Annotated in this window: 52 protein-coding genes (1 of these 52 cut by a window edge); 16 read left to right on the top strand and 36 right to left on the bottom strand. The window is 45.6% G+C overall.

Annotation, left to right across the window (positions count from 1 at the left end):
- Positions 1-183 precede the first annotated feature (183 nt).
- The 12 genes from R7093_RS12055 to gspC are packed head-to-tail and all read right to left on the bottom strand — an operon-like array spanning position 184 to position 11,492.
- Positions 184-945 (bottom strand): type II secretion system protein N, encoded by a 762-nt coding sequence (locus R7093_RS12055; protein WP_171344448.1) that lies wholly within the window; start codon positions 943-945, stop codon positions 184-186.
- A gap of 1 nt (position 946) precedes the next feature.
- Positions 947-1,438, bottom strand: coding sequence for a type II secretion system protein M (locus R7093_RS12060; RefSeq protein WP_005383002.1), 492 nt, complete (start codon positions 1,436-1,438; stop codon positions 947-949).
- Positions 1,439-1,445: 7 nt separating this feature from the next.
- Positions 1,446-2,648, bottom strand: a complete 1,203-nt coding sequence (gspL, locus tag R7093_RS12065) for a type II secretion system protein GspL (RefSeq protein WP_033905912.1) — start codon at positions 2,646-2,648, stop codon at positions 1,446-1,448.
- Entirely contained in the window at positions 2,617-3,627 is a 1,011-nt protein-coding gene (gspK, locus tag R7093_RS12070) for a type II secretion system minor pseudopilin GspK (RefSeq protein WP_005382999.1), read from the bottom strand. The genes gspL and gspK overlap by 32 nt, the downstream gene beginning before the upstream one ends.
- Complete coding sequence (gspJ, locus tag R7093_RS12075) at positions 3,620-4,297, bottom strand: type II secretion system minor pseudopilin GspJ (protein ID WP_132936677.1); 678 nt, start codon at positions 4,295-4,297, stop codon at positions 3,620-3,622. The genes gspK and gspJ overlap by 8 nt, the downstream gene beginning before the upstream one ends.
- On the bottom strand, positions 4,284-4,673 hold the full coding sequence (gspI, locus tag R7093_RS12080) for a type II secretion system minor pseudopilin GspI (RefSeq protein ID WP_017635009.1): 390 nt from the start codon (positions 4,671-4,673) through the stop codon (positions 4,284-4,286). The genes gspJ and gspI overlap by 14 nt, the downstream gene beginning before the upstream one ends.
- Complete coding sequence (locus R7093_RS12085) at positions 4,660-5,259, bottom strand: prepilin-type N-terminal cleavage/methylation domain-containing protein (protein WP_017635010.1); 600 nt, start codon at positions 5,257-5,259, stop codon at positions 4,660-4,662. Before R7093_RS12085 ends, gspI begins: the two co-directional genes overlap by 14 nt.
- Positions 5,260-5,288: 29 nt before the next feature.
- Positions 5,289-5,732 (bottom strand): type II secretion system major pseudopilin GspG, encoded by a 444-nt coding sequence (gene gspG, locus R7093_RS12090; protein ID WP_005379298.1) that lies wholly within the window; start codon positions 5,730-5,732, stop codon positions 5,289-5,291.
- Between the two features lie 59 nt (positions 5,733-5,791).
- Positions 5,792-7,009 carry a type II secretion system inner membrane protein GspF gene (gene gspF, locus R7093_RS12095; RefSeq protein WP_005379297.1) on the bottom strand — a complete coding sequence of 406 codons (1,218 nt, stop codon included), beginning with the start codon at positions 7,007-7,009 and terminating at the stop codon, positions 5,792-5,794.
- Positions 7,009-8,511: a type II secretion system ATPase GspE gene (gene gspE, locus R7093_RS12100; protein WP_258664682.1), complete on the bottom strand. Its 1,503-nt coding sequence runs from the start codon at positions 8,509-8,511 to the stop codon at positions 7,009-7,011. Before gspE ends, gspF begins: the two co-directional genes overlap by 1 nt.
- Positions 8,511-10,529 carry a type II secretion system secretin GspD gene (gene gspD, locus R7093_RS12105; protein ID WP_005379295.1) on the bottom strand — a complete coding sequence of 673 codons (2,019 nt, stop codon included), beginning with the start codon at positions 10,527-10,529 and terminating at the stop codon, positions 8,511-8,513. Before gspD ends, gspE begins: the two co-directional genes overlap by 1 nt.
- Before the next feature lie 36 nt (positions 10,530-10,565).
- Complete coding sequence (gspC, locus tag R7093_RS12110; protein WP_318146671.1) at positions 10,566-11,492, bottom strand: type II secretion system protein GspC; 927 nt, start codon at positions 11,490-11,492, stop codon at positions 10,566-10,568.
- Positions 11,493-11,745: 253 nt separating this feature from the next.
- Here gspC and hslR point away from each other — a divergent pair, with 253 nt between their 5' ends.
- The 4 genes from hslR (at position 11,746) to R7093_RS12130 (ending at position 17,312) form a co-directional block, all read left to right on the top strand.
- Positions 11,746-12,132, top strand: coding sequence for a ribosome-associated heat shock protein Hsp15 (gene hslR / locus R7093_RS12115; protein WP_005379292.1), 387 nt, complete (start codon positions 11,746-11,748; stop codon positions 12,130-12,132).
- Between the two features lie 31 nt (positions 12,133-12,163).
- The gene (gene hslO, locus R7093_RS12120) at positions 12,164-13,039 is read left to right on the top strand and encodes an Hsp33 family molecular chaperone HslO (RefSeq protein WP_005379290.1); all 876 of its coding nucleotides are present in this window, start codon (positions 12,164-12,166) and stop codon (positions 13,037-13,039) included.
- Between the two features lie 336 nt (positions 13,040-13,375).
- Positions 13,376-15,004, top strand: a complete 1,629-nt coding sequence (pckA, locus tag R7093_RS12125) for a phosphoenolpyruvate carboxykinase (ATP) (RefSeq protein ID WP_318146672.1) — start codon at positions 13,376-13,378, stop codon at positions 15,002-15,004.
- A gap of 190 nt (positions 15,005-15,194) precedes the next feature.
- A complete protein-coding gene (locus R7093_RS12130; RefSeq protein ID WP_005379285.1) occupies positions 15,195-17,312 on the top strand; it encodes an AsmA family protein in 2,118 nt (705 codons plus the stop codon).
- Here the strand turns inward: R7093_RS12130 and R7093_RS12135 are convergent.
- From R7093_RS12135 to R7093_RS12145, 3 genes are all read right to left on the bottom strand, one after another.
- Positions 17,298-18,215, bottom strand: coding sequence for a bifunctional GNAT family N-acetyltransferase/hotdog fold thioesterase (locus tag R7093_RS12135; RefSeq protein ID WP_005379283.1), 918 nt, complete (start codon positions 18,213-18,215; stop codon positions 17,298-17,300). The genes R7093_RS12130 and R7093_RS12135 overlap by 15 nt on opposite strands.
- A gap of 106 nt (positions 18,216-18,321) precedes the next feature.
- On the bottom strand, positions 18,322-18,756 hold the full coding sequence (gene dtd, locus R7093_RS12140) for a D-aminoacyl-tRNA deacylase (protein ID WP_005379282.1): 435 nt from the start codon (positions 18,754-18,756) through the stop codon (positions 18,322-18,324).
- Positions 18,728-19,672: a virulence factor BrkB family protein gene (locus R7093_RS12145; protein WP_005379281.1), complete on the bottom strand. Its 945-nt coding sequence runs from the start codon at positions 19,670-19,672 to the stop codon at positions 18,728-18,730. Before R7093_RS12145 ends, dtd begins: the two co-directional genes overlap by 29 nt.
- Before the next feature lie 34 nt (positions 19,673-19,706).
- Between R7093_RS12145 and R7093_RS12150 the strand changes: the two genes are divergently transcribed.
- Positions 19,707-20,348, top strand: coding sequence for a DUF2959 domain-containing protein (locus R7093_RS12150; RefSeq protein WP_005382972.1), 642 nt, complete (start codon positions 19,707-19,709; stop codon positions 20,346-20,348).
- 31 nt (positions 20,349-20,379) lie between these two features.
- Here the strand turns inward: R7093_RS12150 and R7093_RS12155 are convergent, their stop codons facing one another.
- Positions 20,380-20,922: an AAA family ATPase gene (locus R7093_RS12155; RefSeq protein ID WP_031779018.1), complete on the bottom strand. Its 543-nt coding sequence runs from the start codon at positions 20,920-20,922 to the stop codon at positions 20,380-20,382.
- Positions 20,923-20,994: 72 nt separating this feature from the next.
- Positions 20,995-22,824, bottom strand: a complete 1,830-nt coding sequence (gene typA, locus R7093_RS12160; RefSeq protein ID WP_005379276.1) for a translational GTPase TypA — start codon at positions 22,822-22,824, stop codon at positions 20,995-20,997.
- Between the two features lie 530 nt (positions 22,825-23,354).
- Between typA and glnA the strand changes: the two genes are divergently transcribed.
- The 6 genes from glnA (at position 23,355) to add (ending at position 31,984) form a co-directional block, all read left to right on the top strand.
- Positions 23,355-24,764 (top strand): glutamate--ammonia ligase, encoded by a 1,410-nt coding sequence (gene glnA / locus R7093_RS12165; protein ID WP_005379275.1) that lies wholly within the window; start codon positions 23,355-23,357, stop codon positions 24,762-24,764.
- A 196-nt stretch (positions 24,765-24,960) separates the two neighbouring features.
- Positions 24,961-25,542 carry a DUF4124 domain-containing protein gene (locus tag R7093_RS12170; RefSeq protein WP_170890695.1) on the top strand — a complete coding sequence of 194 codons (582 nt, stop codon included), beginning with the start codon at positions 24,961-24,963 and terminating at the stop codon, positions 25,540-25,542.
- A gap of 133 nt (positions 25,543-25,675) precedes the next feature.
- Complete coding sequence (gene glnL / locus R7093_RS12175; RefSeq protein WP_017821940.1) at positions 25,676-26,722, top strand: nitrogen regulation protein NR(II); 1,047 nt, start codon at positions 25,676-25,678, stop codon at positions 26,720-26,722.
- 57 nt (positions 26,723-26,779) lie between these two features.
- On the top strand, positions 26,780-28,183 hold the full coding sequence (glnG, locus tag R7093_RS12180) for a nitrogen regulation protein NR(I) (protein WP_005379267.1): 1,404 nt from the start codon (positions 26,780-26,782) through the stop codon (positions 28,181-28,183).
- A 102-nt stretch (positions 28,184-28,285) separates the two neighbouring features.
- Positions 28,286-30,832 (top strand): EAL domain-containing protein, encoded by a 2,547-nt coding sequence (locus R7093_RS12185; protein WP_149192284.1) that lies wholly within the window; start codon positions 28,286-28,288, stop codon positions 30,830-30,832.
- 147 nt (positions 30,833-30,979) lie between these two features.
- Positions 30,980-31,984 carry an adenosine deaminase gene (add, locus tag R7093_RS12190; RefSeq protein WP_017821942.1) on the top strand — a complete coding sequence of 335 codons (1,005 nt, stop codon included), beginning with the start codon at positions 30,980-30,982 and terminating at the stop codon, positions 31,982-31,984.
- 69 nt (positions 31,985-32,053) lie between these two features.
- Here the strand turns inward: add and hemN are convergent, their stop codons facing one another.
- The 5 genes from hemN to R7093_RS12215 form a co-directional block, all read right to left on the bottom strand.
- Positions 32,054-33,445, bottom strand: coding sequence for an oxygen-independent coproporphyrinogen III oxidase (gene hemN, locus R7093_RS12195; RefSeq protein WP_017821952.1), 1,392 nt, complete (start codon positions 33,443-33,445; stop codon positions 32,054-32,056).
- A gap of 184 nt (positions 33,446-33,629) precedes the next feature.
- Positions 33,630-34,118: a DUF2489 domain-containing protein gene (locus R7093_RS12200; RefSeq protein ID WP_005379254.1), complete on the bottom strand. Its 489-nt coding sequence runs from the start codon at positions 34,116-34,118 to the stop codon at positions 33,630-33,632.
- Between the two features lie 7 nt (positions 34,119-34,125).
- Entirely contained in the window at positions 34,126-34,668 is a 543-nt protein-coding gene (gene yihI, locus R7093_RS12205; RefSeq protein WP_005379252.1) for a Der GTPase-activating protein YihI, read from the bottom strand.
- The gene (locus R7093_RS12210; protein WP_017821951.1) at positions 34,668-35,306 is read right to left on the bottom strand and encodes a class I SAM-dependent methyltransferase; all 639 of its coding nucleotides are present in this window, start codon (positions 35,304-35,306) and stop codon (positions 34,668-34,670) included. The genes yihI and R7093_RS12210 overlap by 1 nt, the downstream gene beginning before the upstream one ends.
- A gap of 838 nt (positions 35,307-36,144) precedes the next feature.
- Positions 36,145-36,762, bottom strand: a complete 618-nt coding sequence (locus R7093_RS12215; protein ID WP_017821950.1) for a c-type cytochrome — start codon at positions 36,760-36,762, stop codon at positions 36,145-36,147.
- A 159-nt stretch (positions 36,763-36,921) separates the two neighbouring features.
- Here R7093_RS12215 and yihA point away from each other — a divergent pair, with 159 nt between their 5' ends.
- Positions 36,922-37,581, top strand: coding sequence for a ribosome biogenesis GTP-binding protein YihA/YsxC (gene yihA, locus R7093_RS12220; RefSeq protein WP_017635019.1), 660 nt, complete (start codon positions 36,922-36,924; stop codon positions 37,579-37,581).
- A gap of 747 nt (positions 37,582-38,328) precedes the next feature.
- Here the strand turns inward: yihA and polA are convergent.
- The 3 genes from polA to hemB all read right to left on the bottom strand — a co-directional run bounded on the left by polA (position 38,329) and on the right by hemB (position 43,358).
- Positions 38,329-41,115 carry a DNA polymerase I gene (gene polA / locus R7093_RS12225; RefSeq protein WP_053303417.1) on the bottom strand — a complete coding sequence of 929 codons (2,787 nt, stop codon included), beginning with the start codon at positions 41,113-41,115 and terminating at the stop codon, positions 38,329-38,331.
- Between the two features lie 619 nt (positions 41,116-41,734).
- Complete coding sequence (locus R7093_RS12230; RefSeq protein ID WP_005379245.1) at positions 41,735-42,169, bottom strand: GNAT family N-acetyltransferase; 435 nt, start codon at positions 42,167-42,169, stop codon at positions 41,735-41,737.
- Between the two features lie 127 nt (positions 42,170-42,296).
- A complete protein-coding gene (gene hemB, locus R7093_RS12235; RefSeq protein WP_031777176.1) occupies positions 42,297-43,358 on the bottom strand; it encodes a porphobilinogen synthase in 1,062 nt (353 codons plus the stop codon).
- A 184-nt stretch (positions 43,359-43,542) separates the two neighbouring features.
- Between hemB and R7093_RS12240 the strand changes: the two genes are divergently transcribed.
- Positions 43,543-44,304: a TatD family hydrolase gene (locus R7093_RS12240; RefSeq protein ID WP_017821949.1), complete on the top strand. Its 762-nt coding sequence runs from the start codon at positions 43,543-43,545 to the stop codon at positions 44,302-44,304.
- A 459-nt stretch (positions 44,305-44,763) separates the two neighbouring features.
- Here R7093_RS12240 and tatC read toward each other — a convergent pair whose 3' ends face one another.
- The 7 genes from tatC to rmuC form a co-directional block, all read right to left on the bottom strand.
- Complete coding sequence (gene tatC, locus R7093_RS12245; RefSeq protein WP_005379234.1) at positions 44,764-45,516, bottom strand: twin-arginine translocase subunit TatC; 753 nt, start codon at positions 45,514-45,516, stop codon at positions 44,764-44,766.
- A 68-nt stretch (positions 45,517-45,584) separates the two neighbouring features.
- Positions 45,585-45,983 carry a Sec-independent protein translocase protein TatB gene (gene tatB, locus R7093_RS12250; RefSeq protein ID WP_017635021.1) on the bottom strand — a complete coding sequence of 133 codons (399 nt, stop codon included), beginning with the start codon at positions 45,981-45,983 and terminating at the stop codon, positions 45,585-45,587.
- 3 nt (positions 45,984-45,986) lie between these two features.
- Positions 45,987-46,232 carry a Sec-independent protein translocase subunit TatA gene (gene tatA, locus R7093_RS12255; RefSeq protein ID WP_005382958.1) on the bottom strand — a complete coding sequence of 82 codons (246 nt, stop codon included), beginning with the start codon at positions 46,230-46,232 and terminating at the stop codon, positions 45,987-45,989.
- Positions 46,233-46,284: 52 nt separating this feature from the next.
- Positions 46,285-47,919 carry a ubiquinone biosynthesis regulatory protein kinase UbiB gene (gene ubiB, locus R7093_RS12260; RefSeq protein ID WP_318146673.1) on the bottom strand — a complete coding sequence of 545 codons (1,635 nt, stop codon included), beginning with the start codon at positions 47,917-47,919 and terminating at the stop codon, positions 46,285-46,287.
- Positions 47,916-48,551 carry an SCP2 domain-containing protein gene (locus R7093_RS12265; protein WP_005379213.1) on the bottom strand — a complete coding sequence of 212 codons (636 nt, stop codon included), beginning with the start codon at positions 48,549-48,551 and terminating at the stop codon, positions 47,916-47,918. Before R7093_RS12265 ends, ubiB begins: the two co-directional genes overlap by 4 nt.
- Before the next feature lie 11 nt (positions 48,552-48,562).
- On the bottom strand, positions 48,563-49,342 hold the full coding sequence (ubiE, locus tag R7093_RS12270; protein WP_005379210.1) for a bifunctional demethylmenaquinone methyltransferase/2-methoxy-6-polyprenyl-1,4-benzoquinol methylase UbiE: 780 nt from the start codon (positions 49,340-49,342) through the stop codon (positions 48,563-48,565).
- 77 nt (positions 49,343-49,419) lie between these two features.
- On the bottom strand, positions 49,420-50,952 hold the full coding sequence (rmuC, locus tag R7093_RS12275; protein WP_005379209.1) for a DNA recombination protein RmuC: 1,533 nt from the start codon (positions 50,950-50,952) through the stop codon (positions 49,420-49,422).
- 168 nt (positions 50,953-51,120) lie between these two features.
- Between rmuC and R7093_RS12280 the strand changes: the two genes are divergently transcribed.
- Both R7093_RS12280 and R7093_RS12285 read left to right on the top strand, forming a co-directional pair.
- Complete coding sequence (locus R7093_RS12280; RefSeq protein WP_318146674.1) at positions 51,121-52,026, top strand: DMT family transporter; 906 nt, start codon at positions 51,121-51,123, stop codon at positions 52,024-52,026.
- A 194-nt stretch (positions 52,027-52,220) separates the two neighbouring features.
- Entirely contained in the window at positions 52,221-54,668 is a 2,448-nt protein-coding gene (locus R7093_RS12285; RefSeq protein ID WP_158173552.1) for an EAL domain-containing protein, read from the top strand.
- Positions 54,669-54,686: 18 nt separating this feature from the next.
- Here the strand turns inward: R7093_RS12285 and R7093_RS12290 are convergent, their stop codons facing one another.
- From R7093_RS12290 to R7093_RS12305, 4 genes are read right to left on the bottom strand one after another with little or no spacing between them, the layout of a single operon-like run.
- Positions 54,687-55,757, bottom strand: a complete 1,071-nt coding sequence (locus tag R7093_RS12290; RefSeq protein WP_158173551.1) for an AI-2E family transporter — start codon at positions 55,755-55,757, stop codon at positions 54,687-54,689.
- A 45-nt stretch (positions 55,758-55,802) separates the two neighbouring features.
- Positions 55,803-56,129: a hypothetical protein gene (locus tag R7093_RS12295; RefSeq protein WP_005379200.1), complete on the bottom strand. Its 327-nt coding sequence runs from the start codon at positions 56,127-56,129 to the stop codon at positions 55,803-55,805.
- Complete coding sequence (locus R7093_RS12300; protein WP_033905884.1) at positions 56,119-56,631, bottom strand: hypothetical protein; 513 nt, start codon at positions 56,629-56,631, stop codon at positions 56,119-56,121. Before R7093_RS12300 ends, R7093_RS12295 begins: the two co-directional genes overlap by 11 nt.
- Positions 56,632-56,679: 48 nt before the next feature.
- A complete protein-coding gene (locus tag R7093_RS12305) occupies positions 56,680-56,928 on the bottom strand; it encodes a hypothetical protein (protein ID WP_005379196.1) in 249 nt (82 codons plus the stop codon).
- 361 nt (positions 56,929-57,289) lie between these two features.
- Here R7093_RS12305 and R7093_RS12310 point away from each other — a divergent pair, with 361 nt between their 5' ends.
- Positions 57,290-57,671, top strand: partial view of a DUF2383 domain-containing protein gene (locus R7093_RS12310; RefSeq protein WP_005379194.1) — the 5' portion only. It continues 56 nt past the right edge of the window; 382 of the gene's 438 nt are visible here — the first part of the coding sequence; its start codon is at positions 57,290-57,292; its stop codon lies off the right edge, out of view.

Genomic DNA, 57,671 nt, shown 5'->3' on the forward strand with positions numbered 1-57,671 from the left:
CTACTATGTTCCAATTGCCTGCAAAGCTGAACGAAAGAAAACAAATCAATTAAAAATCATGGTTTTAAATTTCCATTCATTCCCAATGTACAGCGAATAGAGGTTTTAGCTTACGATGATCCAAAAGCAAAAAGAGCTGCACAATAGCAGCTCTTTTAAGATATTGGATTTTGTCACGATAGGTTAGAAGCGCCCTTGGTAATTAAACTCATATTGACCTTGAGCATTCGGCTTACCCAACCATTTCAGTTGCTCCCCCATGCTGGATGGGAACTCTGCACCAGGTTTGAACCACGCTTTGGTTGAGTACCGTTGATTAGGCATCAGTTCAGCGGAAAACGCCGCAGAGACTTGTTTGCTGCTCTGCTCACCAGTTGCCGTCAATACACTATCCTGACAGTTTATATCGGCAATCACAGGACCGAGATCTAAGCTGCCAACGGGGCTTTGAATACCACTGGCATTCCATACTAAAGTGCCTTCACCGTCCTTACACCAAGGCGCAGCATAAGTCGCATGACGAATATTCAGCTCAAGCTGCCCATCAACACCAACAGGCACAGGGAGGCGTGCTTGCTCAACAACTTTTACCGCCGGAATCGAGGCAACTAAGTTTTTGGCATAAGGGCCATCACTTAAGCTATAGCCGACAAAACCGCGCCCACGGACGTCCATTTCACTACCACGACCAAAGCGCACAGCAAACTCAGCTTTACCTGTCAGTAGACTCGACCATTGGAAATCCCAATTAACTTCTCCAAGGTTCTGGCGCTGCCAACGAATACTAGAAGCTTGACCTTGCCATACCGAACCGTTGGCTCCTTGAATGTCCAGGCCTCTCACTGTTGGTGCTTGTTGTAACACCCAAGAGACTGGTAATCCCATTAAAAGACTGACTGAAAAAAAGACGATAAAGATAACAACGTAAAGTACTGCTCGCTTCACCTTAACCTCGCTTAAACTGAAGGCGGTTTACATCGATCATGCCCGCTTGCTCTGTTCGGTCGATATCTAAAAATTCGACTTCAATACCCTGTTGCTCTTTCAAGTAACGTAACCAATCCACTAGTTGATTAAACGCGAGTGGTTTGATCCACACTTGAACGCTCTCATTACGAGGTTGTACTCGAATCAACTCAACTTTATAACGACGAGCTGAAGAAGAAACCAACTGATTCAACGGTTGACTAGAGTAGCTCACACCGCTGCTTTTTCGCAGTGCAGTGATGCCATCCGCTTTATCTTGTACCCAAGCTAGCAACTGCTTTTCACTTTGAATACGTGACTGAGCTAGCTCCGCACGTTGACTCATTGGCTGTAATAAACCCCAATAAATAATACCGATAACGGCAATAGCGCCACATCCCATGACCAAACGCTGCTCACGCTGCGAGATGCTGCTCCACCAAACCTGAGCTTGAGAAATTAAATTTTTCATCATCACCTCACAAACGCTTCAAAACAAAGCTGCCAACCACAACGTTATCGCTACGGTTCAACTGACCTTGCTCAACATTAAACTTCTCTGCCAATTTCACACGAGCCTGCTCAAAAGGTTGGAAGTCTGAACTACGAGCCTGAATACGTACTTCGCCACGTTGTCCGTCGTATTTAAAGCTAGTGATCTCCAAGTCACTGACCTGACCAAGCGTCGCGGGTAATGCCGCCAACCATGACAACATTGCCTGCTGACCACTTCCACCAGATAAGCGGCGCTCTTCATCATCCATTTGTCGTTTGAGGTAACTAACGGTAGGAATGCGTCGTTTATTTGGGAACACCTGGCGGAAAATACGCTCACTCTCCTCACGATACGCTTGAGCTTGTGCTTCGTACTTGTGGACCACGAGCAACTGCTGCGCAACCATGACGACAATAAGCACCCCCGCAGCAATGGTGGCTTTTTGCCAGAGCTTCCAGTATTTACCCCAAGAAGATTTCGGCTTGAAGCTCCCAGTCAGCAAATTGACTTTGCTTTCTGTCACCCCCTTCGCCAGTAAAGCCATCGTCATTTCTTCTGGTTGCGGATCCCATATTTCAGGTAACGCAGATTCCGGGACCGAGCTAAAGCAATCGAGCTTCCAACCTTCATGATTTTGTAGATAAGAAGAGAGGTAAAGGTCTAACCAAGAAGCGTCGACAACCGCGCCCTCTGTCGCAGAGTGACGAATTAGCCATTGCTCGCCAATCATTGCAGCACTGCTGTGATCTCCACGAACCGGTAACGCAAGCACATCGGGTAAAATGCGTTTAATGGCGATACCTTGGCTTGAGAAACGTTGCAGTACAGTCTGAATCCAAGCACGTTCAACTGCGCAAATCTGCGCTTTATCCGCTTGTTTACCCAACACGCTAAAGTGCAGGCCATCAACGTCCTGAGCAACTTCGTCTTCCACTAAGTACGGTAACATCGCCTCGAATTGGCGTGTTGCACCAGGCGGTATATCCACTTGCGTCAGGACCACATCATTACTCGCCAACAGCGCCACAACTTGGCGCTGACCAGCATATGAGACCAATTCATCTAAGTGTTCCCACCCGGCGATTTCACCGCTAGCAATCACTTCCTGTTGATCTGTCGACCACACCACCCAAGGAATGGTACTTTGTTGTTCGCTACTCAGCCGAACGGTCAGAAACTCGCTCACTGATCCCTCCAAAACGACGGCGAACTACGGTCACCGTTTCTCTATTTGTACTTTGCAAAAGGCTTCGGATACGTACACGTGATTCATCCACCAACACTTGTGCATCCAATTCAAAAAAGGCGCTATCCACACCCAAATAGCCTTTGGCGTTTTTCTTTACATCTTCACTTAAGCCAGCCATTTCTGACTCTGCTAAAAATTCATCAATGCTATCCCACCCATCAAATGGGCGTTTTTCAATTAGCTGAATCGCATCACTACTGCTTAAGTTTGGTGAGAACATTGCCACCAAAATCGGAGTTTGCTCAACATCAATCGTATTCACGTTTAAACGCCAGTCATCACTTGGCAATGCACAGACCAACGGCTCCAATTTTTGGAAAATTTCACCACTCACCTGATAGACAGCCCGTAACTCGGAAGCATCTGCCATCCAACCATTTGATGCCAAATAGGAAGGTTTCATCGCTTCATATGTGCTGTCTTCAACCCCAGTAGTCGAACGGACAGAGTCATCAGCATCAATGTATTCCCAAGTAGAGTCTGCAATGATTTCTGCTTGATATGGCTCGACATCCAACTCTTCTAATAGGCGCTGCAATACATTCACTAAATATGGTCTTGTAATTTGCTGACCCGTTGGTTGCACACGACTCAATACATTTAGATTAAAGCACGCTTGCTTGTCTCTAATTCGTCCCGCCGCTTGACCATAATCTAACGGATAGACTTGCTCTTTTATCGCCCACGGTTGACTCATATTAATCGTGTCGGTGTCTTTATAACTTTGTTCGATACCCACTTTTGCTAGCGCCTCGACGCCAAGGCTGTACCAGTACGCTTGCTGGTAATTGATTTGATTAGCGCCTCGCTGAAACTGTAAGAACAAACGTTCCGACATGCTGGCGGCAACCGTCGCCATAATCGCCAGCAACATCAACACTATAATCAAAGCAACACCGCGCTGACGGTTAACCATTATTGCTGTCTCCTGAACTTTCCTCTTTCTGACTCAATGTGCCATCAGGAGTGAGATAAGTGCGGGCAATTTCTCCATAGTCTTTGAGAGTGAGAACAACAGAAACCGCTTTCGGCAGCGCTTTTTCTTCAGCCCACTCTTTTTTCCATTGCTTACCATCATAGAAACGCATATCAAATGACTCGACCTGCGTTAGCAATGGAGTAACAGTACCTTGTTGCCCAACCGGCGTATCAGGATAGCGCCACCATACTCGCTGCAGTGTTTCTTCTTTTAAGCGATAGCCAACCTTGGTTACTTCTCCACGAGGGAACTGCTGCTGAGGATTGTGCCAACCTAAACGGGCAAACATCAGCCCTTTAGTATCGGAGTCCAACAGGTAATCGGACCAAAAAATTAGCCGGCTAGCAGGCTCTTCACCATTAGTACGTGTTTGACGCATCGCCATTTGACGAAAATCGTTATCCATCATAACCATGGCACGCTGAATTTCGTTTAAGCGTTGGGTTCGTTCTTGTGATAGCGCATTGCTACGCTGTACTTGCGATACCACTTGGTACGCTGCGACACTTAAACTGGCAAAGATGGCAATCGATACCAACACTTCAATAAGTGTAAAACCTTTTACCCTTTGGCGCGTGTTTGCGCGGAGATGATTATTGCGCCACATAGCTTCGTACCGTTACTACAGGGCTCGCGCTTTTCTCTACCGAGACGCTCACATCAAATGCTTTCAGCAATGGCTGCGTCGTGGCGACTGGCGTGACTTTCCAGAACCAAGTGCGTCCTGCCAGCTCTTCTGTGCCGTTTTTCGCTTTGAGTTCTCCGGTATTCAACATCACATTTGCCATCTGATTATCCACAACCATGGCTGCAAACATTTTTTCTTCTAGATAACTGATTGTATTAATATGCTGGCTCACAGAGCGAATGACACTGATGGCAGCGGTAGCGAAAATTGCCAGTGCGACCAATACTTCCAGTAAGGTCATGCCTCTCGTCCGGCGATGACTCAAATTTGGGCGAGCTTGCTTAAAATTGCGCATTCTCATCCTCTTTCACTTCTTCGCCCGGAGCTAATAACAAAATTTGTCCACTTTCTTTGCCAATGACTCGCCAACCGTCATTAAAGGCATCACCATTTTGCGGAAAAAAAGACAGGGTAAATGGCGTGACTTCGGCGCTGGAAAAGATAAACACTTGCGGTGGCTCAATTTTCTTTTCGTCCTCTTCTTCTGCGAACATGTCTTCATCAAAAAGAGAACCTGGTTTGAATAAGCGCTCATCATTATCCCAAGCACCACCTCCGAGCTCGAGTTGTAGCGTAATATCTTCTTCTAGCTTGGTTTTGCTCGGAATCTGCTTTAATTTCAGAGGCTGCCAACCTTCTGAGGTTAAACTCAGTAGAGCGTAGGTCGATTTGGCATCATCCACTCGAACGCCAAAATCTTTACCGCTCAGCACCGCTTCTTCATTGAGCAGCTGTAAACGCTGAAAAAAGCTTTGAGCATACTGTTTGGAAAGATCTTTTTGGCTAGTCGGTAACGTCGAGATCACGGCCACAGCCGTAAGAGATAGCAAAACCAGCACCAATAGAATTTCTATCAATGTAAAACCGTTATGTTTTCGCATTTGTTTCATTAGTGCTGGCTTAGGCTCAATTATTGGAAGTCTTGCATGTTCCAGTTGCCAATATCTGCAGCTGGACCTTCTCCACCCTCTTGGCCATCTGCGCCTAGAGTGAAGATATCGATTGTACCGTTATCACCTGGGCTTAAGTATTGGTACTGGTTGCCCCAAGGGTCATTAGGAAGACGTTTGATGTAACCACCATCACGGTAGTTGCGTGGCTCTGGGTTAGATGGCTTGCTAACCAATGCTTCTAGACCTTGGTCCGTTGTTGGGTAAACGCTGTTGTCCAACTTGTACATATCTAAGGCATTTTCCAACGCGACAATGTCCGTAATCGCTTTTTGTTGGTCTGCCTTCTCTTTGTTACCCAATAGGTTTGGAACAACAAAACTTGCCAAAATACCCAGGATAACTACAACAACCATCACTTCTAAAAGTGTAAAACCCTGTTGTTTACTACGCTTAAACTTCATTTTTTTCTCCGAAAGTTAGATTAAAGCCATGCCGTTAGTAGACACGTCTTAATTCGAAATTATCCGCTCATCAAGTTATTCATTTCTAGCATTGGCATCAAGGTCGCCATCACAATGAACAACACTAATCCAGCCATTAATGCAATCAGCGCAGGAGTAAACACACCCAGAGCAATATTGACTGTTGATTCAAAGTTTTGATCTTGGTTATCGGCTGCCCGCGTCAACATGCTCTCTAATTCACCACTTTGCTCACCACTGGCGATCATGTGTAGCATCATTGGTGGAAACAAGCGAGTTTGGTCCAACGCCTTACGCAAACTAGCGCCCTCTCGGACGTTATCCGCTGCAAGCAAGACTTGCTGCTTCACATAACGGTTAGACATAACATCTACCGCAACGCGCATACCCTCGAGAATTGGAATCGCACTGGAAGTACAGATCGAAAGTGTTCGTGCGAATCGTGCGGTATTCAAACCTCGAGAGATCTTACCTATTAGCGGTAAGCTCAAGATTTTTCTGTCCCAAGCTAAGCGAAAGTCTGGCTTTTGCAACGCCAGTTTGAGGCCATAGAAAAGCGCCACCAGCACAACGAAAATAATCAGCCCCCAATCTTGCACAAACTCACTGGCTGCCAGTAAAAATTGCGTCGATTGAGGTAACTCTTGGCCCATCTGAATGATGGGTTCAATGATTTTAGGAACCACTGTCGCCAATAAGAACGAAACGATGACAACCGCGAATACCACCAAAACTACAGGATAAATCATGGCTTGAAGCAATTTAGATCGCATCTTTTGGCGGTTTTCGACATAGTCTGCCAAACGCTCTAATACGGTATCGAGGTGACCTGATTTTTCGCCCGCCGCAACCATAGAGCGGTACAGTTCATCAAACACGTGTGGGTAATCGGCAAAACTGTCGGCGAGCGGATAACCCTCGGTTACTTTCGAGCGAACCGCAGCCAACATAGAACGAATCCTCGGCTTTTCAGCCTGCTCAGAGACCGCACGCAAACACTCTTCCAAAGGCATACCTGATTGGACTAGCGTAGACAATTGCCGTGTGATGAGTGCCAGCTCAGATGTTGAGACGCCGCGCTTAAAGCTGACTGAACCTGAAGACTTAGCCGATTTAGCTTTCGTCTCAACCACTTCAATCGGGATCATCCCTTGCTCTTTGAGTCGCTGGCGCACTTGTCGGGCGTTGTCCCCTTCTATCGTGCCTTTTTTATGCTTCCCTTTTGCATCTAGCGCTTTGTACTCAAATGCCGCCATTAGGTTTCCTTCGTCACTCGCATCACTTCTTCAAGTGACGTAATGCCACGACGCACTTTGCTTAAACCATCGCTGCGAATACTTGGCGTATGGGCGCGAACGGCTCTCTCAATTTCTTGCTCACCAGACTCTCGGTGAATCAACTCTTGTACTTGCTCATCAACCATAATGAGCTCGTGGATACCTGTTCGACCTCGGTAGCCTTTTTGGTTACACGCTTCACAGCCTTTTGCTCGGTGCAGTTCTAACGGTTCATGCGCTTCCATACCAAACAGTTTTTTCTGTTCCGTATCGGCTTCATACGGCTCTTTACAGCTTGGACAAAGCGTTCGAACTAAGCGCTGCGCTAGCACCCCTAATAACGAAGAAGAAATAAGGAATGGCTCAATACCCATATCACGTAGACGCGTAATCGCACCCACTGCGGTGTTGGTGTGGAGAGTCGACATTACCAAGTGACCCGTTAAGGACGCTTGCACTGCAATTTGTGCGGTTTCTAAGTCACGGATCTCACCGACCATCACCACATCCGGGTCCTGACGCAGAATGGCACGCAAGCCGCGCGCAAACGTCATGTCGACCTTTGGGTTCACCTGAGTTTGACCGATGCCATCAATATCAAATTCGATCGGGTCTTCAACCGTTAGAATGTTGCGTTCGTTGCTATTAATCTCTTGCAAGCCAGCGTACAAGGTGGTGGATTTACCAGAACCTGTCGGGCCCGTCACCAAGATGATACCGTGAGGGCGGCCAATCAAGTGACGGAAGTTGTCATGCACTGAAGGGGTCATGCCCAAACTATGTAAATCAAGACGAGTCGCGTTTTTATCCAACAGACGCATTACCACGCGCTCCCCATGAGAGGACGGCATCGTCGATACACGCACGTCCACCGCACGACCACCGATACGCAACGAAATACGGCCATCTTGAGGCACACGCTTTTCTGCGATATCTAGTTTAGCCATAACCTTCACACGAGAAACCAGCAAAGGCGCTAGCTTACGACTTGGGGTCAGAACTTCACGCAATACGCCATCGACACGGAAACGAATCGAAAGGGTTTTCTCGAACGTCTCAATATGAATATCCGACGCACCTTCTTTGATCGCTTCGCCCAACATGGCGTTGATCAATTTGATGATTGGCGCATCGTCTTCCGATTCTAATAAGTCTTCATCATGCGGCAGTTCTTCAGCCAAAGAGAAGAAATCATCGCTATCAGCACCAATATCTTCCATCAACTGACGCGCTTCAGACGAGTCGCGTTGATATGCTTCAGTCAGCTTTTTATCAAAGGCTTCTTTATCGATAGGTTGCGGTACGAAGCTTTTCTTTAATACACGACGGACTTCAACCAGAGCCGCAGGGTTAAGCGGCTCGACATAGTAAAGAATAGGTGGACGCTCAGGATGCTCTGTCTCCAGCACCAGTTTAAAGCGGTTGGCAAAACTGAATGGCAGACGACGCATACTTGGCGCTGTGTCTAACATATCAACCATTAGTTGTTTTCCATTTGATCAATAAACGCTTGGATCTCTGTTGGGTGCTGACGCTCCTGGCCAAAGGCTGGCATAACCGGGATCTTCTCGTCAGCCATCAACTTCAAACCTTGATCCGCTTTGTAAAGCTGTTCTGCGCGAATAAAGTTGTATTTACGCTGCGTAATACCGTCGGCCGTCACACCATCGCGAATAATCGTCGGCTTGATGAACACCATCAAGTTACGTTTTTCTGTTTGCGTGCTAGTTGACTTGAACAGATGGCCAAGTACCGGAATGTCACCCAATAGCGGCACTTTAGACTCACTTTCAAGTGCGCGTTCATCGACCAAACCACCAAGAACCAACATCTGACCATCTTGGATCATGACAGAGGTGTTTAACTGTCGTTTAGCAAAGCGAACGTCAACCGCACCGTTTGCGCCTAATACGTTGGAAACTTCTTGTTCAATGTTTAACTGTACAGAGTCACCTTCGTTAATTTGTGGCACTACTTTGAGTTTGATACCGACTTCTTTACGGTCAACCGTTTGGAATGGGTTGTCGTTGTTTGAGCCAGCCGTAGAGCCCGTAATAACCGGAACCTCTTCACCCACAATAAATGATGCTTCGCCATTATCCATTACGGTAATACTCGGAGAAGATAGAATGTTTGAGTTGGAGTCAGAAGCAACAGCACTAATTAGCGCTGTCCAGTCACCCATGACAATACTCATTGCCGCACCATTTACTCCGCTAAGTGCTGACGCTAGCGTAGAGTAGTCACCTGATTCAGTAACATCATATGGCGTTCGTTCGCCATTAGAGTTGGTATAGTATTCAGTTCGGGTTTGATCTTTTGCTTCTTCTAGCCCAACCATCACCTGACCAATCGGGGCTCCTGAGTTACCGTACTGAATTACAGCACCCGTTTCTAATGAACCCCACTGAACACCTAGGTTAATACCATCACCTTCAGACATTTCGACAATTAACGCTTCAATAAGAACCTGAGCACGACGAATATCGAGTTGAGAAATGACGTCTTGTAATGCCATCATAATATCTGGTGGCGCTGTTAAAACTAACGAGTTAGTTGCAGCGTGAGCAGCAATGACGACCTCACCACGCGATGCACCTGATGTTTTCTGACCGGCTTGTTTTTCAGCTTGCAGGTTATCGGAAACACCTTTCAATACATCCACCAAATCTTCAGCTTTCGCATTTTTCAGGTACACAACTCGGTTGTTACCTTTTGTCGCCATTTCAACATCAAGTTGACGAATCAAACGTTTCAAGCGGGCTCTTACTTTTGGATCACCAGAAATTAAAATCGCGTTAGTACGTTCATCGGCCACAATTTTAGGTTCAAGGAACTCTGGCGTGCTTTTCTGATTCGCACTTTTATTCAGTGCTTCAACAATGCGTACCATTTCAGCAGCAGATGCATTACGCAGCTCTACCAATTCAATTTCTTTATCACCGGCTTGGTCAACACGCTTGATGATCTCTGCTAAGCGATTCACTACTGCCGCACGACCTGTGATCAAGATAATATTCGCTGGATCATAATGAACCACGTTACCGGCACCGGCGTTATCAATCAGCTGACGAAGTAGAGGAGACAACTCTCGAACCGACACATTACGCACCGCGACAACTCGAGTGATAACACTATCGCCTTGCGCGCTGCCATCACCTAACACAGGGATTGCTGAGGTTTTTGAGTCTTTTGCTTTGATAACCTTAAGTACCCCATTGTCCATCTCTACGACTGCGTAACCGTATACTTCAAGGACATTAAGGAAAAAGCTGTAATATTGCTCTTCGTTAAGTACGTCATAGCTGCGGACATCGATCTTACCGCGTACTGAAGGATCAACAATGATGGTCTTTTCGAGGTTACGACCCACTATGTTGATGAATTCTTGAATATCAGTGCCTTTAAAGCTCGCACTAAATTCGTTTGCCATTGCACCTGGTACGCAGAGTAAACTTCCTGCTAGTAGCCAAGCACTTTTGCTGAACCAATGTTTCACGTATGTCTCCCTGAACTTACGCCGGTTGCCTAAGTCTTACAATTGGATATAGATATCGTACTGTTGGCCGCCTCGCTCAACAGTTAAATTTAATTCTTGCGGATCGCTCATCACTTGCATCAGTTGTACTGAAGAAGACGGATCACTTAAATCGATCCCGTTCAGTTGAACCGCAATATCGCCAGGTTGTAGTCCTACATCATTAAATAATGCGGCATCACGACCAGGTGATACTCGATAACCAACAATGTCTCCGTCTTTTTTGACGGGTGAAATGGTGATGTATTTAAAAACGCTTTGTGGATCTTTCGCAATTTCCTCGCGGATTTGCTCTAATTTCTCTCCAACGTCAGACGTCGCTGCTTCTGCTCGCTGAGCTTGCGCCCTAGCTACCTGCGGCGATTCAGATAGCTTCTTATATTCTATACCTTCCATCATTAAGGTCTCGTCTCGACCTTGGTTATCAATGATGACGCGATCCACCAATACCGCTTTTAGTGTCGCACGTGTCCCTTCGATTTCTTCACCCAAACCGTACGTAGCTTGCTTACCTCGGTTAGCAATAACAGCAAGGCTGGTGTTGGCATCACTACTTGCAACCGCACCGACCAGCGTAAGGTTAAGGCGCGTCTTAGGGGCGTCTTTAACAATAGGCTGTTCTACAACCGCCGCTTTTTGCTCAGTGTATTTACCGAATAGGTTGGCATTCTGAAGGGCATTAAAATCTATCGCGTCGCCTTTATTGCTCGCAGCAACGCTACTCGCCGATGGACGCCATTGCGGCACTTCCGACGATTGAGGTATGGCTAACCACACAATTTTGCCAAGTATCCATCCGGTTATCGCAATAAACAGACAGGTAAGCAACAAGCTAAGTTTGGCTTGAATGGTATAATGATTGGACTTGATCTGAGCCAGTAGCGGTCTGCTTGATAATCCTGCACTTAGCTCTAAACGTTTCACTGAATGGATTCCTTTATTCTAACGTCCGTCATTTAAGCTATAACGATAGCTATCGACTTTAAATTGCTAAATTTGCAATAAAATTATTACTCAACAAAGAGCAGTGAACTATATCACAAGTTGTCTTTCATACCTTTTTCTTATGCAGTTTTTGCCAACTCCCTTGAAAAAAATACGCCTTGACTCCATCTGTAGGTGAATAATCCATCACTCATTGCCGTATTCGGGCAGTGATTAGATAGCGTAGTGTTCTATGAGTTCCCTAAATGAAGCCGTTAGGCTAGATAAATGGCTATGGGCCGCAAGATTTTACAAAACCCGCTCCATCGCGCGTAACATGGTCGATGGCGGTAAAGTCCACTATAATGGCCAACGAAGCAAGCCGAGTAAAATCGTTGAAGTGGGCGCTGAAGTCAGACTTCGTCAAGGCAACGAAGAAAAAATCGTGATCATCGAACAAATCTCAGATCAACGCCGAGGCGCTCCCATCGCACAAACCTTATATCGCGAAACCAATGAGAGTATCGCGAAACGTGAGGAACACGCGACTCAACGTAAGCTTAATGCCCACAACCCAAGTCCGGAACGCCGCCCAGATAAAAAGCAGCGCCGAGACATCATTAAGTTCAAACACCAATAAAAGCCGGAATTACCAACGAGGAAAGCACTCCATGGCAAATAATGTTTTAAACCGCTACCTATTCGAAGATCTTTCAGTACGTGGCGAGTTGGTACAATTGGATGAAGCGTACCAACGTGTTATCTCCAGCAAGGAATATCCGGCAGCAATAGAGAAACTGCTGGGTGAGCTACTCGTTTCAACTACTCTTTTAACTGCCACTCTTAAGTTCGAAGGTTCGATCACCATCCAGCTACAAGGCGATGGTCCTGTGTCTCTTGCCGTTATCAACGGTGACCATAACCAACGTGTTCGTGGCGTAGCTCGCTGGGAAGGCGATGTTGCCGATGACGCAAATATTCACGATCTAATGGGTAAGGGCTACCTTGTGATCACCATCGAACCGAAAAACGGCGAGCGTTACCAAGGCGTCGTTGGACTAGAAGGTGACACTTTAGCAGAAGTGCTAGAAGGCTACTTTGCAAACTCAGAGCAGTTAAAAACGCGCCTATGGATCCGCACTGGTGAGCATGAAGGCAAAGCACACGCAGCAGGTATGTTGATTCAAGTGATCCCTGACGGCACTGGCTCTCCAGATGATTTCGAACATCTAGAGCAGCTCACTGATACAGTAAAAGATGAAGAATTGTTTGGTTTAGAAGCGAACGAGTTATTGTATCGACTATATAACCAAGACAAAGTACGTCTGTACGAGCCGCAACCTGTCGAGTTCCATTGTGGCTGTTCTCGTGAGCGTAGCGGTGCCGCAATCATCACCGTTGAGAAAGCTGAAATTTATGACATTTTGGCAGAAGTTGGATCAGTTTCTTTACATTGTGATTACTGTGGCACAACTTATACGTTCGACGAATCTGAAGTCACTGAACTGTATGCACAAGCTTCTACGGACAAGAAAACCCTGCATTAATTTACATAGCTTATCAAGCACGTAATTTACCCTACAAAAGGCCAGCTTAATGCTGGCCTTTTTGTGATCAACCCCTCGTAATAACTAGCCTCAAGCGTAATAAAACAACTGCTTAATTTTAAACAATTAATAATGATTTTGCCCTAGCGCAAAGGATTGCGTGCACGATAGACTATTCCCACCAATATGTGACGGGTTACCTAAAACCTTATTGAAATCATGGGTAAATTTTGAGCTATCTCCCTGTTTTCTCCCCGCCCCGTTGCTAGCATGGTGAGCAGATTAAAATTAAAACATTCTTACAAAATCCCTACAAAATCCTTATAAGGAGCACCTATGACCGTTATGGAACATACTAAGGCTGCAACACTTGATCTAACCAAGCACGGACTGCATAACGTAAAAGAGGTTATTCGCAACCCAAGCTACGAAATGTTGTTTGAGGAAGAAACGCGTGAAGACCTAACCGGTTATGAGCGCGGCGTGGTTACTGAACTAGGTGCGGTTGCCGTTGACACTGGCATCTTTACTGGTCGCTCACCAAAAGATAAATATATCGTCAAAGACGCTACGACAGAAGAACATATGTGGTGGACGTCTGATCAAGTGAAAAATGATAACAAACCAATCACTCCTGAAGTGTGGGACGAGCTAAAAGAACTGGTCACAAACCAGCTTTCTAACAAACGCTTGTTTGTTGTTGACGGTTACTGTGGTGCAAACCCAGATACACGTTTGAGCATTCGTGTTATCACAGAAGTCGCATGGCAAGCGCACTTCGTTAAAAACATGTTTATTCGCCCGACGGAAGAAGAGTTAGCGATATTTGAACCAGACTTCGTAGTAATGAATGGCGCAAAATGCACTAATCCAAAATGGGAAGAGCAAGGCCTGAACTCAGAAAACTTCACCGTATTTAACCTAACCGAGCGCATGCAACTTATCGGTGGTACTTGGTACGGCGGTGAAATGAAGAAAGGTATGTTCGCCATGATGAACTACTTCCTTCCACTAAAAGACATCGCATCAATGCACTGTAGCGCTAACATGGGCAAAGATGGCGATGTAGCGGTATTCTTCGGTCTATCTGGTACGGGTAAAACGACCCTGTCGACTGATCCTAAACGTGCGCTAATTGGTGATGATGAGCACGGCTGGGATGATGACGGTGTCTTCAACTTCGAAGGTGGTTGTTACGCAAAAACCATCAAACTTTCGAAAGAAGCGGAGCCGGACATCTACAACGCAATTCGTCGTGATGCACTGCTAGAAAACGTAACAGTACGTGGCGATGGCTCTATCGATTTTGATGATGGTTCGAAAACAGAAAACACACGTGTTTCTTACCCTATCTACCATATCGATAATATCGTTAAACCAGTATCAAAAGGCGGTCACGCGAATAAAGTGATCTTCCTATCAGCCGATGCATTTGGCGTACTGCCTCCAGTATCTAAATTGACACCTGAGCAAACTAAGTACCACTTCCTGTCTGGCTTTACCGCCAAACTAGCGGGAACAGAGCGCGGTATTACTGAGCCAACACCAACTTTCTCTGCTTGTTTCGGCGCGGCGTTCCTAACGCTCCACCCAACAAAATACGCGGAAGTACTGGTAAAACGCATGGAAGCAGCGGGCGCTGAGGCTTACCTAGTGAATACTGGTTGGAACGGCACTGGCAAACGTATCTCTATTCAAGATACACGCGGAATTATTGATGCCATTCTTGATGGTTCGATTGAAGAAGCACCAACTAAGCACATTCCAATCTTCAACCTTGAAGTACCAATGTCACTACCAGGTGTGGATCCTAGCATTCTAGACCCTCGCGACACGTACGTTGACCCACTTCAGTGGGAAAGCAAAGCGAAAGATTTAGCAGCGCGCTTTATCAATAACTTTGATAAGTACACAGACAACGCTGAAGGTAAATCTCTGGTTGCGGCTGGTCCTCAGATTGATTAAATCGAGTAACAGCGACGTCGCGTAAACGCAGTGAAAAGTTGGCATTAACTTATCACCTTTACGTAGGCCAAGTTACAAAAATTGCTTCAAGCCCCTCTTTTGAGGGGCTTTTTATTGAATACCACAGAATATTGATACAAGCTAAAGCCTATCTAGTTTTATTTCATAACACACGTAGGTTCTAGCAAAGATGAAAACAGCGCGTCGAGTTCTACTTCTGTTACTGGTTATCTTAGTTGCCATTCCAGCCGCTACGATTGCGCTGCTAACAACATCTTACGCGGACGCAACCTGGCGCTTGCTGTCAAACACCTTTTCTCTTCCCTTCCGGGCCGGAAGCGTGCGTTATGGCTTTCCCTATCACCTAACTTTACAACGCGTGAACACCAGCGGAGACGATGCGTCTTACATCGAGCAAGTCGATTTATGGATGAATCCCGATGTTTATCGCGATGGTAAATGGATCGTTGATAGTTTATTGATTGATGGTATGAGCTTGCAGTATGGCGCACCAAAGCTCCCACCTTTAGACAACGTTTTATTCCATCAAATCGCGCTCAAAAATATTGATTACGCCGACGAGCAGTTCTCTGCCAATGGCATTGACCTTCAAATTCAATCACCACAATGGAATGGTCATTTAATACCATATGGCGAAGTTCAACTTGCAGCTGACCAACTCTATTGGAATGGCGAAGCCTTTAATCAAGTCTTAGTCGATATAGACTACAAACCGCAAGACAGTACGCTTTATGGCACCTCTTTTAACTGGCGTAACAGTCAAATATCTGGGCAAGGGGAGCAGTATCCTCAAGGCTGGTCTTTAGTAAATGTGACCATCAACAAGCTGAAACTGAGTAATACGCAGCGCCAATCACTGCTTGCAAAACCTTGGCACGATCTACCATTTAGCATTAATCATATTAATAGCTTAGATTTGCTTAACGCCGATATTGAATGGGGCGACTGGCACTGGCAGAACTTGGATCTTTCTGTGGAAAACGCCACGCTGCCACTGTCTCTCTGGAAGACAAAAGCTCAAGTGTCATTGCAGGCGGATAGCGTTCGATTCCAGCAGCAAACCGCAATAGAGCCACGTTTGAGTGCCGCTATCGAGCCAGGAGTAATCCAGCTCAACGAGCTCAGCTTAGATTGGCAGCAAGGTCGAGTGCAAGTTTCTGGATTGTTCACGCCAACACAATGGAAGCTCAAAGAAGCCTCTATTCAAGGCCTCAAGTGGGCAACACAGCCAGAAGACAACCTAAATTGGTGGCACGCCGCCACCAGCGAGTTAGAGCATGTTGCAATCGAACGACTCGACATTGAGCGCAGCCAAATTATCCAGCTATCTCACGAACCTTATTGGCAACTTTCCGGTTTAAATATCGAAGGGCAACAGCTTGATATTAAACAGTCTGCTCAACGTTGGGGCCTTTGGCAAGGCGAATTGGAAGTCAGCGTTGTCAACGCCAGCTATGACCAAATACTCACGTCTCACGCAGCACTTGCCATGCAAAGCAAAGATGGCTTTTGGCAATTGACTCGCCTTTTTGCGCCACTCGAGCAAGGCTACGTAGAAGGCATCGGACAAATAGATTTGAGTACCCCGAGCCAACCTTGGGCGCTCAACGTCAATGCTGATGGTATTCCCTTATCGCTCTTCCACGATTATTTTTTACCCGACACACTGGCTATTGATGGTTTTTCCGATCTCAGCCTCGATCTACAAGGGTTATCAGGTGATCGCAACATGCTGGCCTACAGCTTATCGGGTGAAGTGGAAGCCAATCTCCGAGATACCCGCTTGAAGTCCCAAGCGGATCATTCGCTCAAAGCCATTACCTTAAGTCCACTGCGTTTAAGCGCGCAACGAGGGGAAGTTGCCATAACGCCGGTCACCATCTCAGGAAAAGCCATAAGTGGTAAGGTTTGGGGAACATTTGATATGGCCAACAACCCGCTAAGTGGCATTACTTATCAATTGGAAGAGTCGTGCGGAAACATTGAAGGCGATCTACTAAGTGGCGAAACCCACCGTAATGAGTGCGTGAACGCATCAAAACTGGCCGAGCCTACTGATATTGAGACTCCACAGAAAAATGAACCTTCCATCGAGCAGCCAATCGTAATTGATAACATCAATTTGGAGACTCAAGAGGAAGAGCTTTACGAAGAAGTTATCGAAGAAGATGAAGTACCCGACACGAATTCCGCAGCAGAACAAACCCTCTCACCGACAGAGCAAGAAGGTGAAACAGATAAGCGCCCAGCAGATCAGTCGGCGCTTACCCCATCAGCAACTGAGTAACTGCGAGTAGTTCGGTATCAGCATATAGGTACCGACAAAATCCACAGCTGGCGTGTCACCACTATAAATCACTACGTGAATAACGATGCGTGCTTTGCGTCCCGACTCCAATCGGTCTAGGTCACCACTGATCCCATCCAACGAAGTACTCGCCACGGGGTTTTGTTCGACTGGTTGACGATAACGAATAGAGCTGTCGGCCAACACAATATCACCGTGCAACCCACGCTCTTTAAGCAGCAGCCACGTCATCCCCCACCCTGTCAAGGTTGCTAAGGTAAAAGCTGACCCGGCGAACATGGTGTTATGCGGATTAAGGTTAGGATTAAGCTGCGCACAGCATTCAAACTGGTAACCCGTGTACTGATTAATTTTGATCCCCATTTTGTCGCTAATTGGGATTTGTTGCTCCCAGCGCTGTTGAAGCTCAGTACACCATTCAGGGCGACGTAACACATTGGCCATCGGATCCAGTTGCTTCACCATTTGCTGATGGCGCACAGGGCCACGCTCATCGGTTAGCTCGCCTCGACGCTCAAAGCCATTTTTTTCATAAAAGGCGATGGCATCTTCACGGGCATTACACACCAAGCGTTTCGCTCCTTCTTGGCGCGCTAACGACTCTAGTGCAACCAAAACCAGCGAACCCATTCCTTTGCTACGGCGATTATTTTTAACCGCCATGTAGCGGATCTGGCCATCATTATCCGGTGTAATGTATAAACGGCCAATCGCCATAGGACGACCTCGACCATCAACAATCATGCGGTGATGGCTCATTTCGTCGTATTCATCGCGCTCTGAGCCGATCGGCATACGCCATGGCTCACGAAGCAGTTGCCAGCGAAACTGATAATACTTGTTTATCTGATTATCGGTTTTGGGAGTAATGAGTTTGAACATATCAATCCTTTGAAAGCACAACACTAATCAGTGTCGGAAAAATTACTCCAAGCCAATTCCATGATCTTGGAGTTAAAGCTTAGACTATGGCGCCTGTGTTACCAGATTAGACCTGCAACCAAAACGTCACTGGACCGTCATTCACCAAAGACACTTTCATATCGGCAGCGAAGCGGCCACGCTGTGTGGGTAAGACTTCTTCACACAAGTCAGAAAAGTAATCATACAAGCGCTCTGCATCAACAGGATGCGCACCGCGAGAAAAGCCAGCTCGCGTGCCTTTTTTTGTATCCGCAGGCAGCGTAAATTGAGAAACCACCAGCACTTTACCTTCCACCTGTTTAACGTTTAGGTTCATCTTGCCTTCGTCATCTTCGAACACACGGTAGGTTGTAACACGCTCCATTAAACGCTTTGCTTTAGCTTCATCGTCGTCCTTCTCTACGCCCAATAAGACCAGCAGACCACGATCAATTTCTCCTACGACTTCACCATCCACACGGACGGCTGCTTCACTGACTCGTTGAATTAGCGCTATCACTACTCTCGCTTCCTTCATCTGTTAACTGAGATTCAGCGGTCGAGTGTATCATGTCTAAATCTTCACTCCAGTGCTCTCGCTCACCAAGCGCAGCCGTAACTTCCGCCCCCAATAACACGATCATCCAGCATAAATACACCCAAACAAATAAGATAGGAATCGCCGCTAACGCGCCGTAGATGAGCTGATAAGACGGAAACTGAGTGATGTAAAGCGCAAAGCCTTTTTTACTCAACTCGAACAGTATCGCGGCGACTGCTGCCCCCATGGCACCATGAGCGAGGTGTACTTTTTTATTCGGCACTAGAATATACAAGCCAAGAAAAGCAAAAAAGGACAGCAACAACGGTAGCCAACGCAGAAATAAATTAAACGCACCAGATAATGTCTCGTTCTCTAAAATTTGCAGCGAAGTCACGTACGACGTCGCCGCAATACTCGCACCGACCATGATCGGCCCTAACGTGAGTACCATCCAATACATAGAGAATGAAAAGACTAAACGGCGCTTGTCTTTAACTCGCCAAATGTAGTTTAAGTTCTTATCAATGTTGGAAATCAGCATGACCGCTGCGATGAATAAAAACCCACCGCCAACCGCGCTCATTTTGCCCGTATTCGCCACAAATTCCTGTAATGCCGTATGTACAGCTTCTCCAGAAGCTGGCACAAAATTCTCAATAATGTAGCCTTGCAGCACCTCACCAACGTTCGCAAAAACGGGAAATTTCGACAATATTGATAACAATACCGTCAGCATTGGCACGATGGATAACAAGGTAATGTAGGCAAGATAGCCCGCGTTCACATTCACACGGTCATGCGTTAATCGCTTAAGAAGATACTTAAAAAACGCGACGCAACTTGGCAGTAGATTGATTAATCTCGCCTTGTAACTCTCTGATAACTGGTTCATAGTTCATCCCATAATTAGCGCCGAGGACATAAGAATGCCTTATTTATTAGCAATTGTACTATCAATTTTCACTTTAACAGGGTGTCAATCTGCTTATTACTCAGCAATGGAGCAGGTTGGGTATCATAAACGAGATATTATGGTCGACCGCGTCGAAGATGCCAAAGAATCTCAACAAGATGCACAAGAAGAATTCACCAGTGCACTTGAAGCCTTGTCTGCGATCACCAACTTTGATGGTGGTGAGCTAGAAAATGTCTACAACAACATCAATGACAAATACGAAGATAGCGAAAAAGCGGCGCAAGACGTACGTGACCGTATTGCTGCGATTGAAGACGTATCCGGCGCACTGTTTGATGAGTGGCAAGATGAGCTAGAGCTGTACTCGAGTGCGAAACTGCGTCGTTCAAGCGAGCAAAAACTACGTGAAACCAAAGCCTCGTACAAAACCATGCTTAGCGCTATGAAGCGTGCAGAGAAAAAGATGACACCGGTACTGGACACGCTGCGTGACAACACGTTGTACTTAAAACACAACCTTAACGCCAGTGCGATTGGTTCTTTGCAAGGTGAGTTCTCTAGCTTAGAGAAAGACATTCAGTTTGCGATCAAACAAATGAACGAAGCGATTGCAGAGTCCGATAAATTCCTACAAAAGCTCAATCAAAAGTAAATGATTTAGACCTCCTCCTAGTGAGGAGGTTTTAGTCGGCGACCTCACCGAGTAAACCGATGACTCTTCGAACAAAGCCTACCCTCTCTGGTACAGTTCCCCATGGCACTTCTACCACTTCATAACCCAACTCAGTATAGACACTCACTAACGACTGATGAATCTCCAATGCTTCTTCAAAGCTGTGCGGACGCACTTCATCTTGTACGTAAATGGATGCTTCAGGTCGACAAGTAAACACCTGACTATGGTACCCAGCGCTTTCGGTTAAGAAAGCTTGGTCAACCTTACAGCCGCCCACTTGTAGGTATGCAATGATGTCGGGGATGGCGCGATCAACAAACGCAACATCATGACAACGCGCATCACTCTTTTGTTTGTCCATCAACCCAAGGCATAACTTGGCAAACTCAGGTAAATTCGTCCACGGCAAAATACCATTTTCTAACTGGCTTTGCTGCTCAATCAAGTCGCGAGACCCTTCAGGAAACGTGGCATAACCACACGCGTCTAGCGCATTCAGCAGTGTTGTTTTTCCCGCACCAGGCCCACCGGTGATAATAATCGGGTTCATATTCAACTCCAGAAAACAAAAAGCCCCGAGCATAACTCGAGGCTTCTTCTTAATTGAATCGCTTAACGAAAATTATTTCGCGCCACGAGAAGCACGCTTACGGTCGCTTTCCGTTAGGAACTTCTTACGGATACGGATGCTTTCAGGCGTTACTTCTACTAGCTCGTCGTCATCGATGAATTCTAGTGCTTGCTCAAGAGTCATCTTGATAGGCGGAGTAAGAACCTGTGCGTCATCTGTACCAGATGCACGAACGTTGGTTAGCTGCTTACCTTTCAGTGCGTTTACCGTTAGGTCGTTGTCACGGCTGTGAATACCGATAACCATACCTTCGTAAACTTCAACACCGTGACCGATAAATAGACGACCACGCTCTTGAAGGTTGAACAGTGCGTTAGTTAGCGCTTTACCCATCGCGTTCGCGATTAGTACACCGTTTACACGTTGACCGATGTTACCGCCTTTGTGAGGGCCGTAGTGATCAAACGTATGGTAAAGAAGACCTGAACCTGAAGTCAGTGTCATGAATTCCGTTTGAAAACCGATCAGACCACGTGATGGCATAACGAAGTCCATACGCACACGACCTTTACCGTCTGGAGACATGTCTTTCAGCTCACCTTTACGTAGGCCGATGTTCTCCATGATGCCGCCTTGGTGCTCTTCCATTACGTCGATAGTTACCGTTTCGAACGGTTCCATCAACTGACCATCTTCTTCTTTGATGATTACTTCTGGACGAGATACCGCAAGCTCGAAGCCTTCACGACGCATGTTTTCGATCAGGATAGAAAGGTGAAGTTCACCACGACCTGATACGCGGAATTTATCTGGATCGTCTGTTTGCTCAACGCGTAGTGCAACGTTGTGTACCAGTTCCTTCTCAAGACGCTCAAGGATGTTACGTGACGTTACGAACTTACCTTCTTTACCCGCGAATGGGGACGTGTTTACTTGGAACGTCATCGTTACTGTTGGTTCATCAACAGACAATGGTGGTAATGCTTCTACTGCGTTTTGTGCACAGATAGTGTCAGAAATTTTCAGCTCGCCAAGACCAGTGATTGCGATGATATCACCCGCGTTAGCTTGTTCCACTTCGTGACGCTCTAGGCCAAGGTAGCCCATTACTGTACCCACTTTACCGTTGCGAGTTTTACCGTCAGCACCAATAATGGTTACCTGCTGGTTTGGTTTAACGCTACCACGAGTTACGCGAGCCACGCCGATAACACCAACGTAAGAGCTGTAGTCTAGCTGAGAAACTTGCATCTGTAGTGGACCATCAAGGTCAACATTTGGCGCGTCAACAACATCAACGATAGTTTGGAATAGTGGTTCCATGTTCTCGCCAGTTTCGCCTTCTTCTAGAGAAGCCCAACCGTTAAGTGCTGATGCGTAAACTACTTTAAAGTCTAGCTGGTCATCAGTTGCACCTAGGTTGTCGAACAGGTCGAACACTTGGTCCATAACCCAATCAGGACGTGCGCCAGGGCGGTCAATCTTGTTGATTACAACGATTGGTTTTAGACCGTGAGCAAACGCTTTTTGTGTTACGAAACGCGTTTGAGGCATTGGACCATCAACTGCGTCAACGATAAGTAGTACAGAGTCTACCATCGACATGATACGCTCAACTTCACCACCGAAGTCCGCGTGTCCCGGAGTATCTACGATGTTGATACGGTAATCGTTCCAGTCGATTGCTGTGTTTTTAGCAAGAATGGTAATACCGCGCTCTTTCTCGATGTCGTTCGAGTCCATGACTCGCTCTTCAGCTTCACCGCGAGACTCAAGCGTGCCTGATTGTTGTAGCAGCTTGTCAACCAACGTGGTTTTACCGTGGTCAACGTGCGCGATGATCGCGATATTTCTTAATTTATCAATCTGTGGAGTAGCCATGGATATTGATTCACTTAGATAGATGAAATGCCCCCACGCTGAGAACGGGTGCTCTCTGGCGACATTTGCTGATTAAAAAAACGGCCATAATGTACCAGATTTTAGCAAAAAGCCTAGAAATATGTGATCTACTCCCGAGCATTTCTGCGATTTTTACGCTTAATGCCCATTTTCTTCCTCAGAACGAATTGATTAAACGCAACTTTATTCCAATCGATGCATAATTCAAATTGACTCTTGCTCAAAAACTGGGCTGAATACGCAATGTACCTGTCACATTATGGTGCAACAATGATTTTTAGCACCATAATAGTGCAAGCAAAGATCATTTTGGTGCAAGCAAGTGCACCAAACTAGCATTCAAAAACACAATTGCTTGAAATTAATGGAATATTTTTTTTGGCACGGTTTTGGCTTTAGTTAAAACAGCATCGATTAATGAAAAGTCAAATTGATTAATCAATGCCAGGTTTCATGAATAATTCATAAATCGAGCTTTTACCGCTTATTAACACTGGAGGTTATCCAAGATGTCAGTAGAAAACGTTCTATCGCTGATCCAAGAAAACGAAGTTAAGTTTGTTGACCTACGCTTCACTGATACAAAAGGTAAAGAGCAGCACATTTCGATCCCTGCTCACCAAATCGACGCAGACTTCTTCGAAGAAGGTAAAATGTTCGATGGTTCATCAGTTGCTGGCTGGAAAGGTATCAACGAATCAGACATGGTAATGATGCCTGACGCATCTTCTGCTGTGCTTGACCCATTCACGGAAGACGCAACACTAAATATCCGTTGTGACATCTTAGAGCCTGCAACAATGCAAGGCTACGACCGTGACCCACGCTCTATCGCAAAACGCGCTGAAGACTTCATGCGTTCTACTGGTGTTGCAGATACTGTACTTATCGGTCCTGAGCCAGAATTCTTCCTATTTGATGACGTGAAGTTCTCGACAGACATGTCAGGCTCTTTCTTCAAAATCGACGACGTAGAAGCGGCATGGAACACAGGTTCTGACTACGAAGAAGGTAACAAAGGTCACCGTCCAGGCGTTAAAGGTGGTTACTTCCCAGTAGCTCCAGTAGATTCATCTCAAGACATCCGTTCTGCTATGTGTCTAGTAATGGAAGAAATGGGTCTTGTTGTTGAAGCGCACCACCACGAAGTGGCAACGGCGGGTCAAAACGAAATCGCAACTCGTTTCAACACGCTAACAACCAAAGCTGACGAAATCCAAATCTACAAGTACGTTGTACACAACGTTGCTCACGCGTTTGGTAAAACAGCGACGTTTATGCCTAAACCACTTGTTGGCGACAACGGCAGCGGTATGCACGTTCACCAGTCTCTAGCAAAAGATGGCGTAAACCTATTTGCTGGTGACAAGTACGGCGGTCTATCTGAAATGGCGCTTTACTACATCGGTGGTATCATCAAACACGCTCGTGCAATCAACGCATTCGCTAACCCATCAACAAACTCGTACAAACGTCTTGTACCAGGCTTCGAAGCACCAGTAATGCTAGCTTACTCAGCGCGTAACCGCTCTGCTTCAATCCGTATCCCAGTGGTACCAAGCCCGAAAGCACGTCGTATCGAAGTTCGTTTCGGTGACCCAGCGGCGAACCCATACCTATGTTTCGCAGCAATGCTTATGGCTGGTCTTGACGGTATCAAGAATAAGATCCACCCAGGCGAAGCGATGGATAAAGACCTTTACGATCTTCCAGCTGAAGAAGCAGCAGAAATCCCAACTGTTGCATACTCACTAAAAGACGCGCTAGCAGAGCTAGATGCTGATCGTGAGTTCTTAACAGCGGGCGGCGTATTCTCTGACGACTTCATCGATTCATACATCGACCTTAAGTCTCAGGACGTAGAACGTGTGAACATGACAACTCACCCTGTTGAGTTCGAACTTTACTACTCTGTGTAAGGTCGACACTGTGTAAAATGTAAACACAGCAATAAAATATTAGGCTCGCCTCGCAGGCGGGCCTTTTTTGTATTCGCCAGTCAAGCTTCGACGTTTAACATGAGGGGATAATAAAAATACGCTTAGAATTTTTTCCTTACAGGTCAAAGAGCTAAGCCATTGAAACGTGAAATCATCGAACAAGAGAAGGTGAGCAATGAAAGTTCAGCTTATTCCATCACTGTGTGCACTCAGCGGATTGTTAATCGCCTCTATCGCCTTCGCGCAGGTCGCGTATACGTGGGTAGATGAAAATGGCGTGGTTCACTTTAGTGATACGCCAAACAAAGGAGCAAAAGCGATCGCACTGCCAAACCTTGAAGCCAGCGCACCAGCTCCTGAGGTAGAAAGTACTGAATCGCTCGCACCTCAGACTACGCCATCTACTGCATCACAAAACAAGCCAGAGAAAACAACCGAGAAGCCTCTCCCATTACAACTCTCGATGCTGACTCCCAAGCACAACGAGACCATCCGCAGTAATCGAGGCATCATCAATATTCAATTAGAAACCAATCGCAAGCTTGGTATCGGTGAGCAATTGCAATTGTTACTCGATGGAAAACCTTATGGTGCACCACAAAACCATATAGTGTGGCAGTTAAACAATATTGACCGAGGCACTCACACACTTGCTGTGCACGCGAAAAGAAGCGGCAAGCTTATTGCATCTACTAGCCCTATAACGGTGCATTTACATAAAGCAAGTGTTAAGCCGACCGTAAAAGGGGCAAAATAGAATATCTGGTGAAAAAAAATCACATCACAGCGATGCTTTTCACTTTTTCTTCTAAGATTTATTCGCCATACTTAACGTTCAATTGCACCATTATTGTGCATCGCACAATCTTAAAGCAAAACAAGGACGTAATGTGGATACCAGTCTTCCTAGTGCCATTCTCAACAATATGGTGACAGCAACGCTGATTCTTGATGATGGATTGGCCATCCGTTATGCCAATCCGGCTGCCGAATTGCTGTTTTCTCAAAGCGCCAAACGAATTATTGAACAATCACTTTCTCAATTGATTCAGCATGCGTCGCTGGATCTCGCGCTGCTCACTCAACCGTTGCAAAGTGGCCAAAGCATCACCGACAGTGACGTCACTTTCGTTGTTGATGGCCGCCCTTTAATGCTAGAGGTGACGGTTAGCCCTATCACTTGGCAAAAGCAGTTAATGCTTCTGGTCGAGATGCGCAAAATTGATCAGCAGCGCCGACTCTCTCAAGAACTGAACCAACACGCCCAACAACAAGCGGCGAAGCTGTTAGTCCGAGGGCTTGCACATGAGATCAAAAATCCGCTTGGCGGCTTACGCGGTGCGGCGCAATTGTTAGAAAAAATGCTGCCAGAGCCCTCTCTCACCGAATATACACACATCATCATTGAGCAAGCAGACCGTTTAAGGGCGCTCGTGGATCGATTACTAGGACCGCAGAAGCCAGGTAAGAAGACACAAGAGAATCTGCACCAAATTCTTGAAAAGGTTCGCCAACTGGTTGAATTAGAGTCACAACGCTCAATCATCATTGAACGAGATTATGACCCAAGCTTGCCAGAGATTTTGATGGATACAGACCAAATCGAGCAGGCAATGCTTAATATCGTCAGCAACGCCGCACAAATTCTTAGCCATCAAGAGCACGGGAAAATAACCATTCGCACCAGAACGGTGCATCAAGCCAATATTCACGGCAAACGCTGTAAACTCGCTGCTCGTGTCGAAATCACAGACAACGGCCCAGGTATTCCACCGGAACTACAAGACACGCTGTTCTATCCCATGGTCAGTGGCCGCGAGGGAGGAACTGGATTAGGGCTATCTATTTCGCAAAATTTGATCGACCAGCACAATGGAAAAATAGACGTAGAAAGCTGGCCTGGTCACACAACATTTACTATTTATCTGCCGATCTGAGTGCGCTAATGGACTTCAAGTCGCGTCAGTTTTTCGGTTTGCTGCAAGGATTACTACATGAGTAAAGGATATGTTTGGGTCGTTGATGACGACAGTTCAATTCGCTGGGTAATGGAGAAAACGCTCTCCTCTGCCAACATCAAATGTGAAACCTATGCCGATGGGGAAAGCGTGTTAATGGCGCTCGAACGCGAAGTGCCGGATGTTCTAGTATCAGACATTCGCATGCCAGGTATTGATGGGTTGGAGCTACTAAAGCAAGTACAGCGCGATTACCCAGACCTTCCCGTGATTATCATGACCGCGCATTCAGATTTAGATGCGGCAGTGAATGCGTACCAAAAAGGTGCTTTTGAATATTTACCAAAACCTTTTGATATTGATGAAACTTTAACTCTGGTTGAACGAGCCATTGCACACAGCCACGAAAACAAACGCGAGCAGCTCTCTCCAGAAGACATTCCAGCAGAAACGCCTGAAATTATCGGTGAAGCACCAGCGATGCAAGAGGTGTTTCGCGCCATTGGTCGTCTTTCTCGCTCCTCTATTTCAGTCTTGATTAACGGTGAATCGGGCACGGGTAAAGAACTCGTTGCTCATGCACTGCACCGTCACAGTCCACGTGCTAACAAACCTTTCATTGCGCTCAATATGGCGGCAATTCCCAAAGACTTGATTGAATCAGAACTGTTTGGCCACGAAAAAGGCGCGTTTACGGGGGCAAACAATGTTCGTCAAGGACGATTCGAACAAGCCAATGGCGGCACTCTATTTTTAGACGAAATCGGCGACATGCCATTGGACATTCAAACTCGTTTGCTACGCGTTCTAGCTGACGGGCAGTTTTATCGAGTGGGCGGTCACTCTCCGATCAGTGTCGATGTACGAATTGTCGCGGCAACACACCAGAACTTAGAAAAGCTGGTGCACGAAGGTGACTTCCGTGAGGACCTCTTTCATCGCTTAAACGTGATTCGCGTGCAGATCCCGGCACTGCGTGAGCGTAAGCAAGACATTGAAAAGCTTACACAGCATTTTCTTATCCGTGCGGCTGATGAGCTTGGTGTGGAAACAAAAACTCTCCACCCGTCGACTGTAGAGATTCTTAACCGCCTTGATTGGCCTGGCAACGTTCGTCAATTAGAGAATATTTGCCGTTGGTTAACCGTTATGGCCAGTGGTAGCGAAGTGTTACCAAATGACTTGCCAAGCGAACTACTCGAAGAGAAAAAATCCATTTCAGACTCTGCACATGGTAGTTGGCAAGAACAATTGGCGGATTGGGCACGGCATTCACTCGCAGCAGGAGATAAAGAACTACTTTCTTACGCTTTACCAGAATTTGAACGCATTTTATTAGAAGCAGCCTTAGAGCACACTAAAGGTCATAAGCAAGATGCCGCTAAAGTATTAGGCTGGGGGCGAAATACACTCACCAGAAAATTAAAAGAATTGTACTGACAATCACTTACGTGGTGCGTTAACAACGAGCGTCGTTTGTCACTCGATATTAATAAAAACATCAGTACAATTGTGGCGCACCACCATCTATGTGATTAGGCGATGTCTACTGCTACGACTCAAATTACACTGCGTACTGCTGTTCTGATTCCATTTGTCATGATCTTCTTACTGGCGATCGGTGTCATTGTCTACGTCCAAAAACAAAGTTACGAAGAAGTGGTCACGGATATCAGTGACAAGCAACTTTCCGTGTTAACCGAAAGTGTCCACGACCACCTCAATAGCTATCTACGTAAGCCTTTTACTGCGGTTATGGCTCTCGCGCACAACGTCAGCTATCACAACCTTTATCGCCCTCACGATACCTCAGACATTCAAAACTACCTGCTGAGTGCATTCAAAAATCTTTACCAATCGATACCGCAGTTGGATGTAATCGCATTTGGTTCAGAAAACGGCGACTTTGCAGGCTTTCGCCGCGAGCTTTCCGACGATTACACCTTAATGGTGCAAGATCGCTACACCGATGGTGATCTGGTTATTTATGGAACCAACCATGTGAGTAACAACATTCGAACGGTTATCTCCCAATACGATCCTCGCACTCGCCCATGGTATAAGCCCGTTGCAGAGAGCCAAAACGCCACTTGGTCTGAAATTTATACCAATGCTGATGAACGCCAGGATATTACGCTATCAGCCATGACGCCGGTGTACAAACACGACCAATTTGCTGGTGTTTTGGTGACAGACATTCGTATCAATACATTCAACGAATTCCTGCGCGAGTTAAAATACAACACTAAAGCGTCGGTCTACATCATGGACCCAGATCATCGTTTAATCGCTCACTCAGGCCCGGGAAGCGTCATCTCATGGGGCACAAAATTTTCGGATAAAGGGCAGCGTTTGCTTGCCGCTGAAAACGCAGACCCGATCATCAAAATCAGTGCGAGCCGCGTCCGGTCTTTCGATCTCAACAACACCAAGCAACCTTATACTTTTTCATTTGAACATGATGGCCAACGTATTTTCAGTCGGCTAACCCCGTATCGAGACCAAGACGGCTTAACATGGTTTATCGGCACCTCCATTTCGGAGTCCGAGCTTCTCGGCCTGTTACCAAAAAGCCAGCAAGAGAGTTGGCTCGTTGGCATTATTGTAAGCCTATTTGGGATCGCCATCAGTTGGATCATTTTCAACCGAGTTACCAGACCAATTAACGCGACGGCCGCCGCCGCTCAGCACCTGGCAAATGGGGATTGGGATAGCGGCATGCCAAAGCCTGGTTATGTGTATGAGACAACCGTACTGGTTCATGCTTTTAATGAAATGGCGAACAATCTAAGAGCTTCATTCAAAGCATTGCGTGAACAGTTAGTTTATGACTCTCTAACACGCTTATATAGCCGTCAGGGTTTGGTCGAAATCTGTGAAAATCAGTCTCATCTTTGTCACGGCAGTTTATTTTTACTTGGTATCAACAAATTTAGAGATATCAACGACAGTGTGGGTCATCACAACGGCGACCAGTTGTTGGTCAGCATCGCTGAAAGGCTAAAACAGCAGTTTCGTGACAACGCATTATTGGCTCGGATTGGTGGTGATGAGTTCGCGGTGTTTCTCTCAAATGTCGACACTGAAACCAAAATTAAACAAACCGAGCGTCGATTACAGCAACTCTTTTCCACCCCATTTATGGTGGAAGGCGAGAATGTAGTGATGAAGATTTCACTTGGTATTGTACAAACCCAGCCAAACGAAACCATGCCTTTATGGTTACGCAACGCCAGCATCGCATTAAGTTACGCTAAACAAGACTCACTGACTGGTGTTTGTCACTACAGCCCAGAACTAGCGAGCGCTTCAAAGTTTCGTACGCAAATGCTGACCAAGATCCAAACTGGCATTGAAAACCGAGAGTTTATTCCTCATTACCAACCGATTGTGGATCTCGTCAGTGGCACAGTGTGTGGCGCCGAAGCACTGGCGCGTTGGCATAGCGACTCAGGTATGGTGTCACCATTAGATTTTATCCCAATCGCGGAAGAAAGCGGCATGATCAAAGCCATCGGCCAACAGATTCTGTTACAAGCTTGTCGCGACACTTACCAAGCGATCGAAAGCAAACAGTGGCCGTCGGACTTCCAACTGCATGTGAATATCTCCGTTAATCAACTATCTTGCCCAAGTTTTGTTGATACGGTGACAAGCGTATTGGATATCACGAAATTACCAGCAAGTAACCTCACACTAGAGATCACAGAATCACGTATCATTGATAGCGCACCGACCACACTAGAAAATATGACTAAACTGCGTGAAATGGGTATTGGTATCGCGATAGATGACTTTGGCACCGGCTACTCATCACTGGGTTACCTCCACTCTCTGCCGTTTACCTGCTTGAAGATTGATCGCACCTTCATCAATCAACTCACACAAGAAAACTTAAACAGTTCAGTCGTCGCTGCCGTCATCAATATCACAGCAGGTCTCAAAACTAATGTCGTCGCGGAAGGTGTCGAGGATAGCAATCAAGCACAATTACTGCGCTCTTTAGGCTGTAATCAGGTGCAAGGCTTCTACTACAGCCGCCCTATGCCACTAGAAGAATGGCCAACACATTTGGTGAACATGAAGTAGAAAAGAGCGAGAATCGTTGATTTCCTAGTCATCCTCTACTGACAATCTACCCAACTGTTATTTATACTTAACTGCAAATCTTACCCATGTATTGTCACAGATGATGTTTGGGCCCTGTTCCAGTTCATAACTATCCGGATCGACAAAATGATAACGAAGAACCTTCCTCTTACTGATTTGCACCGTCACCTCGACGGTAACATTCGTACTAAAACGATTCTTGAGCTAGGCCAAAAGTTTGGCATTGCCCTACCAGCGTACGATATTGAGTCTCTCACTCCTCACGTTCAAATTGTCGAAGCGGAACCCTCTCTTGTTGCTTTCCTTTCTAAGCTCGACTGGGGTGTTGCTGTACTGGGCGATCTAGATGCGTGTCGTCGTGTCGCGTACGAAAACGTAGAAGACGCGCTAAACGCACAAATCGATTACGCAGAGCTGCGTTTCTCTCCTTACTACATGGCGATGAAACACAAACTACCAGTAACGGGGGTTGTTGAAGCCGTCGTGGACGGTGTGCAAGCGGGTATGCGCGATTTTGGCGTGAAAGCCAACCTGATCGGTATCATGAGTCGCACATTTGGCACTGACGCATGTCAACAAGAACTGGACGGCATTCTGAGCCAGAAAGATCACATCGTTGCCGTCGACCTTGCGGGTGACGAGCTAGGCCAACCGGGTGATCGCTTTGTGTCTCACTTCAAGCAAGTACGCGATGCTGGCCTTGGGGTAACGGTCCATGCTGGTGAAGCAGCAGGTGCAGAGAGCATGTGGCAAGCAATCAATGAGCTGGGCGCAACTCGTATCGGTCACGGCGTAAAAGCGATTCACGATCCAAAACTGATGGATTACCTAGCAGAAAACCGCATTGGTATTGAATCTTGCCTGACGTCAAACTACCAAACAAGTACGGTAGAAACGCTAGAAAACCACCCTCTCAAGCAGTTCCTAGAGCATGGCGTTCTTGCGTGTCTGAACACTGACGATCCAGCGGTTGAAGGTATCGAACTGCCATACGAATACGAAGTAGCGGCACCAGCCGCTGGCCTGAGCCAAGACCAGATTCGCCAAGCGCAAATCAATGGCCTTGAGATTGCGTTCCTTTCAGAAGCAGAAAAATCGGAACTGAGAGAAAAAGTAAAAGATCGCGCTTAAATCCAGCGAAAACATAAAAAAATGCCAGCATCTGCTGGCATTTTTTATATCTTGAATCTGTATCTCTGATTAAATAACACGAGAGAACTGTTGCTGACGTGCCTTTGCTCGTAGGTATTTATCGAAGCTCATACAAATATTACGGATCAACAAACGACCTCGCAGCGTCACACGAATTTCATTGTCATCCACTTCCACCAGCTCATCGTTAATAAAGGTCTGAAGTAGCTGCAAATCTTCTTTAAAGTACTGTTCAAACCTCACTTTAAACTCAGACTCAATGGCTTTCTTGTCTAACTTGAAGTTACAAATCAGCTGCTTAATCACTTCGCGACGGAGCAAATCATCGGAGTCCAGAGAGACCCCTTTCCATAGAGCGTGACGAAGTTCGTTGACTTGAGCGTAGTATTTCTTCAGCTCTTTCTGGTTTTGCGCGTACGCATCGCCGATCATCGAGATTGCAGAAACACCAAAGCCAACCAAGTCACATTCACCTTGTGTGGTGTAGCCTTGGAAATTGCGATGCAAAATACCTTCGCGCTGGGCAACAGCAAGTTCATCGTCCGGCAAAGCAAAGTGGTCCATACCGATAAATTGGTAGCCAGCATCAGTCAGTGTCGCGATGGTGTCTTGCAGAATCGCCATCTTCTCTTCTGCCTTTGGCAGGTCTTCGTCTTTAATCTTACGCTGCGCTGCAAATAGCTGTGGCATGTGCGCGTAGTTAAACACGGATAGACGGCCCGGCTGCATCTCTAGCACTTGTTCTAGAGTCTTGGCAAAAGATTCTTTGGTCTGCTTCGGTAAACCGTAAATTAAATCTAGGTTCGTCGAACGAAAGCCTAACTCTTTTGCGCGCGCAACCATCGCAACGATGAACTCTTCATCTTGCTCACGATTCACCAGCTTTTGCACTTCTTTGTTGAAGTCCTGAACACCGATGCTCAAGCGATTGAAGCCTTCACTACGCAGATGATCCAGCATGGTCAGCTCGATTTCACGCGGGTCAACCTCGATACTGATTTCAGCATCGCTACTAAAAGTAAACTCTTGGCGTAGCAGGCTCATTACACGCGTGATTTGCTTTTCAGAGAGAAACGTCGGTGTACCACCACCAAAATGCAATTGCGTCACGGTGCGACCAACAAGTAATGCAGCACGTTGACGAATTTCGTGTTCAAGCACGTCGAGGTATTCATCCGCTTTGTGCGAATGGCGTGTAATGACTTTATTACATCCACAGTAGTAACAAAGCTTGTGACAGAACGGAATGTGTACGTACAGCGATAATGGGCGTTCTGGGTATTGAGTGCATGCCATATCATAATCAGAAATGGTGAACGCTTCATGAAACTCCAGCGCCGTTGGGTACGACGTATAACGAGGCCCGGAATAGTTGTACTTATCCAATACCGCTTGATCCCAGACGATTTGCTGTTTCGATTCAGTGTGTTGATTCGACATGGTGGTACTTTCCGTTAAATGCTAGGGCAACGAAAGCCGTCACCCGATATTCAGAGCCGCTATTTTGCCATACGACGATGACAAGCGTGGCAACGCCGACTGGCTTTTTAAGTATAAAACTAAAGAAGTGCTAGCGTGATCACGATACCCCCATTAGTCATAAGGAGACTATTGGGGGTCGCGCTTAAATCATCTGAATATTGATTTGATTATTCAGTGGCTGGACGTTTTTCTGCAACACTTTGAGCTCCTCAATAATCGCATCAGTGAGGCGGCTTTCCGCTTTATGACGCGTCAAGTTCTGTTGCATACGCTCTTTCTTGGCAAGTTGTTGGCGTTCTTCGCCACGCGCCATATCTTTCACTATGTGGTAAAGCTCAGAAATCGCAGGGTACGTTTTATCGAAATCAACGCGGTCTTCACCTTGTACATAATCCATGATGTTATACACACGGATACTGATTTCAGATAAATCGCACTGCCCTTGAATGCCCGCCTGACACAAGGTATGCACATTCTCAAAAATGTTGGCGTTACGTTTGTCTATCGCCAATTTTTGATGCTTCAGCTGCAATTCCTTTTGCTTTTTCAATTGAAGCAGAAGGTAACCTGCATAAGAAGCGAGTGCGATGATAATCACAACACCAGCAATAGCTAATAAGGTTACATTCATAGCTTAATTATCCTTTATAGTCGTCGAAATTAATGTCGTCGAAATCTGCCAGCAAGTCATCATCGTTGCGCGTGCTTTTCTCAGCAGGTGCAGTGAAGTCTTCCTCTTCTTCAGGTTCCAACAAACCTAGTTGGTCCATTAGCTTCTCAATGCGATCGAGTTTCTCATCGACGAATTTCTGTAGACCTGTGCCCAGGTTTTCACCCGCTTCAATACGGTCTAGCAACACGTTCAATTGCGCGTCATTTTCTAGCATCTCTAGTTCTTGCTCTGCCGACAAACGACGCTCTTGCTTCGTCATTTTCTTCGCAGGTTCAACAATCAGAGGTATTTTCTTTTTGCTGCCTAAGCGCGGGTCGCGATTTTGTGCAGCAGCTTGCTTTTTCTGCTCGTTAACTTCTGAGTTACGGTTACCCGTTTTCAGACCTTTACGCTTTTTAGCACGCTTGCGTAAGCGGCCTTCCACATCAGATTCTGTACGGTTACGAGTTACAACAAACTCAGGTGCACCAGCGGCACCCGGTTTTCTAGATTTTTTACTACGGCTCATTACTGGGGTTTCCTCAGTAAAATTACATCATTACCAATAAATTCGAGTTCGAGCTTATCCCGCTCTGCTAGGAACTGGAACGTGTCACGACTAAAGAACACTACGTGAGTGAGATCGTTCTTATAATGCCATGATTTGAAAGCCTCCACGTCGATGACCATTTTCGTCATCAGGCCTATCCAGCCCCCTGGCTTAACTAAATTCAACCATTGCTTCCACACCAAATCTGGGTGGTAGAGGTGCTCTATCACCTCTGTTGCTGTCATGAAGTCGTACGTTTTTTCTAAAACCGACGTATCAGGGTGGTAGTAGAGATCGTACAACGCCATGTTGTGCCCCGCCTCTTCCAGCATCAAGGAGAGCGTTGGGCCAGGACCACAACCAAAGTCGATACCATTTGATTGTGGAGAAATTCGCTCTGTGATCGGGTCAGTAATACGCGACAAAAAGCGTCGGTAACCCAAATCATCGGGGTTGTTCTCATGCAAATCATAGTGAGCTTTTTCGCTTTCCGCATCCAAACGTTGGTCTGGATTTACGAATACCAAGCTGCACTGCTCACATTGAAGATATTCACGACGCTTATCTTCAAAATAATGGTGAGTGCGCTGATTTTGGCATAAAGGACAGGTATGCATGCTGACTTCCTCAAACAGGGATGCGAAACATACCAGAAAGTGAACTCGGATTGGAGTGTTGTTGAGTATTTTTTCAGCAATTTTTGTTAAAAAACTTTGTTTACAACCTATAAAGCTAAATAAGTGCAGTAATATCAATTCAAGTTACGACTGAGCAAGTCAACGGATATAAAAAAAGCGACAGTCAGACTGTCGCTTTCTAAGTGCCATCAATTGGCGAAACTGTGTTGCACACATTTGGTGCACCAATGATCCCTTTGTTTTTAGAGCTTTCCCTGCCAAAAAGAGTTGTTTTTCATCTTCCTGATGAATTTTGGCTATCCGTTTACTTCCTGTCTACTGAGCAACTTCCTGTGCCTGATCCGTTTCACTGTCTTAACCGTCAGACGAGATGACCATCCTTATCTGATAGGCTCCCTACCTATCTAAATCCCTTTCTAAATCACCAAGCATCCGAGCTACATCCTTGGAGACCTAAACCGTGGTCTTAAATCCTTACATTCACTCCCTGTGAACGACTTCTACTTTACGCCATCCCGTTATGCTCACAAGTAATGGGTTGAAAAAATAATCCGCCTATTTTTCTAAAAAATCAAAATTATCATTTAATCAAAAACTTAAAAACACTAACAAGAAAAAGCCAACATCAAGTATGGCAAATGTCTCACAAACTGCCGAGCCAACTATCGCTTTCGCATCCAAACTCGACTGTGATATCTGTCACGAACAAAAATGCCCTAGTGGATTCACTAGGGCATTTTTGTACAAGTTGCTCGAACGATGTAGGGACATCTACCCAACCAGCTCAAGATGCAGGTTCTTGAGCGATTTAGGTATATTAGTGCAGACCGCCAACGTATTTAGACAGCACTTCGATATCTTCGTCTGTCATTTTCTTCGCGATGTCGCGCATCATGGCATTCATATCATTACCACGGTCGCCATCACGGAATTTTTCTAGCTGAGCTTTGATGTAGTCAGCATGCTGACCAGAAATTTTCGGGAAACCTGAAAGCTCAGTACCATTGCCACGAGGACCATGACATGCAATACATGCGGTTAGGCCACGCTCGGCATCACCAGCGGTATAAAGCGTTTTGCCTTTTGCTACTACATCTTCAGGTGTTGAGTTTTCTGAAACTGGTAGCGAAGCGTAGTAAGCAGATAGGTCTGCGATATCTTCATCGCTCAGTGGCATTGCCATACCACTCATTACAGGATCGTAACGACCTTGTTTACCACCACTTGTCATGCCTAGCTTAAGTTCTTTTAACTGCTTCTCAAGATACTTAGCGTGTTGGCCTGCGAGTTTCGGGTACGTTGTTATTGCACTGTTGCCATCTGCTCCGTGACAGGCGACACAGGTTTGTGATTTTGCTTTACCAGCCTCAATATTACCTTGGGCCCATACTGAGCAACTGGCTAAAAGACTCAAAATTAGCGCTAATTTATTCATGACATTCCATTATAATTATCAAGCTTCCAGTACCACGGAATGTGAACATACCGCGTACACTCATGGTACAATAGGCGACCTTATGCCGAGCACGGTTATTTTACACATTTTCACAAAAAAGTAATCAATCGACTACACAAAGTCGAGATGGAGTTAACAGTGAGCGTAAAAATTCATTACCAAAATACGCATTTCATCACCAGCGCACCCGATATTCGTCACCTGCCGGAAGACGAAGGTGTCGAAATTGCGTTTGCAGGACGCTCAAACGCTGGTAAATCGAGTGCACTTAACCGTCTAACTAATCAAAAAAGCTTAGCCAAGACATCAAAGACACCTGGTCGTACGCAATTAATCAACCTTTTCAAAGTAGAAGAAGGTTGTCACATTGTCGATCTACCTGGATACGGTTTTGCTCAAGTACCGGTAGAGATGAAAAACAAATGGCAGAAATCTTTGGGTGAATACCTACAGAAACGCGAGTGCCTAAAAGGCTTAGTGGTTCTAATGGACATTCGTCATCCAATGAAAGATCTCGACCAACAAATGATTTTCTGGGCCATCGATAGCCACATTCCTGTGCAAGTTTTGCTAACCAAAGCAGATAAACTAAAAAGTGGTGCACGCAAACAAACTCTACTGAAAGTTCGTAAGCAAGTAGAAACTTTCGGTGGTGACGTTTCTGTTGATGTGTTCTCTTCACTGAAAGGATTAGGTGTCGATCAGCTACGTGCAAAACTGGATACCTGGTTTGCACCAGCACTAGCACACCTGATAGAAGAAGACGAACAAGAGATACCTGCGAGCGATGAAGAATAATTAACAATATTTGTTAAATTTCTTCGACACGGCCCTGCCATTTGGTGGGGCTTTTGTTTATCTGAACTAAATAACAGGCAATAAAAATCCCCGCCTTCCTGGCAGGGATAACGGGAGAGAAAAATTGGTAATTATTGTTATGTGACGAAGCATTGCTGAACTGAGATTCGATTTCAATAGGTTAAAAAGCGCTCTTGTTTCCTGTGTATCACCAAACATTCACTCCAAAAACACCCAATAGCGTTACAATTCAGACAGTTAAGCCAAGCAAATCTTCAAAAAGATGTAACTTAGTTTCTTTCAAGAAAAAATAATAGTGTGACTGACGTAAATTTACAGGATGAATAACGCAATAAATTTGAAGGAAAAATCGAGATTTTGCAGTGACTTAGAAAGGTCAAAAAAGAAGGTTTTTGAAGGCTAACTTTAAGCTGCTGATCCAAAAGAATAATTTTCTTTCGCCCAATAAAAAACGCCCCAGTCAAAAACTGACTGGGGCGGCTGAATCAGCCTAATCCAATAACGTGAAACAAAAGGTCTGAAAGATAGAACATCTTACCTCTGTACCCTACGAGTATTAATGTACAACAATTGGTCAGAATTGCAAAGAATTTTTGTAGTTTTTTTTCATGAAATTTTTATTAAGCAACATCAAAGTTAACTTTGCGCTAGCTTTTTTAATCTCAAAAAAAAGCCAGCGTTTGTGCGCTGGCTCATAATTAATTGGTTATTTTGGTCTAAAAGTGACTAATGAGCTTGATCCCAGTTATCACCGTGACCTGCTTCTGCAACCAACGGTACTTTTAGCTCTGCTGCAGATTCCATCAATTTCTGTACTTTACTTTCAATTTCGGACAATGATGACTCTTCAACTTCAAAGACCAATTCATCGTGTACTTGCATTAATAACTTCACACGACCATTGCCTTCTTCCTGAATCCACTGATCAACCAACAGCATCGCTTTCTTAATGATGTCCGCTGCCGTACCTTGCATTGGTGCGTTGATTGCCGCACGTTCAGCAGCTTTACGACGCATCCCGTTGCGCGATTTGATTTCTGGCAAATGCAAACGTCGACCAAAAATCGTTTCAACATACCCTTTATCTGCTGCTGTGCTGCGTGTGTCTTCCATGTACTGCATCACGCCTGGGTAACGTTCAAAGTATGTATCCATGTACGCTTGAGCCTCACCACGAGGAATGCCTAATTGCTTCGCCAAACCAAACGCACTCATGCCGTAAATAAGACCGAAATTAACCGCTTTCGCACGACGACGTTGCTCACTTGAAACGTCCTCAATAGAAACACCCATGATTTCTGCTGCGGTTGCCGCGTGGATATCTTTGCCATCACGGAATGCATTCAATAAAGCTTGGTCGCCAGAAAGGTGCGCCATGATGCGCAGTTCGATTTGCGAGTAGTCGACCGCTAAGATTTTATGCCCTGATGGCGCGACAAACGCTTGACGAATACGACGGCCAGCTTCGTTACGAATTGGAATGTTCTGTAAGTTCGGATCAGTAGAAGATAGACGACCCGTTGCAGTCACTGCTTGGTGGTAAGAAGTATGCACGCGCCCCGTTGATGGGTTGATCATCTTCGGCAGTTTGTCGGTGTAAGTTGATTTTAGCTTCGCCAAACCACGGTATTCCAAAATCAGTTTTGGTAGTGGGTAGTCTAGCGCGAGTTCTTGCAGAACTTCTTCATTCGTCGATGGTGTGCCTGATGGCGTTTTCTTCACAACCGGTAAACCCATTTTTTCAAATAGGATGGCTTGTAATTGCTTTGGCGAGTTCATGTTAAACTCTTGCTCTGCAATTTCGTACGCTTTCTTTTCAAGCTCATCAAGGCGAGCGGTAATCTCGACCGACTGCGCACTCAGCTTCATTTCATCGATAAAGACCCCAGTGCGTTCAATGCGCGAAAGAACTGGCACCAACGGCATTTCAATCTCTTCGTAAACTGTCTTCAGGCTTTCATCCTGCTCGATATTAGCAAACAAGCGATTGTGCAGACGAAGGGTCACATCCGCATCTTCTGCCGCGTATGGCGATGCTTGTTCCAGTTCGATTTGGTTAAACGTAAGCTGATTTTTGCCTTTACCTGCAATTTGCTCAAAAGAAATGCAGCTGTGCTGTAGGAAGCGAAGCGCCAAGCTGTCCATATCGTGTTTACCGCCGACACTGTTGTAGATATACGATTCCAACATCGTGTCGTGCTTAATACCTTTTAGCTCAATGTCGTAACGAGCGAGTACAGACGCATCATACTTTAAGTTTTGACCGACTTTTGCTTTCGCTGCATCTTCAAGAATTGGCTTCAGCTGTTCTAGTACCCAATCACGATCAAGCTGTTCAGGCGCATCTAAATAGTCATGTGCAACTGGCACATAAGCCGCAATACCTTCATCGACAGCGAATGACAAACCAACTAGATTCGCTAGCATGTAATCTAGGTTATCGGTCTCCGTATCAAATGCAAACAGCTCAGCCGTTTGAAGTTTATCTAGCCAAGCATTGAAGGTTTCTTTATCCAGAATTGTTTCATATTGGCTGCGATCGATTGTTACCGCAGAAGTTTCCATCTCGGCTTGAGAAGAAGAAGCTTGTGAAGATCCTGCAAGCTCTACGGCCTCCACAGATCCAGAACCGCCTTCAAGTAGTTCATTCAACCAAGATTTAAACGTCAGTTGGCCATACAGCTTCACTAATTCGTCTTTATTTGGTTCCGCTTTCAGCAATGATTCTGGCGTTTCCTCAAGCTCAACATCCAATTTGATGGTCGCGAGCTCATACGAAAGCATGGCATTTTCTTTGTTGTCGATGAGCTTTTTCGCCATGGTTTTAGAACCACGGAAACCAAGCCCTGCAATATCATCGAGGTTTTCATACAACTTCGTCAGACCACCAATACCTTGCAGTAGTGCGGTCGCTGTTTTATCACCGACACCCGGTACACCAGGAATGTTATCTACTTTATCGCCCATCAGTGCTAAGTAGTCGATGATCAACTCAGGTGGAATGCCAAACTTTTCAACCACACCTTCACGATCCATTACGACGTTCGTCATGGTGTTGATCAAGGTAATGTTATCATCCACTAGCTGCGCCATGTCTTTATCACCAGTACTGATCAATACAGGCATGCCCTTTTGTGATGCTTGGTATGCTAACGTACCGATGACGTCATCCGCCTCGACGCCAGGAACACAGATCAGCGGCAAACCCATTGCACGAATAACATTGTGTAATGGTTCAATTTGACAACGCAGGTCATCCGGCATTGGCGGACGATTCGCTTTGTATTCTGCATACATATCATCACGAAAGGTTTTTCCCTTTGCATCGAAAACCACCGCGATGCGCTCAGACGCAAACTGACGCATCATGCTGCGTAACATGTTCACGACGCCGTAAACAGCATTAGTTGGAATTTCACCATTGCTCATGGTGCCCGGGTAGGCGTGAAAAGCGCGATATAGGTAAGAAGAGCCGTCGATAAGGATCAACGGATTTTCAGGAATACTTGCCATAATTGTCTGTATCCAATTCAGTACTTGAGAGATCTGCCTAGGATGCCATGACTGCTGATCTGAATCTATCTTGTTCGCTCGATCTAGGTCGCGTAAATTTTTCCGACTTTATTCACGAAAACACCACCTCCTGTGGATAACTCTGTTTATAGAAATTATCCACTGGTTATCCAATAACAAAAAACACAAGAAAACACCAACCAAAACCATTGATTAATAACAACAAATTCGCATAACGGCGAGAAGATCAACGATCCTAAAATGATCATCGCATGTGGAAAAGATATTAATAGTGACGTCAAATAGAAATCGTAGAAAAGAAAAAAGCGACCCGAATGGGGTCGCCTAGCAGAAGTGGTAAAGCAAATTCTGTAAATAGAGCAGCTTAACCAAGAAGCTATAAATTACACTGGAAGCAATGTGAGCAATGTCGTGTCAAAAAGAATTCGTGCAAGTTCTCGGAAAAATGTTTCATCACTTCTCAACTTTCAGTTAATTAACTTCTGTTAATAAGTCACTCAACGTCCTTGTGAACTTTCCTCATTCCCTAAGACAGGTTTAATAATAATGATTCTCATTTCGTAGTCAACAGTTAAATGAGAAAAAATCTCATTTATTTTCACATTGCTTTAATGAAATGCACTCGAGATTCTCGAAGATTTACTTTTTCTTCAAACTTTTCAATTATATAGCCATTTCTCAATAACAAGCGAAGCATAGCCGGAAACTGGTTTCGAGATTTCACTTTTAATGTGTTGTAGCCTTGTTCTGCCACCCAATCCTCTTGAGCTTCCAAAAGCAGTTGTGCCACGCCTTCATTTCGAGCTTCAGGGACAACACCACCTAACCAGCTATAGAAAACACCATCCTCTAATTCGTAACCTATTTTGAAGCCGACAATCGTGCCATTTTTTTCTGCAACGAGGATTAAACTGTTTTTCTCTTCTAAACGTTGAGTCATGGAGTCTACCGTTTCTCCTTTCGAAAACTCGGTAACACGCGCCACAACTTGAAGTGCTTCTTCCAATGTGCCTTCACGAATCAGCATTGTCATTGTTCTCTTCTCCAAAATAAAAATACCCAAGCACCTTGGATTGTTACTGTTGTAATCCGCCTGAGGTTACTTGGGTATATACAGACGAACAACTCTTGTTGGTCTGGTATTTCTCACTGAGCGATAATTACTCTTCTGTCGCTTCCGGAGTACGATTTAGGTGTTGAGCAGTTTGTGCATTCTCTTCTGCCAACCACTCAGCAACGTCTTTCGCAAAGTACGTTAAGATGCCATCTGCACCTGCACGTTTGAAGCACAATAGTGATTCCATCACAATTTCACGCTCTTTGAGCCAGCCATTCATGATCGCCGCTTTATGCATCGCGTACTCGCCAGAGACTTGATAAGCAAATGTCGGTACTTGAAGTTCAGTTTTTACTCGGCGAACTACATCTAAGTATGGCATACCAGGTTTAACCATCACCATGTCCGCACCTTCGTTGATGTCTAGCGCCACTTCGTGAATCGCTTCATCAATGTTTGCTGGGTCCATTTGGTAGTTTTTCTTGTTGCCGCCTTTTAGATTTGAAGAAGAGCCAACCGCATCACGGAATGGTCCGTAGTAGTTCGATGCGTACTTAGCCGAGTAAGCCATGATTTGAGTATGAATGTAGCCCGCGTTTTCTAATGCTTCGCGGATCTTACCAATTCGGCCATCCATCATGTCTGAAGGCGCGACTACGTCAGCACCCGCTTCTGCATGAGACAAAGCCTGCTTAACCAATACTTCTGTGGTTTCATCATTCATTACGTAGCCATCTTCATCGATGATGCCGTCTTGGCCATGTGTCGTGAATGGGTCGAGTGCCACGTCTGTGATTACACCAATTTGAGGAATGTGTTCTTTAAGCGCTCGTACTGCTCGCTGAACCAAACCTTCTGGGTTGTAGGCTTCAGTAGCACATAAGCTTTTAGCGTCTTGGTTTACGACAGGGAAAAGCGCGATTGCTGGAACGCCTAGATTTGCAAGGTATTGTGCTTCTTCTAGCATTAAATCAATCGACAAACGCTCTACACCCGGCATGGACTCCACGCTCTCACGACGATCTTTACCCATAAGAATGAACATTGGGTAAATCAGATCATTAACAGAAAGTTGGTTCTCAGCCATCAAACGACGACTAAAATCGTGCTTACGTAAACGACGCATACGGCGTGCAGGGAATGGACCTTGAATTGATACAGACACCATTTTCTCCTTGTCTGGACGGTTATGATGATCAAATCATCTGGTGAACAAAATCATATCACTCTTGATGCATGTTGCGAGTGACAATCTGGAAAAAGGTAATGAAAAAAACTGAAAATGACCCAGCACTCACACTCAAGTATACTTCGAATACGAAACCAACTATGAAGCACAGAGAGTAACGATGATCGATACCCACGCGCACATCTATGCCAGCGAATTTGATAACGACCGCGATGAAGTAGTACAACGCGCCTTAACGCAAGGCATTAATAAAATCCTGTTGCCAAACATCGATCTGGACTCTATTGAGCCCATGCTACAAACCGAAGCGGCATATCCTGACGTGTGCCACTCAATGATGGGACTCCACCCTTGTTATGTGGACAGCAATGTTGAACAAACGTTGGAGATCATCCGCGGCTGGTTTGAGAAACACAAGTTTATTGCGGTAGGCGAAATCGGTATCGACCTGTATTGGGATAAAACCTATCGTGCTGAGCAAGAAATGGCGTTCGTAGCTCAACTTAACTGGGCAAAAGAGATGGACTTACCAGTCGTTATCCACACTCGTGATTCGATTGAAGAAACACTCACTTTGCTAAGACAAGAGCAAGATGGTCGTCTGCGTGGTGTATTCCACTGTTTTGGAGGCAGCTTAGAAGAAGCGCAAGCAATCAATGAGCTAGGCTTCCACTTAGGCTTGGGTGGCGTATCGACCTTTAAGAATGGCGGGATGGATAAAGTCATTCCACATTTGGATATGCAGTGGGTCATTTTAGAAACCGACTGTCCATATTTAGCGCCTGTGCCACACCGTGGTAAACGTAATGAACCAGCCTACACTTCTCTCGTTGCACAACGTGTTGCCGACTTGCGTGATGTCGACATCGCAACCATCGATGCCATAACGACTGAGAATGCCAAAAAGCTGTTTAATATTTAATTCACGAGAATTGAAAAAAGCGACGAAATCAACGTCGCTTTTTTATCACCTAAACTATTGAATGAACGATTCAACCCGTTGAAATAGTAGAACAATCCATACAAAATTATTGATAAACATAATAATTAACTAGCAACTCTACTTACTTCTCATATCGTCACTTTACTTCGTCCGCTTTGCAAAACTGTCGACAACTCGACACATTATTTTTCTATACTGATTTACGCCCATTAATTAGCACAAATGTAAAACAGCATGAATATGGAAGTTGAAGTGTGTACACATGGTGCTTACTTACAACGCGTACCGCGCAGTTTTTTTCAAAAGCTGCTGGGCATCAAGGAAGTATACGTATGCACAAAATGTGGTTACGTCATGAAAGTTAAGTAATTAGCCCAAGAAAAAACCAACCGCAAAAAAAGCGGCTCAATTGAGCCGCTTTTCACATCTAGATTAGCCTTATTCTTCGGTTTCCGCTTCTACTTCTTCGCTTCGACGAGTATAAAAACGCGCGAAGAACAAACCGACTTCAAACAGTAAACACATCGGAATAGCGAGTAAGGTTTGCGAGATCATGTCTGGTGGCGTTAACACCATACCTACGACAAACGCAGCCACTATAATATAAGGACGTTTCTGTCTTAAATCTTCTGGTGTAGTGGCCCCAGTCCAACACAACAAAATAATCGCAACAGGCACCTCAAATGCGATACCAAACGCCATAAATAGCGCCAGCACAAAGTCGAGATAACTCGAGATATCAGTTGCAAACTCTACTCCACCAAGAGAGATGGCGGTAAAGAAGCCAAACACCAATGGAAATACCACGAAGTAGGCAAATGCCACTCCACAGTAGAACAATAGCGAACTAGAAAACAGCAGTGGCATGATCAATCGACGTTCATGCTTGTACAAACCTGGCGCTACAAAGGCCCAAACTTGATACAAAATAAACGGCACCGCAATAAATACCGAAGCAATTAACGTCAGCTTAAGTGGCGTAAAAAAAGGTGACGCTACATCCGTAGCAATCATGGTCGCGCCTTCAGGTAGACGTTCTACTAAAGGTGCGGAAACAAACTCGTAAATGTGGTTAGAGAAATAAATTAGTCCGACAAACACGACCAACACTGCGAGGATTGAGCGCAGTAGTCGGTTGCGAAGCTCCAACAAATGACTAATTAAAGGTTGTGTCTGCTCGACGGTAGACATGGCAAACCTCTTATTAAAAACCAGATCAAAAAGGAGCTACCAATCACTAGTAGCTCCTCCTAATGAGACTATTCGGCTTTCTTATCTGCCGCTGTAACCTTGCTCTCTTGCGCTTTCACGGCCTCTTCGACTGCTGGCTCTGTTTTTACAGGCTCAGCCTCTGAATCGGTGTTCTTTGCGTAAGGACGATTTACAGATTGCGCTGCCTTCTTCAACTCTTCAACTGAAGATTTCAACTCAGGGGACAAATCATCCATCCCCATTTGTTCTGCTTTGCGCAAGTTTTCTTGCAGCTCTTGGACTTTCAGCTCGTGTGACAATTCGTCTTTGACGCTATTTGCCATACTCTTAGCGGCACCGATAAAGCGAGACACGCTGCGAATAGCATGAGGCAAACGCTCCGGCCCAAGAACGACCAGACCAACAACAGATATTAATACCAGTTCCCAAAAACCGATATCAAACACGTTTTACGCCTGCTCTTTGTCTTTTTTCGTTTCAGGAGCAGCTTCTTTTTTCTGCTGCTCTTCTAGACTTTTTGGTTCGAAGTCTGCGTCTTTGTCATTTTTCGCAGGTTCATCTTCGCTCATCGCTTTTTTGAAGCCCTTAACGGCACCACCCAGATCGCCACCGATACCGCGTAGTTTCTTTGTTCCGAATAGCAATACAACAATTACAGCAATGATTAGAAGTTGCCAAACACTGATACCACCCATTCTCTTTACCTCGGGTCTTTAAACAAACAAAAATATTTCAAGAGTTTAACGTCTATTGACGATAAGCTCGCCAACTAAGCAGCCAAAATGTGACACCTGCGATACCGCAGGCCAACGAAAGCTGCTCAAAAGCATCGTTCACCAATATTGCCGAGCATACGACTAAAGTCGCGCCAACGCCAAACAAAAACTTTCCTGTCGCCTGCAGGCGCTTGCTCTGGCGATACCCTTGATAAAGCTGATCCATACGTTGATTCATCGCTTTACCTTGTTTCAGGCTATCGTAAAGCAGCTCTGGCAGTTCAGGTAATTTCTCTGCCCAAAATGGTGCGCGGTCTTTAATCGCATTCACTAGAGCTTGCGGCCCAACTTGATTCATCATCCATTCTTCCAGGAATGGTTTTGCGGTCTCCCACAAATCAAGTTGAGGATATAGCTGCCTACCAAGCCCTTCCACGTACAACAGCGTTTTTTGCAACAGTACAAGCTGTGGCTGAACCTCCATATTGAATCGACGTGCCGTATTGAACAAATTCAACAACACATGACCAAAGGAGATTTCGCACAATGGCTTAGCAAAAATAGGCTCACACACAATGCGAATCGCGAACTCAAACTCATCGACATTGGTATCCGCAGGCACCCATCCTGAATCCACATGTAACTCCGCCACTCGGCGGTAGTCACGATTGAAAAACGCCAGGAAGTTTTCCGCCAGATAACGCTTGTCTTCGCTATTAAGTGTACCAACGATTCCGCAATCTAGCCCTATCCACATTGGGTTCTCTGGATGTTCGGGTTTGACGAACACATTACCCGGATGCATATCGGCATGGAAAAAGCTGTCTCGGAACACCTGAGTGAAGAACACACTCACACCGCGTTCCGCGAGCAATTTCATATTGGTGCCATTTGCTTTCAAGCCTTCAATATCAGAGACTTGAATGCCATATATTCGCTCAGAAACCATGACAGTTTCATTACTGAAGTCGGGAAAAACTTCAGGAACATACAATTCTTCGCTGCCCTCAAAGTTGCGGCGCAACTGAATGGCATTCGCCGCCTCACGTCGCAAGTCGAGTTCATCAAGCAGGGTTTTCTCGTACTCACGCACGACTTCAACTGGTTTTAAACGACGTGCTTCAGGCATCGCTCCGGCGACTATACGCGCCATTCGGTGCATCAGTTTTAGATCTGAATCAATGACTGGGCGAATATCTGGGCGGATAACCTTTAATACCACTTCTTGGTTAGTGTCTTTTATGCGCGCAGTATGTACCTGAGCAATCGACGCAGACGCCAGTGGTTTGATATCAAACTCGGTAAACCATTTTTCTAACGGACCACCTAATGCTTGCTCCATCTGCTTTTTTGCCAACTCGCCATCAAAAGGCGCGACTTGGTCTTGAAGTAAAGCTAGGGGATCAGCGATATGCGGAGGAAATAAGTCACGGCGCGTCGACATCATCTGACCGAACTTAATCCAAACCGGCCCCAGCTCTTGCAGTGCTAAACGCAGACGTTCACCGAGTGGTTTTTCTGGGTGCTTGTTCTTAATCCAAAACAAGCTTTTGCGCAGTAAAAGCGGCGCTTTGGTCAGTTGGTGATCGGGAAGCAGCTCATCTAAGCCGTATTCCAGTTGTACTTTGGCGATGTGGTATAAGCGCTTTAGTTCTGCTGGCGTCATGGTTTCTCCAATGCAGGCTTATCTGCATCCAGCTTATTCAGCAAAGCCGTTAAACGAGCTTCAATGCGAGAAGCCTGGCTGCGAACCTCATCAACTTGGTCGCAGAAATAGGCCACTTCTAACGGAGCGGGAGCCAGTTTCCATTCTTCAGTCACTACTTGCGCCAGATGACGCTGGTGTTTTTCTGCTTGAGACGCAAGAAAGTTGCCGATGTTTTTTGAACCTTGCACAAAGGTATGTGCGGCGACATCGCCAGTCACGCGAGACAACCACTCTTCAACATCTGGTTTGCAATCCACCATCAACTGAGAGAATTTCTGCGCCAATTGAATATCGCCTTCTAGTTCAAGTTTATCTTGTTTAATAAGACGAGTGATGTTGGCCTGATCGCGCAGCTCTGGTAACACACTCAAGTTGAGCGATAGATAGCAGTTAGGCTGCCCTTCGTAATGACCAAGCACATCAATTTGCTGACTAAAAACGAATGTCAGTGTTTTATTGATCTCTTTCAGGTGAACTTGAATAACTTGACCTTTTAGACGCGCTAAACGACGGCCCAATGCAGGGTCGTCTTTGATCAGTGTATTCAGTGACGTTTCAATCACAGCGGTGATAAGTGGTTCAAATGGCATGCCGTTAACCCTTAGAATTTATAACCGCGATGCAAAGCCACAATACCACCAGTTAAGTTGTAGTATTTGGTGTTTTCAAAACCTGCGTCTTGCATCATGCCTTCCAGCGTTTCTTGGTCTGGATGCATACGGATTGACTCCGCTAGGTAGCGGTAACTCTCTGAGTCATTCGCAACTAGCTCACCGATTCTCGGCAACAAGTGGAATGAATATGCGTCGTATACTTTCGATAACGGCTCTAGCACTGGTTTTGAAAATTCCAACACCAATAGACGGCCGCCTGGCTTCAGTACGCGGAACATTGAACGAAGCGCTTTGTCTTTGTCAGTCACATTACGCAAACAAAAACTGATGGTGATGACATCAAAATAATCATCTGGGAACGGCAGTTCTTCTGCGTTGGCTTGAACGTAATGCACGTTACCCACAATACCGTTATCACGCAGTTTATCGCGACCAACGTTAAGCATTGAGTTATTGATATCGGCAAGGATGACATGGCCTTCATCGCCAACAATGCGCGAGAATTTCGCCGTCAAATCCCCCGTACCACCACCTAGGTCAAGAATACGTTGGCCAGGGCGAGCGCCACTACAATCGATAGTGAAGCGCTTCCAAAGGCGGTGAATACCACCTGACATCAGGTCATTCATGATGTCGTATTTTGTTGCCACGGAGTGGAATACTTCGGCAACCTTAGTCACTTTTTCGTCTTTTGCCACTGTAGAGAAACCAAAGTGAGTGGTTTCATTCTCTAACGCTGTATTGGATTGCAAACTTGTGTCCGTCATTCTAATTCCTCTTAGGCAGCGCTTTCCTCTACGGGGCGTTTGTTGACAAATAAAATCGCCCACTGCACTGCGGGCGATTAGTTTACTTTATCCTCAGCCGGATGTCTTTCTACTAACGGGTCATTTTCTGAAAATGCATCACTCTGCGCTAACTGCGCGAGGTCGGAAGAAATCGGTCGTTTAATTTCAACTCCCAAGTGTTTAAAGCTTTCGGCTTGGCGAATCACATTTCCGCGCCCTGTGGCAAGCTTGTTCATCGCACCTTGATAGCTTTGATTCGCCTTATCCAGCGCACCGCCGAGCCCCTCCATGTCGTCTACAAACAATCGTAATTTGTCGTAGAGTTTTGTCGCACGCTGCGCAATCATTTTAGCGTTTTCATTTTGGCGTTCATTGCGCCATAGATTATCAATGGTGCGCAGTGCCACCAGCAACGTTGTTGGGCTCACCAAAATGATGTTTTGCTCCATCGCGTCTTTAATCAAGCTCGGATCGGCTTGAATCGCGACTTGGAACGCCGGCTCAACCGGGATAAACATCAGAACATAGTCCAAACTCTGAATACCTTTGAGTTTGTGGTAGTCCTTCATGCTTAACCCTTTGATATGTGCACGTAGAGCAGCTAAGTGCGCATTCAAAGCCTGATCGCGCTCAGCATCAGTTTCGGCGTTGAAGTAGCGCTCATAGGCAACCAGCGCCATTTTAGAATCCACAACCACTTGTTTGTTTTGTGGGAGATGCACAATGACATCAGGTTGGTAACGCTTGCCTGCTTCATTTTGTAAGTTCACCTGAGTCTGATATTCGTGCCCTTCACGCAAGCCAGATTCGGCAAGTACCCTAGCGAGCACCACTTCGCCCCAGTTACCTTGCTGTTTGTTGTCCCCTTTCAACGCTTGGGTCAAATTAACCGCTTCGCGCGTCATTTGCTCGTTCAAACGTTGCAGGTTTTTCAGCTCATGCACTAAGGTATGGCGCTCTTTAGCTTCTTGGCTAAAGCTGTCATTAACGTGCTTTTTGAACCCTTCTAACTGTTCTCTAAGCGGTGACAACAAGCCTTCTAAACTCTGACGGTTTTGCAAATCGACCTTCGCGGTTTTTTCTTCAAACAATTGGTTGGCCAAGTGCTCAAATTGTTGTTTCAAGCGTGCTTCCGCTTGTTCTAAAATTTGCAGTTTTTCGGCATTAGCTTGGTTAATTTGCTCATGGCGAGCTTGCTGTTCACGCAGCTGCGTTTCTAGACGTGATTTGTGTTCACGCATTTGACCAAGCTCATCAAAGTATTGCTGGCGCTCTTGCTTTACAGCCTCGAAGTAACGCAGTTTTTCCATAGCTGCCATCAGCTTTCCGTGCGTTTGACGCACTTCAAACGCGGCTTTATCGCGCTCATCATCTAACTCATCCAACTCTTGCTGAGCATCGGCAAGGCTTTGCTTGACCTGTTCAAGTTGCTGTTGATGAAGCTGTTTTTCTGAAACAAGTTGTTGCTCGAGAAGCTGAGTTTGGGTGATAAAACGCTGTTTCACCCACCAACCGGCAGCGACACCACTAAGCGTGGCAGCACAAAGAGAAGAGAGAATGAGAGATTGGTACTCAAGAATCCATTGCATAATAGCGAGTTAGCCTGTGTTTTGTATCTATAACAATGGTATTTAGACACTGGATAAATGTCCAGTTTGTTGGATGAAAAATCCTCGCATACACTAGGCCTTCCTATAATATTCTTTCTTCCGCTCAAATTATCCAAACCGAGCGGCACATCATCACGCAGAGGCATCATGAACGAGCGTCGCGCCCTAGGATTTGGGCTCTCAGCAGTATTACTTTGGTCTACCGTTGCAACCGCATTTAAACTCACGCTGGCAGAATTTACGCCGATTCAAATGCTATGCATTGCCAGCATCGTCTCTGCGATTGCACTAACAGTAATCTGTGGTGTGCAAGGTAAATTGGGCCAGTTAAGCGCTACATTTTTCTCAAACCCTTGGTATTACCTACTGCTTGGGTTGATTAACCCTTTGGCGTATTACGTTATTCTGTTCAAAGCATATGACTTGCTGCCCGCATCTCAGGCTCAAGCGATCAACTACAGCTGGGCCATCACCTTAACGCTAATGGCTGCTGTTTTCTTAGGACAAAAGATCCGTGGTAAGGACTGGCTGGCTTGCGGTTTTAGTTATGTCGGCGTGATAGTGATTGCCACACAAGGCAATCTTTTAGGCATGGAATTTGAGAGCCCGTTGGGTGTTGGTCTTGCGCTGCTATCAACGCTGCTGTGGGCCGGTTACTGGATTTTAAATACCAAAAATAAGGCCGACCCTGTGGTTGGCGTTCTGCTCGGCTTTTTGGTCGCTATTCCATTCGCCATTGGTTTAAGTCTTTATGAAGGTGCTGACTGGCAGGCAATCTCAGCTAAAGGCTGGGCAGCGGTGACGTATGTCGGACTGTTTGAAATGGGGATCACTTTCGTTTTGTGGCTGAGTGCACTCAAATCAACGCAAAACACCGCGCGTATCAGTAATCTGATCTTTGCTTCTCCATTTATCTCACTCATGTTGTTAGCTACCATCATCGGCGAAGAAATTCACCCTTCAACCTTGATTGGCCTGGTATTGATCATCAGTGGCTTAGTCATTCAGCAAGTCTCATGGGGCAAGAAAACCAAAGTGGTAAACGCTTCTTAATCACCTATCAAAAGCCCTAAAAAACGATGCAATAAGTTGGATAAAAAAGAGATATAGATAACATTTTAATGATAGAAAGCACTTTACGCTGCTAGGATTTAGCTACGCGTTGGATACGATACTCACAAAGCCCAATAGCTTACGCTAGATTCTAATATAATTACCTTTGGGCGATTTAGGACTCGTTATTAATTATGTTTCGCTTCGCTATTCCTTCGCCTTTGATGGCAGACTGGCAACACGTTCTGCGACAATGCTGTAATGTAACTCAAGCTCAGGGACAGCTTTATACTCTGAGCGATACTCAGCAGTGGCTATCGACTGAGGTGTCCACCTCAACCCAAAATCATCGTGCTATCGTCGATGTGATAACGCAAGTTGTCGATCACTTTACGCCGACAGATTTTACAGTTAGCCATACCCCCTTTGAAGAGCAAACCTTGAGCATTGGACCGATTTGGCTACCTAATGGCGAATTGCTTGCCGTACTGACACTGACTCACCCTAATGATCAATCAACGGTTGTTTCGGCATGGCTAAGCGCAATCGCGGGGCGGATCAGCTTTGATATCAACTTGCACTGTCAGCAAGAACAAACGCGACATCAAAGCGCGGAAATAAAGCCAACACCAACACTACAAGAGTTTATCGACTGCCTTGAAGACCACGTATGGATAAAAGGCATGGATGGTCTTTATTCGATGACCAATCGAAGCGTAGAAAACGCGTGGCAAAAAACCAACAGTGAAATCATTGGAAAAGACGATTTTGCTCTGTTTAGCCATGAACGTGCGGAAAAATTCATTGATGCCGATAAATTGGTGGTAGCCACGGGCACGCAAAATATTGTTGAAGAATGCCGTCAAATTGATGAAAACAATAACCCCACTTGGCTAGAAACCATTAAGTCTCCTGTCCGTGATCATGCGGGAAACTTAATCGGCATTCTGGGGATGACACGTAACATCACCCGCCGAAAAATGGTAGAAACGCAGCTCTCCTTAGCGTCCCAAATTTTCAACAATTCGCAAGAAGGCATGGTCATTACAGACCGCAATGCCAACATCATTGATGTAAACACGGCTTTTACCCAAATTACAGGTTACCGCTCTGAAGAGGTGATAGGAAAAAACCCACGAATTCTGCGCTCAGGCCATCATGATCAAGGTTTCTATCAACAGTTGTGGCATCAACTCGAAAACAAAGGCCAATGGAAAGGCGAATTCATCAACAGAAAGAAAGATGGCAGCATTTATCCGCAATTAGCGACCATTAGCGCCGTAATGGACGATAAAAACCACCTTATTAACTACATTTGTGTGTTTGAAGATATCTCTGTGCGTAAGGCACACGAAGAAAAGCTGCAGCGCATGGCTTTTTACGATCCATTAACCAATCTACCTAATCGCACCCATTTACTCAGCTTACTCGAACAACACATCGAAACCGGACACAAAAACCAGCAGACGTTTGCCACCCTATTCTTAGATATCGACCATTTCAAACACATCAACGATAGCATGGGCCACTTCTGTGGTGACCAATTGCTGTCTAAGTTAGCGATTCGTCTGCAAGATGTGCTTCACCTCAATGCGCATGTGGCTCGTATTGGCGGCGATGAATTTGTGATTATTTTGCCAGACATCCATAGTGATGTTGCCTTACTGGAAACCGTCGGCGATATTCTAAGCGTATTCCAGCAACCATTCGACTTAGCAAATCACGACTCACTTCGTGTCTCGACCAGTATTGGTATTGCCTTGTACCCAAGAGACGGTCAAGACAGTGAAACCTTACTGAAAAACGCAGACACTGCGATGTACTTAGCGAAGAAAAATGGACGCAACGGCTACGCGTTTTACTCACCGGATTTGACCGATAAATCCGTATCCCATGTACGCATTCAATCCGCTTTGCATCAAGCAATAGAAAAACAACAACTCCGGTTAGAGTTCCAACCGCAATACAACTTGGAACAAAATACGATTGTCGGCGTGGAAGCTTTATTACGCTGGCAGCATCCAGAGTTTGGCCTTGTACCACCAGCAGACTTTATTCCAATTGCAGAAAAAACAGGGCTGATTCAAAGCATTGGTGAGTGGGTGTTACAACAAGCTTGTTTGCAAGGTAATGCTTGGCTGGACCAAGGCATCGAGTTTGGCAAAATCGCCGTCAATGTTTCTGCGTTGCAGCTTCAGCAGTCAAATTTCATTCAGCGATTAAGTACTATCCTCGATAACACCGGATACCCTGCCCAACGGTTAGATTTGGAGATCACAGAGAGCTTTTTACTGATCGACCCTCAACAAGCCATTGCATCGTTAAATCAATTACGAGAACTGGGTATTGAGATTTCTCTGGATGACTTTGGAACTGGCTATTCGTCTTTGTCTTACTTGAAAGGTTTGCCAATCAACAAACTGAAAATTGACCGCTCATTTGTCAGTGATGTCCCAAGTAATAGCGACAGCAACGCGATTGTGAATGCCATTATTGCCATGGGAAAAACGCTGTCGTTGAAAGTCGTCGCGGAAGGGATAGAAACTCGGGAACAAGCCGATTATTTATTCGAAAAAGGCTGTATTTATGGTCAGGGATATTTGTTTAGTCAGCCAGTGAGCGCTGAAAAACTGTTTCGTTGAACCAGCTTGATCCTCAAGTCACTCTCGCGGTGCCACGTCCGCGGAGGTAATTTGTTTTGCTTGATTTTGGGTTGATTGGCATAGCTCTAGACGATCAACCAAAATATTGATACAAACCAGCAACGGCACACCGATCAATAGTCCCATTCCGCCCCAAAGCCAGCCCCAAAAAACAAGCCAAACAAAAATCACTAACGGGTTTAAGTTAAACCTTTTCCCCAATAGTGTTGGTGTAACAAACTGACTTTCAATCAAATTGAGCAGTAAATAGATAGACACCACCGTCAGCATAAAACTGACCGACTCCAACTGAAGATAAGCAACAAAGCCAAAGCTCACCATGGATATGACAGGGCCGAGGTACGGCGCAAAATTCATCACGCCTGCAAATGCGCCCCATAGAAATGGATCTTCAAGGCCTAGAACAAAAAACACGGCCCCAACACTCAACCCCAGCCCCGCATTCACTAAAGTGATGGTGCCAATGTATCGAGATAGGTCTTTCTGTAGCGCTTTGACCAACTCAATCGCTTGGCGCTGTTTGGCGAACCCATGTAGGTAAGACACTGACTTTCGAAATAAGCTTCGTCCATGATTGAGCATAAAGTAAACCATAAACAGCACGATCATCGCTTGTGTCAAAATCGTCGGCGTAGTGGTCGCGAGCGTTTTTACCAAAGAAAATACGGTGTTGTTCCCGACCTCATCCATACTCATATCGTTGGCGATATTCAATGGAGTATTAAGGTGATCAGCCGAAACTTTAGTAACTTCGCTTACTTCTTGCGACACATTTTTCACGATACTGGGCAGCTCAGACCACCATTGCTTGGCGGGCTCCGACATGGCGGCAAGACCAATAATTGAAGCGCCAACGAGGAATGACAGCGTCAACACGACGGTAATAGCACGTGGTAAGCCTTTGTCTTCAAGATAATTAATGAAAGGGCTGCACAGCAGAGAAATAAAGGTGCTAAGCACAATAGGTAACAATATTGGCTTGGCAAAATACAGCCCTGGGACGAGTAACAGGACGAGAAGCGTTGCACCAATCGCAGTGTTGGCAGGAATGTTCAATTTCGCTGTCATAATAAGCTCAGAATCGGTAAGAAAATTTTGCGGTGAAATCCGCTATTAGAGTGGTTCGCCCTCTGTCGTCGCAGCGTTGCTTACTTGTGTTGCTGCATTTCCATTTTGCTCCGCATCTGACTCATCCAGAGAAGCTGCCGCGACCGGCTTTGTGAGCGAATCGGTAATATCAGACACGCTGCTAACCAATAGCCCCATTGACGAAATAGAAGAAGTCAGTCGAGACAATCGACCTGCTTTTGCAGCGGTAACGGCAACGACAGCACTAATGCCTAATGTCGTCCAAGGGTTTTCTCTCACAAACTTCTTGGTGGTAAACGTGAACATTTCCATCGACAAACAGCATTGCTCTAGAGACGCTTTACCTTCCATCCGCTTGATCCGCATGGCTCGATTGAGCTTTTGTAGCGAGCGCATCCCACCCCTCCTGTAATTGTTCTGTCGTATTTTTGAATCCAAGAAATCCAACTAAACGCTTCTGCCACCAGGCTAAAGCAAATAATGCCAAGCCTAATGATGTGATAAATACACCCACGGCAACATACACGTTGGCAGTTAACTGATAAGCCACCACCCCAGAGGCAAGGCACAAACTGAATACGAACAATACCGACAATAGAGTAAAAACAACGGTACACAGCAAAATCTGACGCACTGCGGACACGTTAACTTTCATCTCCAAGAGGAACAAATCCAACGTTGAACCTGACCATACTTTTAGCGATTTCGTCAGTTGGTCCAATTGCGCAAGAATGCTGCTCAAACCATTAATGGTTTGTTGGATATCCTGTTCTTCTGCCCCATCAGGGGCTCGGCCGCTGTCTGAAGCCGCCGAGCCTGATTGCTGATTGGTAACTTGCCCTGAGTTATTCATGTGAAGCCTCGCCTTTCTGTTGTGTGGCTTAATCCTTGGTGACCACTATTATTTGATCAGCTTCGAAACCGCCCAACCAGCAAGGAAGGCACAGCCTATGCTCAGCAATGGGCGCTCCTTGATTACATTTTCTGCCGACTTGGTCGCCTGCTGAACTTGCTGTGCACCGACATCCAGCTTCTCTTTGGCTTGGTCTTTCATCGCGCCAACAGCTTCCGTCGTGGCTTGCTCCGCTAAGTGATATGCTTCTTCTAACTGCTCTTGAGGTTTTACTGTGCTTTCTTTTGTAGTAGCCATAACTAGCCTCCATTAATGAGTTGAGTAGTGAATCAAGTGAAACAATGTTTGACCTCACTTACTCCCTACAAAGCCATATCCATGCCAGAATTTTAAGGTATTGTTTTTTATTGGTTTTATTTTTGTTTCGATAAAAAGCCGTATCTGTACGTGTAATTCTTTCCAGGCTTTCCCCGCCATTCTTGTAATTTTTTCTTAGCGCCTTACCGACTGTTAGCAAGTTATTGCAAAACAAGACATTAAGCCACTGATTAATAAGACTTAAAGTTCATTGGCATACAACCTGCAACTGAAGACGAAACATCGTGTTTGTATTCCATACGCTCAAACACCCCTATCACCAGTAAATAAGGAGTGGCATATGAAAAATGAAAACATCGCCTCAATCATTGAGCTTATCGAAAGCGGAAATGAAATTTACAACAAGGCCATCGAGAACATCGACAACACTTCTTTGAATAATGTGTTGGTAGAACTGCTCAGAGTACGTGAGCGTGCAGTCATTGAGCTCACTCCCTACTCTCTAGCAAGTAACAATGAAGAATCTGCCGACGACACTCCGGTTTCCTACACCATCAAGGCGCGTGAGGTTTACAGCGACGTGATGAAGGAAGTGTCCTCTGACAAAGAGTCAATGTATTTAGAACAGCTTGAAGGTGTCGAAAGCAAGGTACTCAAAGAGATTGAGAATTTGATTACTTCCCACCCAGAGCAGGCGGATAACTCGGTTCTGCTGAAAGTTC

It is taken from the genome of Vibrio sp. 1580 (genome assembly GCF_033340055.1).

Bases quoted from the DNA above. Each gene is read 5' to 3' on its own strand.
- ubiB (WP_318146673.1), bottom strand. From the start codon at position 47,919: ATGACGCCAGCAGAACTAAAGCGCTTATACCACATCGCCAAAGTACAA.
- gspK (WP_005382999.1), bottom strand. From the start codon at position 3,627: ATGGTTAACCGTCAGCGCGGTGTTGCTTTGATTATAGTGTTGATGTTG.
- tatA (WP_005382958.1), bottom strand. From the start codon at position 46,232: ATGGGTGGTATCAGTGTTTGGCAACTTCTAATCATTGCTGTAATTGTT.
- gspF (WP_005379297.1), bottom strand. From the start codon at position 7,009: ATGGCGGCATTTGAGTACAAAGCGCTAGATGCAAAAGGGAAGCATAAA.
- R7093_RS12085 (WP_017635010.1), bottom strand. From the start codon at position 5,259: ATGCGAAAACATAACGGTTTTACATTGATAGAAATTCTATTGGTGCTG.
- hemN (WP_017821952.1), bottom strand. From the start codon at position 33,445: ATGTCGAATCAACACACTGAATCGAAACAGCAAATCGTCTGGGATCAA.
- hslR (WP_005379292.1), top strand. From the start codon at position 11,746: ATGAGTTCCCTAAATGAAGCCGTTAGGCTAGATAAATGGCTATGGGCC.
- rmuC (WP_005379209.1), bottom strand. From the start codon at position 50,952: ATGCAATGGATTCTTGAGTACCAATCTCTCATTCTCTCTTCTCTTTGT.
- R7093_RS12295 (WP_005379200.1), bottom strand. From the start codon at position 56,129: ATGGAAGGTAAAGCGTCTCTAGAGCAATGCTGTTTGTCGATGGAAATG.
- tatC (WP_005379234.1), bottom strand. From the start codon at position 45,516: ATGTCTACCGTCGAGCAGACACAACCTTTAATTAGTCATTTGTTGGAG.
- R7093_RS12130 (WP_005379285.1), top strand. From the start codon at position 15,195: ATGAAAACAGCGCGTCGAGTTCTACTTCTGTTACTGGTTATCTTAGTT.
- R7093_RS12240 (WP_017821949.1), top strand. From the start codon at position 43,543: ATGATCGATACCCACGCGCACATCTATGCCAGCGAATTTGATAACGAC.
- R7093_RS12210 (WP_017821951.1), bottom strand. From the start codon at position 35,306: ATGCATACCTGTCCTTTATGCCAAAATCAGCGCACTCACCATTATTTT.
- R7093_RS12060 (WP_005383002.1), bottom strand. From the start codon at position 1,438: ATGAAAAATTTAATTTCTCAAGCTCAGGTTTGGTGGAGCAGCATCTCG.
- R7093_RS12215 (WP_017821950.1), bottom strand. From the start codon at position 36,762: ATGAATAAATTAGCGCTAATTTTGAGTCTTTTAGCCAGTTGCTCAGTA.
- R7093_RS12135 (WP_005379283.1), bottom strand. From the start codon at position 18,215: ATGTTCAAACTCATTACTCCCAAAACCGATAATCAGATAAACAAGTAT.
- R7093_RS12200 (WP_005379254.1), bottom strand. From the start codon at position 34,118: ATGAATGTAACCTTATTAGCTATTGCTGGTGTTGTGATTATCATCGCA.
- polA (WP_053303417.1), bottom strand. From the start codon at position 41,115: ATGGCAAGTATTCCTGAAAATCCGTTGATCCTTATCGACGGCTCTTCT.
- R7093_RS12145 (WP_005379281.1), bottom strand. From the start codon at position 19,672: ATGAACCAGTTATCAGAGAGTTACAAGGCGAGATTAATCAATCTACTG.
- gspJ (WP_132936677.1), bottom strand. From the start codon at position 4,297: ATGTGGCGCAATAATCATCTCCGCGCAAACACGCGCCAAAGGGTAAAA.
- glnG (WP_005379267.1), top strand. From the start codon at position 26,780: ATGAGTAAAGGATATGTTTGGGTCGTTGATGACGACAGTTCAATTCGC.
- typA (WP_005379276.1), bottom strand. From the start codon at position 22,824: ATGGCTACTCCACAGATTGATAAATTAAGAAATATCGCGATCATCGCG.
- hslO (WP_005379290.1), top strand. From the start codon at position 12,164: ATGGCAAATAATGTTTTAAACCGCTACCTATTCGAAGATCTTTCAGTA.
- R7093_RS12305 (WP_005379196.1), bottom strand. From the start codon at position 56,928: ATGGCTACTACAAAAGAAAGCACAGTAAAACCTCAAGAGCAGTTAGAA.
- pckA (WP_318146672.1), top strand. From the start codon at position 13,376: ATGACCGTTATGGAACATACTAAGGCTGCAACACTTGATCTAACCAAG.
- R7093_RS12170 (WP_170890695.1), top strand. From the start codon at position 24,961: ATGAAAGTTCAGCTTATTCCATCACTGTGTGCACTCAGCGGATTGTTA.
- gspG (WP_005379298.1), bottom strand. From the start codon at position 5,732: ATGAAGTTTAAGCGTAGTAAACAACAGGGTTTTACACTTTTAGAAGTG.
- gspE (WP_258664682.1), bottom strand. From the start codon at position 8,511: ATGGTTGATATGTTAGACACAGCGCCAAGTATGCGTCGTCTGCCATTC.
- gspI (WP_017635009.1), bottom strand. From the start codon at position 4,673: ATGCGCAATTTTAAGCAAGCTCGCCCAAATTTGAGTCATCGCCGGACG.
- R7093_RS12185 (WP_149192284.1), top strand. From the start codon at position 28,286: ATGTCTACTGCTACGACTCAAATTACACTGCGTACTGCTGTTCTGATT.
- R7093_RS12155 (WP_031779018.1), bottom strand. From the start codon at position 20,922: ATGAACCCGATTATTATCACCGGTGGGCCTGGTGCGGGAAAAACAACA.
- R7093_RS12285 (WP_158173552.1), top strand. From the start codon at position 52,221: ATGTTTCGCTTCGCTATTCCTTCGCCTTTGATGGCAGACTGGCAACAC.
- R7093_RS12300 (WP_033905884.1), bottom strand. From the start codon at position 56,631: ATGAATAACTCAGGGCAAGTTACCAATCAGCAATCAGGCTCGGCGGCT.
- R7093_RS12230 (WP_005379245.1), bottom strand. From the start codon at position 42,169: ATGACAATGCTGATTCGTGAAGGCACATTGGAAGAAGCACTTCAAGTT.
- add (WP_017821942.1), top strand. From the start codon at position 30,980: ATGATAACGAAGAACCTTCCTCTTACTGATTTGCACCGTCACCTCGAC.
- ubiE (WP_005379210.1), bottom strand. From the start codon at position 49,342: ATGACGGACACAAGTTTGCAATCCAATACAGCGTTAGAGAATGAAACC.
- glnA (WP_005379275.1), top strand. From the start codon at position 23,355: ATGTCAGTAGAAAACGTTCTATCGCTGATCCAAGAAAACGAAGTTAAG.
- R7093_RS12290 (WP_158173551.1), bottom strand. From the start codon at position 55,757: ATGACAGCGAAATTGAACATTCCTGCCAACACTGCGATTGGTGCAACG.
- R7093_RS12265 (WP_005379213.1), bottom strand. From the start codon at position 48,551: ATGCCATTTGAACCACTTATCACCGCTGTGATTGAAACGTCACTGAAT.
- R7093_RS12150 (WP_005382972.1), top strand. From the start codon at position 19,707: ATGCCTTATTTATTAGCAATTGTACTATCAATTTTCACTTTAACAGGG.
- yihI (WP_005379252.1), bottom strand. From the start codon at position 34,668: ATGAGCCGTAGTAAAAAATCTAGAAAACCGGGTGCCGCTGGTGCACCT.
- R7093_RS12280 (WP_318146674.1), top strand. From the start codon at position 51,121: ATGAACGAGCGTCGCGCCCTAGGATTTGGGCTCTCAGCAGTATTACTT.